This window comes from Rhizobium sp. FKY42 (genome assembly GCF_005222835.1).
Lineage (GTDB): Bacteria > Pseudomonadota > Alphaproteobacteria > Rhizobiales > Rhizobiaceae > Neorhizobium.
Window position 1 is genome coordinate 1 of the sequence record NZ_STGA01000018.1, and the last position, 52,605, is coordinate 52,605.

Sequence of the window (52,605 nt, forward strand, 5' to 3'; positions counted from 1 at the left end):
TTTCCTATACTTCAATCTCCTTGGGAATCCCTGAAAACAAAAGAGTTTTGCGATTTTTCAGGGCGAACTATCTCGCGTGCCATTCCGGCCTCGAGCACGAGGCCTTCGGTTGGGATGACGCCCGGATCTTCCTCATGATTTTTATAACTGGCGTCATCGCGGATACTGGCGATGAAGCGGTCGATGGCGCGGTCTCCGCCCATGAGCGCTGCGACGAGGTCTATCATCAACTCGCGATGCGCGTTCACTCGTCCTTCGAGTTCTTCCGGGGTCAAGGCAGTCATTCGCTTTCTCCTGTTTTGCGGTTTCCGTTTGAAGCCGAGATAGTGCGACGCGCGGATTTGGGAACAATGGCGCAAACGGGCGAGTTAAGCAGCCAGATAGATATTGGAGAATGAACATATGGCAGCGCGGTCTGAACCGAGGGCAATGACCCCTGGCAGAGACATCCGTGACCGCCTCAAGACGCACGGCCGCCGCCTAGATTCCCTTCGCCAAACGGGAACGAAAAACCATCTCGCGCTTTTGATTGTGCAAAGCAACAGCAGGGTGCGGTATGGACACGAAGTCACACAATTTTACGATCGAATCTGGCACATGGCTGGAACTGGGTGCCACGTTTGATGGGCGGGGAACGAATTTCGCGTTGTTTTCAGCACATGCGGAGCGCGTGGAGCTGTGCCTGTTCGACCCCACCGGCAAGACTGAAATCGCAAGGCTGACCCTGCCCGTGAACACACATGAGATCTGGCATGGCTATTTGCCCGGCCTGAAGCCGGGCCAACTCTATGGTTATCGTGTTCACGGCCCCTATGACCCGGAAAATGGCCACCGGTTCAACCCGAACAAGCTGCTGCTCGACCCCTATGCAAAGGAACTCGTCGGCACGTATGATTGGAACGACGCGCACTTTGCCTATGATATCTATCACGACGACAAGGATCTGACCTTCGACGAGCGCGACAGTGCGCCGTTTACACCGAAGTGCCGGGTGATCGATCCCTATGCCATCGACTGGGAAGGCGATAACTGCCCCAATGTTCCCTGGCCGTCCGCGATCATCTACGAGACGCATGTGAAGGGCTTCACTCAGCTCAACCCGGCGATCCCGCAGGATTTGCGCGGCACCTATGAGGGCATGGGACACAAGGCGACGGTCGAGTACATCAGGAGCCTTGGAATAACCTCCGTCGAGCTCCTGCCGGTCCATGAGTTTCCGGATGACCAGCACCTTCTCGACAGAGGCCTGAAGAACTTCTGGGGTTACAATTCGATCGGCTTCTTTGCTCCTGCTTCCCGTTACTACGGCCCGAAAGGCATACAGGGCTTCCGCGATATGGTGCGCAGCTTCCACGATGCCGGCATTGAGGTCATTCTGGATGTGGTCTACAACCATACGGCGGAAGGCAATGAACTTGGTCCGACGCTTTCCTTCAAGGGTATCGATAACTTCTCCTATTACCGCACCCTGCCAGACAATCACCGTTACTATATCAACGATACCGGCACCGGAAACACGGTGAACACCTCGCACCCGCGCGTCTTGCAGATGATCATGGATTCGCTGCGCTACTGGGTCGAGCACATGCATGTCGACGGGTTCCGCTTCGATCTCGGGACGATTCTGGGTCGCGAGCCGGAAGGTTTCGACCAGCGCGGTGGCTTTTTCGACGTTATCACTCAGTGCCCGATCCTCTCCAAGGTCAAGCTGATCGGCGAGCCGTGGGATATCGGACCCGGCGGCTATCAGGTCGGTGGCTTCCCACCCGGTTGGGCAGAATGGAACGACAAGTATCGCGATACGACGCGCGAATACTGGAAGGGCGACCAGAATACAGCGCCGGATTTTGCCGCTCGTCTGCTTGGTTCGGGTGATATCTACGATCTTAGAGGCCGCCGTCCTTGGTCGAGCGTCAACTTCCTCGCAGCGCATGACGGTTTTACGCTCAACGATCTCGTTTCCTACAACGAGAAGCACAATGACGCGAACGGCGAGGACAATAACGATGGCCACAACGACAACCGCAGCTACAACTACGGTGCGGAAGGCCCAACGGAAGACGAGGGCATCAATGCCGTTCGCGAGCGTCAGAAGCGCAACTTCCTCGCAACGTTGCTGCTGTCCCATGGAACGCCGATGCTGCTGGCGGGTGACGAATTCGGCCGAAGCCAGATGGGCAACAACAACGGCTATTGCCAGGACAGCGAAATCTCCTGGCTGCAATGGGAGGGACTGCCGGACACGAACGAGGCCCTTCGCAAGTTCACGAAGCAGATCATCGCGCTTCGCCACAGGCAGCCGATCTTCCGCCGCGAAAGCTGGCGCGACGGAATGGAGGTGAACTGGTTCAACGCAGGCGGGGGCTATCAGCAGCCGGAGCAATGGCTGGAGGGCAGCACGCTTGGCTTGCATCTTGGACGTCGCGATCTCGAAGGTCAGCCGGGCATCTGGTCCGACGTCTTGATGCTGTTCAACCCGTTCGAAGGTACAGTGCCGTTCAAAATCCCGCCGCTCAACAAGGGGTGCTGGATTCTGGAGCTTACCACAGCCGATCCGTCTATCCGTGGTCAGGAGATCGATCAGGAAGAGGATTATGAGCTGGAAGGCCGAAGCCTTGCCGTGTTCCGACGCGGCTGAGTGACGCGCCAAGTGTCGAAAGGCCGGACTTGCCCCGGCCTTTTGCTGAAGGGTTTTAGAGTGGAGCCAATAAAAAAGCTGGCATCGCGCCAGCTTTTTACACGCCATCAGACAGGGGTCATCGATATCGACGCTGATCTGTCGTCTCCTGCCGTCGAACCAGCAGGTTGTTGTAAATGGCTGCGTATTTCTCAGCGCTCCGTTCCCATGAGAAATGCGTCTTCATGCCCTGATGCTGCAACCGCGCCCAGCTGCGGGTATCGCCATAGGTGTCCAGCGCACGCCGCAGAGCCAATCGCAGGCCATCGGTATTGACCGGATGGAACTGGAAGCCGGTCGCAACGCGCGCCGACATGGCGGCGTCGTTTGCATCGATGATCGTCTCCGATAGCCCGCCGGTGCGGGAAACGACCGGCACGCTGCCGTAGCGAAGCGCGTAAAGCTGCGTCAGGCCACAAGGTTCAAACCGGGATGGCTGAACGATAGCATCCGACCCACCCTGAATAAGATGGGCTGTCGGCTCGTCATAGCCCGTATGGACAGCCATCCTTCCCGGAAAGCGGTCTGCCGTGCGCTTCAGAATGCGTTCGATTTCGTGATCGCCCTGGCCGAAAACGACGATCCTGCCGCCCCGGTACAGCACTTCGTCCGCTGCTTCCGCGAACATGTCCATGCCTTTTTGCCAGGTTAACCGGGTTATAGCCGAGAAAACAGGCCCGTCGCCCTGTTCCAGTCCAAATCGCTCCAGAAGCGGTGCCCGGTTCTCGCGTTTACGCTTCAGGCTGGTGGAATCGAAGTTCCTCGGCAGAAACGGATCCGTTGAAGGGTTCCAGACATCCATGTCGATGCCATTCACAATGCCACGCAAGGACATCACGCGCTGATTGAGCACGCCATCCAGACCCATGCCGAAGCGGCTGGTCAGAATTTCCCTGGCATAGGTGGGACTGACGGTCGTAATCATGTCCGAGGTTTGCAGTCCACCCTTGAGATAGCTGATATCGCCGAAATATTCGAGGCAATTGGTGTTGAACAGATGGTGCGGCAAACCAAGCGCCGGAAAACGATCGGCACCATACTGACCCTGAAAAGCGAGATTGTGGATCGTCAGAACCACCGGAACATCACATCCGGCCTCCCGCATGTAGACAGAGGTCAGCGCGCTCTGCCAGTCGTGCGTATGTACAAGATCGGGTTGCCAGCCCGGAAGTGCGCCATTGGCCACCTCCGCTGCTGCCCTGGACAGGACTGCAAATCGCAACCAGTTGTCGTGATGGTCTTCCCCCGCTGCGTTGATATAGGGACCGCCGTCACGATCATAGAGAGCAGGACAGTCGAGGATAAGAAGGTCCAGACCTTCATGCTCAGCGCGAAACAGCGTTGCGCGCTGCCCAAGCAGATCCTCAAAGCTCATCAGCGGAAGGAGGTCCGGCAGCTTGGCAAGGACGGAAGGGTAGCCGGGAAGCATTGTTGTCGTCTGTATTGCGCAGTTTGCCAAAGCTTTGGGAAGGGAACCCGTTACGTCCGCCAGACCCCCGGTCTTGACAAGGGGGTACATTTCGGACGTCACGGAAAGCACTTTCATCGGCCCCAATTCTTTCATCCTTGCGCGGGAATGCCCCGACTTTTCAACGATTTCATCGCGCCTAAATCTGCTCTCGAAGTTTACGGGCGCGTTCATCATATCGATATCCTTCCTTCACCCATCGGTCGGTTCGCACGAATGCTTCCATACGGCCGAACCGCGCAAAATGAAGCCGCGTTCCAAAGGCGTGAGAAAATTAGAATGAGTTTCGACGCGCGCATTTCGATTGATAAGCCCAGATGCAATACGGGGTCGTCCGCCGCAACGCGTGCGACGGGACAAAGATGTAAACGGGGAGCAGCCGGCCTGTGCTAAAATCAGGCGGGTTGGGATTTGCGCGATTTTCGAGCCGGGTTCGCGTTGGCTGCCGGCTTTGCGGGGGCGATGTTGGACCCCGCCTTTGCTTCTGCCTTCTTCGGGGAAACTCGTTTTTTCTCGACAGGCTTGGCTTCATCTGCCTTGCCTGCATCGGAATTCTTCACTGCAGCTTTTTCCGCGCGAGGCTTGCCTGCATTACTCTTCGACGAGGACGGCTCCTCTCCAGCGGAACTGGCGCTTGCCTTACGCTTTGCAGGCGCCTTTCCATTGCTTTTTGCGCGAGCCTCGTATTCCGCGCTGGCTTGTGCCCAATGCTCGTCATGCTTTCCATGGGGTTGGCCGTCGGCCTCCCACAACTCGTATGCACGCTGCTTTATCCAACTTTCGGAGTCCGCCATATTCCTCTCCATTCGCCCAACACAGGTAACGTTAGCAAAATCGAATAGGTTCCACGTCCAAGTTGATTTTGTGCACTGCATCGAAAACTGGCAAGGCTAAAAATTAATTTTTTAGAAAGCGGGAACCTAGGCGGATCTCGGCAGTTTCGAAGCCGAGCTTGGGAGGGCTCAATCGATGGAAAAATGTTTTGATATCATTCCGCATTCCTCGGGCTGGATCTATGTGCTCGACGGGAAGGCTTCTGCTTCCTATCCATCTTATTCGCTTGCACTCAGAGCTGCACGCCTCCATGCCCTGCGCGAAACCGACACGCTACGCCGCATTGTCTTCCGCCGCCAGGAACTCAACGGTCAGATGACTGCAGTCAAGCCGGAAGGGCCTCGTCCATCGTTCTGAGAAAGGAGAAGGCTTTGGGCCGACCGGTCTGGCCGGCCCAAGTAAAGGTTAGGCTGCTTTCTTTGCAGCGGAGTTCAACGTGGTCTGTGCAAGTTTGCTCAGCTTTTCGTCCGTCGCACTTTCTTCCTTCAGAGTTTCGGAAAGCAACTGCGCGGCTTCATCAAGGCCAAGCTGTTTTGCCCAGGCACAGAGGGTGCCGTAGCGCGCAATCTCGTAGTGCTCCACTGCCTGGGCAGCTGCCAGAAGTCCCGCATCCAATGCAGGGGTCCCCTTGAACTCTTCAAGAATTTCTTCGCCCTCGGAAATGATGCCTTCGATTGCATCGCAGGTCTTGCCGCGTGGCCGCTTCCCGATCAGTTCAAACACCTGTTGAAGGCGCTCGATCTGGCCATCGGTTTCCTCTTTGTGATCGAGGAAGGCCTGTTTCAATTGCGCGTTCTGGGCGCCGCGTGCCATCTTTGGAAGGGTCTTCGAGATTTTTCGCTCGGCATAGTAGATGTCTTTCAGTGTTTCATGAAAGAGGTCGTCAAGCGTCTTCGTTGCCATGTGTTTCTCTCCGCTCGTGGTTGTGGGTGCCTTAAAGCTTGCGGCCTCCTAACAGGCTGAAGCAGGCCAGGTTCCACGGATTGGGAGAGAATCTTCTCAGTTGACGACAGACGAGGGATTATCAAGCCGATCTATCGAGCAGATCAAAGCATCATCAGTCTTTGTCATCGAGCTTTTGCGTCAGCGCACGTTGCAATTCGAGCGCCAGGTCCATCAGTCGCTCCGGCACAGGCTCCTTTTCGATCTCAGTCAAAAGGTCGGCGATCTTCGGCCCGACTGTTCGCAGACGCTGCGCTTCATCCTGATTGGTATTGCCTGCCACTTTCTTCATCCTGACCTCTCGGCTTACCAGCAAGAGATTATCAGTGATCTCTTAAGCAAGAGGCAAAGTCCCGATCCTGCATCCTTGTCAAGGTTGTGCAGTGCACAGACAGACGCCCGCTGACGTATATGGCAGCGGGCGTTGCAGGGAAGTATTGATTTATGACCGGATCATTCAGTGGGTCCGGTCGCGACCCGGAATGGACGTAATGGTAGCTGAAACAGGGTCGCTTGCCGGGAATGTGTCTTCCAGGCCTTCGTTCAGCTGCTCTTCCTGGGCTGCCTTGGAGGGGCGATTATCTGTCGCCATGGTCGAGGATTGAGCCTCTTTCCGCTCTCCTTCGACCATTTTGTCCGGCAGGGCGTCGCTTTCGACGATCTGGCTCAGAAATTCCTTTGCCTTCGAGACCGCGTTGTTACGGTTGATTCCAGCAGTATCCGAGCGAAGGGTTACCGAGACAACGTCACCGTTATCTTCGACAAACTCAACCGTATATCCGGCATTGCCGCTGCCTTCTGCGATAACCTGAGTGCCAACGATGCTCATTTTCTCCGCCTTTCCGTGAAACAGATTTCGTGTATTGGACCTGCCTCGCAAACGGATAGTCCTGTTTATTTGTTCCGTCGGTGAGATGACAGGCCGTAACACACGGAACCGAAGGCCATCACGGCGGTTAATGTCGCGAGCGCACTTCTCCGGCTGCTGCCATAACCGCCTGCCAGTCTGTACCTTCGCCGGGATTCAGATCAATGATCACCATGTCGGGGCGCTCCCAATCCGAAACGCTGGAACCCCACGGGTGAATTTCGAGCGTGCCGCCCTGCACAAGACCGAGCAGTCCGTCGCCGTGCGGTCGAATGAGCAGCGTCCGCAGGCGCCGAAACAGCACCGTGCGTGCGAGCGCTGCCACGACTTCTTCTCCTTCAGAACGCCAGTTCAACCGCAAAGAGCGGCTTTGGTTTCATCAGAGCGCGAGCCTTATCAAGCCAAGTTTTTGTACGGTTTCGGACAACCTGAGATATGATCATTTTAGCGGAACAAAATACAATGATGCGACTTGTCCCACCGCCACCCCACCAGGCTTTGGAGAGGTTTCAAACGGTGTCCGAAAAACAGCTGAGTCGCGATCCTGCTCGCGCAGATATTGTCAGGCTCATTCCAGCGCTGCGCGCCTTTGCGCGCACATTCTGCCGCAATCCCACGGATGCGGACGATCTTGTGCAGGAAACGCTGATGAAGGCACTCGCCAATCTCGAGAAGTTTGAACCGGGCACCAAGCTGAAATCCTGGCTTTTCACCATTATGCGAAACACGTTCTACACCCGCTCCAAGGTGCTGGGTCGGGAAGCACCGGGATTGGAAGAATGTGTGTCGGGCGATAGTCCTATGGAAGCGACCCAGGAGGTGCAGACACGTGCACGCGAGGTACAGCGTGCCTTGGCGAAGCTTCCTCCGCACTACCGCGAAGTGCTGACGCTCGTTGCGATCCTGGGGGAAAGCTACGAGTCCGCTGCCGAAATCTGCAATGTCGCCGTGGGAACGGTCAAAAGCCGGCTGAACCGGGCGCGCCACCAGATCCTGCTGGAACTGGGCGAGGACGATTAGCGGAAAATCTCCCTTAACCGTAGTCATCTTTGAAAAATTCGGGAACCTTTTGGCGTGAGGTGAAGTTCACCGGGCGCGGGAGGTCGTTCGGCCTCATTTCTCTGCACCTTTTTTCAAGGATTTCGTTATGCCTGTTACGATCACAGCGGTCCTGTTCACATTGATCGGGATCGCGCTGGCGGCTGGCGGCGCGCAACTGCTGATGCTGGGAGGCAGTGCCTACTACCTCATTACCGGTATCGCCTTCATTGTTACCGCCATCCTGCTATTTCTTCGCCGCGCAGAAGCCTTGTGGCTCTACGCCCTCATCATTCTCGGTTCTCTGGGCTGGGCACTTCTCGAAGTCGGCCTTGACTGGTGGCAGCTGGGTCCGCGTGGCGGCGTGATCATCGTGGCTGGGATGTGGCTGCTCACGCCATGGATCCGCAAGCCCCTTGGCTTTGTGAGCCCGAATACCGGTCACCGCTACAGTGCCGGTGCCACACCCCTTGCCGCATCGGTCGGCCTTGCGGTTCTCATTGCAATCATCTCCATGTTTGTGAACAGCAACGATCTTTCCGGCAACTTGCCGACAGACAAGATTGCGGCGGCTCCGGCGCTGGGTGGCAATGTGCCTGCGGGCGAATGGCACCAGTATGGTCGGACGCCCTACGGGCAGCGGTACTCTCCTCTGGACCAGATCAACGTTCAAAACGTCTCCGATCTTCAGGAGGTCTGGCGCTACCAGACGGGTGACGTCAAGCTTCCTGAGGATGTGGGGGAGACGACCTATCAGGTGACCCCACTCAAGATTGGCAATTCGCTCTATCTCTGCACGCCGCACAACTGGGCGATCGCGCTTGATGCGACGACCGGCAAACAGAAATGGAAGTATGACCCCAATGTCGGTTTGAACCCCGACCGCCAGCATCAGACCTGCCGCGGCGTGACCTATTACAAGGATCCGCAGATCGCTGCCGGGCAACCTTGTGCCGAACGCGTCTATCTCCCCACATCAGATGCGCGGCTGATTGCACTGGACGCAGCGAATGGACAGGTTTGCCGTTTCTTTGCGGAGAATGGTGTCCTGCGACTGGAGCAGAAGATGCCGCATAATCCGGCGGGCTACTACTATTCCACATCGCCGCCGGTCATCGCAGCAGGCAAGATCATCATCGGCGGTGCGGTCAACGACAATTATTCGACGCAAGAACAGTCCGGCGTCATCCGCGCTTTCGACGTCAACAGCGGCGCTCTGGTGTGGAACTGGGATTCCGGCAATCCGACGCAGACCCAGCCTTTGCCAGAAGGGCAGAAATATACGACCAATTCGCCCAATAGCTGGTCGGTGTTCAGCGTGGATGAGGAACTGGGGCTCGTCTACATTCCCCTTGGCAATCAGGTTCCCGACCAACTCGGCATGAACCGCTCCGAGAGCGTCGAGAAATATTCGGCGGGCATTGTCGCGCTGGATATCAACACCGGTGCCGACCGCTGGATGCGTCAGTTCGTTCATCACGATCTCTGGGACATGGACGTGCCAGCCCAGCCGGTTCTGATGAACCTCAGCAAGCCGGATGGCGCCATGGTGCCAGCACTGGTTGGGCCGACGAAGCAGGGCGATATCTACGTTCTCGATCGCCGCAATGGCGAGCCGATCCTGCCGGTTACGGAGCAGCCAGCACCGGGCGGCGCGATTCCAGAAGATCGCACGGCGCCGACGCAGCCGATTTCCGCGCTCAATTTCCGCCCGCCAACGCTGCAGGGCAAGGATATGTGGGGCGTCACCATGTTCGACCAGATGGTGTGCCGTATCCGGTTGAAGCAATTGAAGTATGACGGCCAGTATACGCCGCCTTCCTTGCAGGGAACGCTGGTCTATCCCGGCAATTTCGGCACCTTCAACTGGGGTTCGGTTGCGGTCGATCCGGAACGCATGGTGATGTTCGGCATGCCGACATACCTTGCTTTCACCTCGCAGCTCGTCCCACGTTCAGAGGTTCCACCGAAGGGTCAGGACGAGAAGGGTTCCGAACAGGGATTGAACCGCAATGATGGCGCTCCCTACGCTGTGCGCATGGGACCCTTCCTCGGTCCGCTTGGCATTCCCTGCCAGGCTCCGCCATGGGGCTATGTTACAGGCGCCGATCTGCGCACTGGCAAGATTGCCTACAAGCACAAGAACGGCACCGTGTATGACATGACGCCGCTTCCATTGCCCTTCAAGGTCGGTGTTCCGGGCATTGGTGGACCCATGATCACAAAGGGCGGCATCGCCTTCCTCGGTGCTGCGGTTGATAACTACCTACGCGCCTATAACCTCACGACAGGTGAACACTTGTGGGAAACGCGTCTGCCAGCAGGCGGTCAGGCAACACCCATGACCTATTCCGTCGACGACGGCCGCCAGTTCGTCGTGATGGTTGCCGGTGGCCACGGTTCGATCGGCACCAAGCCGGGCGATTATGTGATCGCCTACAGCCTGCCGCGACAGCGCCAATAACAACAAAAGCCCGCGACGATCGATTTCGTCGCGGGCTTTTTGATTCAGCCGATCTTGTTTTTAGTCCGTCTGTTCCGACACGAGTTTGTTGACGACGTCGGTTACGCCTCGGACGGAGCGGGCAACCTCTTCGGCGCGCTTTATCTGATTGTCGAGGAGCACGCGCCCCATCAAGGTGGCCGTTCCATCTTTGGTTGTGATAGAGATGTCTGCCGCATCCAGTCCACCTGCTTCAGCAAGCGCTGCCGCCACCTGCGCTTCAACCGCTGCTTCCGTCGGAAATTCGGTTACGACGGTCGGCGCTTTTTCATGAAAGGTCTGGGGTTTGAACACCACTTCTCTGCTCCGCGGTTCGAGTGTCAAAACTCAAACGCGCAAAAGAGCTCAAGGTTCAAGACTGCGAGAAGACGTTCGCGATGGCCGTTTGCAATTCGTTCTGTGTGAAAGGCTTGTTGAGATGGGGTCGCGACGGAAATTGTCCCGTCGGCAGTTCAGAATAGCCCGTTGCCAGGATAACAGGAACGCCCGGATGGGCTGCCTGTACCCGATCCGCCAGTTCCACGCCGGTCATCATCGGCATTGACTGGTCGGTTATGACCATATCGATATCTCGTCGCGACTGAAGCACCTTCAGCGCTTCAGGGCCGTTGAAGGCCTCAATAACGATGTGGCCCAGATCTTCCAGCATCATGGTGGTGTTCATCAGAACGAGAGCATCGTCATCAACGGCGAGCACGGTGAGTTTCTTGTCGAAAGGGGCAGACATACAGTTCAGGGGCTCCTCGGTCCTCACAGAAACAGCAGTGGAAACGACGACCGGAAGAATGATTTCCGCGCGGGTTCCAAAGCCAGGCTCACTGTGAAGACGCAGGAAGCCGCCTGATTGTTCCGTCAGCGCCTGAACCATGGCCAATCCAAGGCCCGTTCCTTTGCCGATCCCTTTTGTCGTGAAGAAGGGCCTCGTTGCCTTCTGCCGCCTTCCAGCATCGCGATCTTCCGGCGTGTAGAAATTGGAGAAATGACGGTCCAGGATCTCGTCGGGGTCGTATCCCTTGAGGCGGCGCGCACCAAGGTTCCAGCTGGCGACATGCCCGTCTTCATTAAGCATGTAGATCGCATAATCGATAATGGATTCGATCAGCAGCCGATAACGATCCTGCACGTGACGGCGCACAGTGCGGCCTTCAGCCATGTTCATACTCCCACCCCGATTCGCAGCCCGAACGAACTGATAGTTTGTCGCAAAGTTCCAGAGGAGCGATGTTTGATCCGCTACTTGACCGAGATCTTACATTCGTATTATGACTGACGAAATTCAAAATTCGTCAGTCATCAGGCGGAAGTCAATGAACGATCATTCTACAGTGGCGAGCGAGACATCCCGTCAGGACAATGTCGAGCGAATCCTCGATTGCGCCGAACGGGTGTTCAAACACTACGGCTATTCCAAAACGAATGTTGCCGATATCGCCAAGGAACTGTCGATGTCGCCCGCCAACATCTACCGGTTCTTTGCGTCGAAGGCCGATATTCACCAGGCCATCGCTCGGAGAATGCTTTCGGCGCAATATGACGCGCTAGCGGAGAACGCGGGCAGCAAGGCCTCTGCCGCAGACAGATTGCGGTCGCATACGCTTCTTCAGCACCGGCTGGTGATGGAGACGATGCTTGATGAGCAGAAGGTGCACGAGATGGTGCTCGTTGCAATCGACCAGCAATGGCCAGTGATCGAAGAGCATCTGACCCGCGTTCGCGGCATCATTGAAGAAATCATCCGGGATGGCATCGACGCGGGCGAGTTCCGCCAGCAGGACGCCCGCCTTGCGGCTGAGTGCTTCATGCATGCTGGTGTTTGTCTCTGTCACCCACAACTGGTGGCAAAGACGGCGGCACCTGATGAAGTCATGACACCTGAAGCCCTGATCGAGTTCGCGATCCAGGCGCTGCGTTAAACCTGCTCCGAGCGAGCGTGGAAAAGGAACCGCACGATGTCGGTTGTGGGATTGGGGAAACTGGGTGTGGCGATGGTGGCTCTTGCGGCCATGCTGTCCGGCTGCACGGACGAAAAGAAGACTGCGGAGCAGGTCATCCGCCCGGTAAAAGTGGTTGAAGTGAAGGCCCGCCAGGAAGATCCGGTGCTGCAATATTCAGGTTCGATCCGCGCCCGAACCGAGGTGCCGCTGGGTTTCCGTGTTGATGGCAAGATCGTTGTGCGTCTCGTCGATGTCGGCCAAAGGGTCAAGGCAGGACAGCCCGTCGCCCGTATTGATGTGACCGACTATGAACTCTCGGTACGTCGGGCCGAGGCCGAACTCGCCTCCGCCGAAAAGCAGGTGGAAATCTCGCAGCTGGCCCTCAAGCGTGCGGAGACCTTGCAGAGCCAGAACATCACCTCCCAATCCTCGCTGGAGCAGGCCCAGCTTGCGTCCCGCCAAGCGATCGCCCAGAGGGATGCGGCGCAATCTTCCCTGACGCAGGCGAAAAATCGCGTTGGCTACGGTGTGCTCTCGTCCGACGTCGACGGCATTGTCACGGCCGTCAATGCCGAAGCGGGTCAGGTTGTGGCGGCCGGTACGCCGGTCATCCGTGTTGCACAGGATGGTGCCAAGGAGATCGAGGTAGCCGTTCCAGAAGCGGAAATTCGCCAGTTTTCTCCCGGCAAGTCCGTCAAGACTTCCTTCTGGGCCGATGGCGATCTGGCGCTGGAAGGCAAGGTGCGGGAAGTGGCCGGCAGTGCAGACCAGCAGTCTCGCACATTCACCGTTCGCGTCAGCCTGCCGGATAGTGCCGCGCTGCGGCTGGGCATGACGGCGACCATTGCTGCTGAGGTTTCCGGCGGCGCCCCCGGTTTCGTGCTTCCGCTCGCGGCACTGGCAAAGCAGGACGGTAAATCGATCGTCTGGCTGGTCGATCGTGCATCCTCCAAGGTTCAGCCGCACCCGGTACAGGTTGACGGATTTGCCGAAGACGGCGTGCGCATCGCCGATGGCTTGAAGGCTGGCGATCTGGTTGTCGCTGCCGGAACGCAGTTCATGCAGCCTGACCTGCAGGTCAAAATTTACGAAGGCGAAGGCCAGACAGCAGGCGGTGCAACTTCCGCAGTCGCGCCTTCCAAGTCCTGATCGATCCGGGCACAGGGGATTAAGTCATGAAGGCGTTTCGCACACCCGGCTCGCCCAGGCAGCCGTTCAACCTCTCGCGCTGGGCGATTGCCCATCCCAGCATTGGTCGTTTCCTATTCGGGATCATCATTCTGATCGGCGGCCTCGGCATCATGAATATGGGCCAGAAGGAAGATCCGGACTTCACCTTCCGTGTCATGGTCGTGCAGGCCGTCTGGCCGGGCGCTTCCATCGAAGAAATGCAGGATCAGGTCGTCAACAAGATCGAACGTAAGCTGCAGGAAACGCCGCATCTCGATTGGGTGAAATCCTACACCCGTGCCGGTTTCTCGATTACCACGCTACAGATCAAGGGTAACACCAACTCTCAACAGGTGGCAGACGCCTTCTACCAGGTGCGCAAGAAGATCGGCGACATCGAGCAGGATCTGCCCAGCGGCGTTCTGGGTCCCTATTTCAATGACGAATTCGGCGATACCTATGTGACTCTGCACGCTCTGACTGGCGAAGGGTTCAGCTATCCCGAACTCAAGGACTTTGCGACCAAAGCCCGCGATATGCTGCTGGCGACCAAGGGTGTGGAAAAGGTTTCCATTCTTGGTGACCAGGCGGAGCGTATCTATATCGACGTATCGTCCAAGGTGCTGGCGGAGCGCAAGCTGACGCTCAACGATGTGCGAAACGCGCTGGCCGGCCAGAACAATGTCGATCCCGCAGGCAATGTACAGACGGCCACCCGCTCCGTGCGCATTACCGTGGAAGGGGGCATGCGGACGCCGGAAGATATTCGCGAACTGCGCATTCGCAGTGGTACGCAAGTGTTTCGGCTGGGCGATATCGCTACCGTCAGCAAGGGCCTGATCTCGCCTTATGACCGCAAGTTCCGTTTCAATGGCAAGGATTCGGTCCAGATCGGCGTGGTCATGCAGAATGGCTACAAGGTTACCGATGTCGGCAAATGGATCGAAGAGACCTATCGCAATTTCGAAAATGCGCTTCCCTATGGCGTAGAGGTTTCGCAGGTCGCCAACCAGCCGGAGGTCGTGCATGAGGCGATCGGCGAATTCACGCAGGCTCTTCTGGAAGCGCTGGTCATTGTTCTGGTCGTCTCGCTGTTGTCGATCGGTTGGCGTTCCGGCATCGTGATTGCCATCTCCATTCCGCTGGTGCTCGCGGCAACCCTTGCCATCATGTACGAGCTCGGCATCGAACTGCAGCGTATCTCGCTCGGCGCTCTCATCATCGCGCTCGGCCTTCTGGTGGATGATGCCATGATCGTGGTCGAAATGATGGAGCGAAAGCTGGAGGAGGGGCTCGAAAAGCTCAACGCCGCTACTTTCGCCTATTCCTCCACCGCCTTTCCCATGTTGACGGGTACGCTGATCACGACCGCGGGCTTCATCCCGGTCGGTTTTGCGGATTCGACCGCGGGCGAATATGTGCGATCTCTGTTCTATGTGGTCGGCATCGCACTGGTCACATCCTGGTTTGTCGCGGTCTATTTCACGCCCTGGCTCGGATACATGATCCTGAAGCAGCGCGCGCATGCGGGAACGCATCACGATGTCTACGACACGCGGTTTTACCGCGGGCTTCGCGCCACGGTTTCCTGGAGCGTGCGGCACCGGCTGATCGTGCTGGTGGCCACGCTTGGCGTCTTCGGCACCAGCCTATGGTCCTTCCAGTTCATTCCGCAGAGCTTCTTCCCTCAATCCTCGCGCCCGGAAATTCTCGTCGACATGTGGCTGCCGGAAGGCACCGCCATCGAAGAGGTGGAGCGTCAGGCGAAGGCGCTGGAAGCAAAGATCATGGACGATCCCGACAAGAAATTCGTGGCGACCTTTATCGGCGAGGGTGCGCCGCGCTTCTTCCTGCCGCTGGACCAACAGCTTCGTAACCCCAACTATGCCCAGTTGCTCGTCATGTCGAACGGTCTTGAAGAGCGGGAGCGGATGATCATCAAGCTGCGCAAGATTCTGGCGGAAGATTTCCCCACGGTTCGCGGCAAGGTGGATCGTCTGTTCCTGGGGCCGCCGGTCGGCTGGGCGGTGCAGATGCGCGTCATCGGTCCCGACCGTGAAGAAGTCCGCAAGATTGCCGATCAGGTGAAGCAGCGCTTCCACCAGAACCCGCAACTGGGCACGATCCATGACGACTGGCTGGAGTCGGTGACAACGATGAAGCTCGTCATCGACCAGGATCGGGCGAGGGCCCTCGGCGTGACCTCGCAGCGCGTCCGACAGATGCTCTATGCATCGATGTCGGGTGTGACGCTCGACCAGTTCCGTGATGGTGAAGAAACGGTGTCCATCGTCGCCCGCGAACCGGATGCCACACGCGACCTGCTGACAGCCGTCAACTCGGTCTATATTCCGACGGACAATGGTGCCTTCGTGCCAGTCAGCCAGATTGCCCGCATTGAGCCGGTGCAGGAAAACGGAATCGAATGGCGTCGCGACCGTCTGCCGACCATTACGATCAAGGCAACGGTTCCAGATGGCGTCGAACCGAACGATCTGGCGACCAAGATGTATGCTGGCATGGCGGACCTGCGCAGCAAGCTGCCTGCTGGCTATAAGGTCGAGATTCAAGGCGGCGCGGAAGATGCGGCGGAAAGCCAGATGTCGATTGCTGCCAAGGCACCGGTCATGCTGTTCGTGATCGTCGCGCTTTTGATGATCCAGTTGCAGCATTTCGGCAAGGCCATGCTGGTGCTGGCGACCGGGCCTCTCGGAATCATCGGTGCCGCTGCGGCACTGTTGATCACCGGCGCTCCCTTCGGCTTCGTGGCCATCCTCGGTGTTATCGCTCTGCTCGGCATCATCATCCGTAACTCGATCATTCTGGTGGACCAGATCGACCAGGATATCGCCTCAGGGATGGAGCGGAGCGAAGCCATCATCGGCTCTGCCGTTCGCCGCTTCCGTCCGATCATGCTGACGGCACTGGTGGCCGTGCTTGCGCTGATACCGATCTCACGCGGGCTTTTCTGGGGGCCGCTCGCCTATGCCATGATGGGTGGTATCATGGTTGCAACGGTCCTGACCATCCTTGTTCTACCTGCCGCCTACGCCCTGTTCTTTGGGCGGGACAAGGCTTCGAAATCCGGCGCTGGCGATAATGACGACCAACGCCGCGAGCAATTGTCGCTCAATCTTTCCACCGCCGCGGAGTGAGCGACTTGCGGGAAGCGGCGCACCCCTGCCGCTTCCCGCCCCCTGCCTTCGAACGGAGGCATCTGCGAAGTGCGGAATAAAGCACGCAAGGTGCCTGAAATCCGGCCAAAATTTGTTATTGTCGCGGGCGTTGAGGGTTTACCGTTCCTCGCAGGTTGCGAGGTGCATCGATAGGTTAGTGGCAACAATCGATCGCATCGGAGAGTTCCATGAAACGCCTTCTCATTCTCGGCACCGCGCTTGCCGCCATGGTTGCGGGCCCCGTTTTTGCCCAGCAGCCCAACAAGCTGCTGAACGCTTCCTACGACGTTGCGCGTGAGCTGTTCGCAGCCGAGAACGAAGCCTTCATCAAGCAAAATCCGGGCGTCAACATTGATCAGTCGCATGCAGGCACCTCAAAGCAGGCACGTGCCATCGCGGAGGGTCTTGAAGCTGACGTCGTCACCTTCAATCAGGTGACCGACATCGACTTCCTCGTGAAGCAGGGTTTCGTTTCAAAGGACTGGCAGAAGGCGTTTCCGAACAGTGCCTCGCCGTTCTATTCCTTCCCTTCCTTCCTTGTGCGGGCCGGAAACCCCAAGAACATCAAGGACTGGAATGATCTTGCACGCGATGACGTGAAGGTCGTCTTCCCGAACCCCAAGACCTCCGGCAATGCGCGTTACACCTATCTTGCAGCCGTTGCCTATGCGCGTGAAGTCTTCAAGGGCGACGAGGAAAAGGTCGAGGCTTTCGTCAAGAAGATCTTCGACAATGTTCCCGTCTTCGATACCGGAGGCCGTGCAGCCACCACCACTTTCGTCGAGCGTGAAACGGGCGATGTTCTGATCACCTTCGAGGCGGAAACGCGCGGCATTGCCAAGCAGTACGGCAAGGACAAGGTGGAGAGCGTCATTCCATCGGTTTCTCTTCTGGCGGAATTCCCGGTTGCAGTCGTGGACAAGGTTGCCAAGAAGCGCGGCTCGGAAGAGCTGTCCAAGAAGTATCTGGACTTTCTCTACAGTGAACAGGGCCAGCGGATCGCCGCCGAGTTCGGCCACCGGGTGCTGAACGAAAAGGTTGCCGCCGAGTTCAAGAACGAATTCCCGCAGATCCGTCTTGTGAAGGTCGACGATGTGTTTGGCGGTTGGGACAAGATCCAGAAGGAACACTTCGCTTCCGGTGCGACGCTGGACAAGCTATACGGCAGTCGCTGAATTCTCCTCCCAAGGAAGGGCCAGCCCGGTGGTTTTGCGACCGCCGGGTTTGCTTGTTTAGAACAGGAAGCCAATCGTGAGACGTAATGTCCTGCCCGGCCTGCATCTGTCGCTGGGCATTACCCTTTTTTATGTGGGCCTCATCGTTGTCCTGCCGTTGGCAGCGCTTGTCTTCAAGGCTGCAAGCCTTGGACCCGCTGAATACTGGTCAATTGTCTCGTCCCCGCGTGCGCTTGCGAGCTACAAGGTCACAGCACTTTCGGCGCTTGTTGCCACGCTGTTCAACCTCGTCTTCGGATTGGCGCTCGCCTGGGTTTTGACGCGCTACCGATTTCCGGGGCGCCGTATCGTTGATGCCATGGTGGACTTGCCTTTCGCCTTGCCGACAGCGGTTGCTGGCATTTCGCTGACGGCACTGTTTTCGAATAATGGCTGGTTCGGGTCTGTCCTGTCCGAAGCGGGCCTCAAGGTGGCCTATACGCCGATTGGCATCATGATCGCCATGTGCTTCACCAGTCTGCCATTCATCGTGCGAACGGTTCAGCCGGTGCTGGAAGATCTAGATCCGGCGCTGGAAGAGGCGGCGCAATCTCTCGGCGGCTCGGACTGGACGATTTTCCGCAAGGTCATTCTGCCGCTTTTGACACCTGCCCTGCTGGCAGGGCTCTCCCTTTCCTTTGCCCGCTCGCTGGGTGAGTTCGGCGCCATCATCTTCATTGCCGGAAATCAGCCGATGTCGACGGAAATCACGGCGCTTTTGATCTTCATTCGGCTGGAGGAATATGATTATCAGGCGGCGGCGGCGATTGCGTCGGTCCTGCTCCTGACGGCCTTTGCCATGCTGGCGGTAACCAACTGGCTGCAATCACGCGCATTGCGCTACACGGTGAAGGGCTGACGATGAGCGCTGTTGCTTCTCACAAGAAACCGCCACGCGTCGGCGATGGACCTGTTTTTCGTCGGCTGCTGATCGGCATCGTGCTCAGTCTCGGGGCGCTGCTCATTCTGGCACCTCTGCTCGTGATCGGCCACGAGGCGTTCAAGCAGGGGGTGAAGGTCTATACGTCCACGCTCAATCACCCCGATACGCGTCATGCAATCATGATGACGGTAATCACAGCGCTGATTGCCGTGCCTGTAAACACGGCCTTCGGTGTGGCAGCGGCCTGGGCCATCACCAAGTTTGATTTTCGCGGCAAGCGTCTGTTGCTGGTGGTGATCGAAATCCCGTTCTCCGTTTCGCCCATCGTTGCCGGTGTCGCCTATCTCTTTGTCTATGGTCTGCAGGGCTTGTTCGGACCGTGGCTCGATGCGCATGACATCAAGATCCTGTTTGCGTTGCCGGGCATCGTGCTGGCCTCCATGTTCGTGACGGCTCCCTTCGTCGCACGCGAACTCATTCCGTTGATGCAGGCGCAGGGGCGGGATCTGGAAGAGGCTGCGACCTCGCTCGGCGCTTCGGGCTGGCGCACGTTTTTCTCGGTCACGCTTCCCAACGTCAAATGGGCACTGCTCTATGGCGTGGTTCTCTGCAATGCCCGCGTGATGGGTGAATTCGGCGCGGTTTCCATTGTTTCGGGAAATATTCGCGGCCAGACCAATACGCTGCCACTGCACATCGAGCTGCTCTATCACGATTATCAGGCAGCCGGTGCCTTTGCCTCGGCCTCCATCCTGGCGCTTCTCGCCGTCTTCACCATTATTGCCAAGGTTGCGCTGGAGCGTCGCGGTGCCGGACGCCGCAAGGCCCAAGCCACTGACGCCGTTTCGACAGGACATTGATTACCATGGAAATTCGTCTCGATAACGTCATCAAGACCTTCGATACCTTCCGCGCCGTGCATGGGGTTTCGCTGACCGTGGAAAGCGGGGAGCTGATTGCGCTGCTCGGTCCGTCCGGTTCCGGCAAGACAACGATCCTGCGCATGGTGGCAGGACTGGAATATGCCGATGGCGGTCACATCTATTTCGGCGATCAGGATGCCACCGACATTCCGGTGCGCGACCGCGGCGTTGGCTTCGTCTTCCAGCACTATGCGCTTTTCCCCCATATGACGGTGGCGGAAAACATCGGCTTCGGCATGAGCGTTTCCAAGGTCAAGCGTAGCAAGGCCGAGATTGCCGCACGCGTGAACCAGCTTTTGAAGCTGGTTCGCCTTGAAGGTCTTGGAGATCGCTTCCCGGCACAGATTTCCGGCGGGCAAAGACAGCGCGTGGCGCTCGCCCGTGCGCTTTCGGTCGATCCCAAGGTCTTGCTGCTGGATGAACCCTTCGGAGCGCTGGACGCCAATGTGCGCCACGATCTGCGCCGCTGGTTGCGGGAGATCCATGATGAACTGGGTATCACCACCATCTTCGTGACGCACGATCAGGAGGAGGCGCTGGATCTTGCGGATCGCGTCGTCATTCTGAAGGACGGCAAGATCGTTCAGCAAGGCACGCCGCAGGAGGTTTGCCGTGATCCGAAGAATGCCTTCGTGCTGAAATTCCTAGGGGATGCCAACCGGCTGATTGGCGAGGTGCGTGACGGGCAGGCGCGTGTTGCAGGCGTTGCCGTGGCTGCTGCTGACGGTGTGGCGGATGGGCCGGCGGAAATCTATGCCCGCCCCCGTGATCTCGACTGGTCGGCTGCGGGACCGGGCGTTTCTGCAACCGTTTCCCGCGTTCTGGATCGGCCCGGTGAGCGACGCGTGATTGCAACCGCCTCGACCGGTGAGCTGCTTGAGTTCGACGTGGACCCGGAGCGTGACATCACGGCTGGCGATACGGGCTTCGTAACGCTGAGGCGGGCAAAAGTGTTCGCGATCTGATTGTTCAATCATTCCGAAAATACAAAAAAAGGCGCCGGTTGCCCGACGCCTTTTCTCATCACAGCGGCTGAAACGCTCAGTTCATCTGGCTGACGAAGCGGGTTTCCAGATAGGCTTCGACAGCCTCGGAACCGCCTTCGGTGCCATAGCCCGAATCCTTGATGCCGCCGAACGGCACTTCTGGAATGGCCAGACCATTGTGGTTGATGGTCAGCATGCCGGCTTCCAGTCGCTGGCTGAGCGCGTGCGCGGTCTTGACCGAGCCTGTGAAGGCGTAGGATGCGAGGCCGAAGGGCAGGCGGTTGGATTCTTCCAGCGCCTCATCCAGCGTGGAGAAGCGGTTGACGATGGCGATCGGGCCGAAGGGCTCTTCGTTCATCATGTGTGCGGAGGTCGGCACATCAGTCAGAACCGTCGGCTCGAAGAAGTGGCCCTTGTTGCCGATGCGCTTGCCGCCCGTCTTCAGAACGGCGCCCTTGGAAACGGCATCCTGAATCATCCCTTCCATGGCCGGGATGCGGCGCTCATTGGCAAGCGGCCCCATGGTCACGTCAGCCTCGAGGCCGTTGCCGACCTTCAGGTTTTCAGCATACTTCACGAGACCGTCGATGAACTGGTCGGCAACGCCATCCTGGATGAGGAAGCGCGTGGGAGCGACGCAGACCTGACCAGCATTGCGGAACTTCGCAGCAGCAGACACTTCGATAGCCTTTTCCAGATCGGCATCGTTGAAGACGACGACAGGGGCATGACCGCCGAGTTCCATGGTCGCACGCTTCATGTGCTTGCCGGCAAGGGCCGCCAGATGCTTGCCAACCGGGGTCGAGCCGGTGAAGGAGATCTTGCGGATGACCGGATGCGGGATCAGGTATTCGGAAATTTCAGCCGGGACACCATAGACGAGGTTGACCACGCCAGCCGGAATCCCAGCATCAGCAAAGGCGCGGATGAGTTCTGCCGGGGAGGCGGGGGTTTCTTCCGGTGCCTTGACGATGATCGAGCAGCCAACAGACACGGCCGCGGAAAGCTTGCGCACGATCTGGTTGATCGGGAAGTTCCAGGGTGTAAAGGCAGCCACCGGGCCAACCGGGAACTTGATCGCCATGTTGGAAACGCCACCAAAACGGGCCGGGATGATCTGGCCGTAGGTGCGGCGTGCCTCTTCGGCGAACCAGTCGATGGTATCGGCGGCATTGTTGATTTCCGCCTTGGACTGCGCAATCGGCTTGCCCTGTTCGCGCGTCATCAGCCAGGCGATGTAATCAATCCGCTGGCGTACAATGTCGGCGGCCTTGCGCATGATCTTGGAGCGCTCAAAGGCAGAGGTGTCACGCCAGATCTTGAAGCCCTTGTCAGCGGCTTCCAGCGCCAGATCGAGGTCAGCCTTTTCCGCATGCGCGATCTTGCCAATGATTTCCTGCGTGGCCGGATCTTCGACGGGAATCGTCTTGCCGCCAACAGCGTCGCGCCATTCGCCGGCAATGAAGAGCTTTACATCTGGATAGCTATGCATGGTGACCTCGTTTTGAGTTCAGAACGTCGCAGGATGCGCGACAGGCGCCATCGGGGCCGGCGCCTAAGCCTTTGTAGGTTTCGGTCCCTCACGTAGGACAATTGATCGCCACAATCAACGCCCTCAACAAAAAGTATTACTAATAAAAAGGCAGGCGTGAGTGACCGGATCACCCACGCCTGACATTTCAACCGGGATCTCTTCAGTGGTTTCTAAAAGAACGCCTGGATACCGGTCTGAGCGCGTCCGAGGATCAGTGCATGAACATCATGCGTGCCCTCGTAGGTGTTCACCGTTTCCAGGTTCTGCGCGTGGCGCATGACGTGATATTCGATCTGGATGCCGTTGCCGCCGTGCATGTCACGAGCCTGTCTTGCAATATCCAGCGCCTTGCCGCAGTTGTTGCGCTTGACGATGGAAATCATTTCCGGTGCCATCTTGTGGTCGTCCATCAAGCGACCGACGCGCAGGGAACCCTGTAGGCCAAGGGCGATTTCGGTCTGCATGTCGGCCAGTTTCTTCTGGAACAGCTGGGTGCCGGCAAGCGGCTTGCCAAACTGTTTGCGATCAAGGCCATATTGACGAGCGCGCATCCAGCAATCTTCCGCTGCACCCATGACACCCCAGGAAATGCCATAGCGAGCACGGTTAAGGCAGCCGAACGGACCCTTGAGGCCAGACACATTTGGCAGAAGCGCATCCTCGGAGACTTCCACACCATCCATAACGATCTCGCCGGTGATCGACGCACGCAGGGATAGCTTGCCACCGATTTTCGGTGCGGAAAGACCCTTCATGCCCTTTTCCAGCACGAAGCCACGGATCTCGTTATTGTGGGCTTCAGACTTTGCCCAGACGACGAAAACATCTGCGATCGGCGCGTTCGAAATCCACATCTTCGAGCCACGCAGGCGATATCCGCCTTCGATCTTCTCGGCGCGGGTCTTCATGCCGCCCGGATCGGAACCGGCATCCGGCTCGGTCAGGCCGAAGCAGCCAATCAATTCGCCAGAGACGAGACCCGGCAGGTACTTTTTCCTCTGCTCGTCCGACCCGTAGGCATAGATCGGATAGATCACAAGCGAGGACTGCACGCTCATCATGGAGCGATAGCCTGAGTCGATGCGTTCGACTTCGCGCGCGACCAGACCATAGGCCACGTAGGAGGCATTGGCTGCGCCATATTCTTCTGGCAGCGTGACGCCGAGGAGGCCTGTCTGTCCCATCAGGCGGAACAGTTCCGGTTCGGTTGTTTCGGATAGGTAGGCTTCCTGGATGCGCGGCAGAAGTTCAGCCTTGCCGAAGGCGGCAGCCGCGTCGCGGATCATCCGCTCGTCTTCTGTCAGCTGGTCGTCCAGCAGAAAGGGGTCAGCCCAGTTGAATGCCGTGCGGTCGCTCATCGTCAAAACCTCCAGAAAAATGTGGGTGCATAATGGGGAAGCGCGGCATCAGCGTAAAGCGCCGTTTACTCACGTTGATATGAGCTATAGGAATAGGCCATGACCAATCTCAGCCGCAGGCTTCTTCCTTCCACCAGTGCTCTGGCCGCGTTCGAATCCGTGGCGCGGCTGGGTAGTTTTTCGTCGGCCGCCGATGAGCTTTCTCTGACACAAGGGGCAATCAGCAGGCAGATTTCCGGTCTTGAAGACCAGCTTGGTATTCTTCTGTTTGAAAGAAGCAGCCGCGGTGTAGGGCTGACCGAGGCAGGGCGTGCCTATGCCAAGGCGATTGGTGCAGCGCTTTCGCAAATCCGCACCGCTTCGCTACAGGCCATGACGAAACGGCATGGCGACACCTTGAATCTGGCCATGCTGCCCACCTTCGGCACGCGGTGGCTTTTGCCGCGTATTCCTCGCTTTGTTGCGGCTCACCCAGAAATCACACTGAATTTCGCCACGCGCATCGGTGTCTTCGATTTCGAGCAGGATGGTCTGGATGTGGCGATCCACATTGGTCAGCCCAACTGGCCGGGCGCGGAATGCACCTTCCTGATGGATGAAATGGTGGCTCCAGTCTGTAGCCCGGACTTCCTGCGCCAGAATCCCGTCTCAAAGCCGGAAGATCTGGCTAGCCTGCCGCTTTTGCACATGGCATCGCGTCCAGGCGCCTGGACGCATTTTTTCGAAACGCTTGGAATTTCTGCCGTTCCGGCACCCGGCATGCGGTTTGAACAATTCGCAAGCGTGGCTCAGGCTTGTAGTGCCGGGCTTGGCGTGGCGCTGATGCCGCTCTTTCTCATCGAGGCAGAGTTGCAGGCGGGAACCCTGGTAGAAGCCTATCCTCAGCAGGTGCGTAGTCCCAGTTCCTATTACCTCGTGGCACCTATCACGAAGATGGATCTGAAGCCCGTTGCCGTATTTCGTGCCTGGCTGATTGAGGAAGTGGGCCGCTGGCGCAACGAACCCTTCTATGCATGAAAGGATGAGATGATGGAGCCGCACGCGTTCTGGCAGGAGATCCATCCACCTCAGTCCTTTCCGGCTGCCGGCCCGCATCAGGGCTTCTATCCGGCAAGCCTGAAGGATGGGCGTCAGTTGCGTCTGCCGATCCGGCCTCTCTCCGACGGCGTGCACGCACTGGCGTCTCTCATCATCAATCAGGCTGCCTTTGAGGTGGTTGAAGTGCTGGCCGAACAATTGGCGGAGCAGCTTGCTGCGGAGAATGTCGAGGTCATCGTTGGCCTGCCGACGCTGGGCCTGACGCTGGCTGCGGCGGTGGCGCGCAAGCTCGGTCACAGCCGTTATGTGCCATGCGGCAATTCCCGCAAGTTCTGGTATCGGGATGAGCTTTCGGTGCCGATCTCGTCCATTACGACGCCCGATCAGGTGAAGAGGCTCTATCTCGATCCGCGTATGCTGCCGCTGATCGAGGGACGTCGCGTGGCCCTGGTGGATGATGTGCTTTCCAGCGGAACCTCGATTGTTGCCGGGTTGACGCTTCTGGCGCAGGTCGGGGTTGAGCCCGTGGCAATTGGCGCCGCCATGTTGCAGACACGCCGCTTCGAAGAGGCACTCGACGCTCTCGATGTTCGATGGAAACCGCGGGTTCGAGGCGTTCTGCAGACACCCTGTCTGCGGCGTGTTGCCAATGACGCGTGGATATGACGCGGCACTTTTCGCCTTGCGGTCTGCCCCGAAGAATCTAGGATCGCCGTATCCTCGCAAATCTGCATAATCGGAAATCACAATGGAATTAGTCTTCGACGGCCACAACGACGTTCTCCTGCGGCTGTGGCGGAACATGCGAAATGGCGCCGATCCGGTCCGTGAATTCATGCAAGGAACGCGTGAAGGGCACATTGACGGTCCGCGCGCCAAGGCAGGTGGATTGGCAGGCGGGCTCTGTGCCATCTACATTCCCTCGGGCGATTTGATTTTGCAGGAACCGGACGGACAAGGGCATTATGTAACGCCGCTCGCCGCACCGCTGGCGCGGCAGCCATCACTCGACATTGCGATGGAGAAATTCGCTGTCGCGCTGCAGCTGGACCGCGCCGATGCCTGGCGGATCTGCCGCACGGTGCCGGAGATCCGCGCGGCTATGGATCAGGGTATCTTTGCCTGCGTGATGCATATGGAAGGATGCGAGGCAATCGGTGCTGATCTTGCCGCGCTCGACGTGTTCCATGCGGCGGGCCTTCGCTCGCTCGGTCCGGTCTGGAGCCGCCACAACATCTTCGGCCATGGTGTGCCGTTTGCCTATCCGATGTCGCCGGACACGGCCCCCGGTCTGACGGATGCAGGTTTTGCACTGGTGAAGGAATGCGATCGTCTGGGTATCGTCATCGATCTGGCCCACATCACGGAAAAAGGCTTCTGGGATGTGGAGAAAACCTCTGAAAAGCCGCTCGTTGCCAGCCATTCCAATGTGCATGCGCTGACAGAGGTTGCGCGTAACCTGATCGACAAGCAGCTGGATGCGATCCGCGAGCGAAAAGGTCTGGTCGGTCTCAACTATGCCGTCACCATGCTGCGGCCCGATGCGCGCGACGATGCCGACACCTCGCTGGATCTCATGGTGCGCCACATCGATTACATGGTCGAGCGGATGGGCATTGAATGCGTGGCTCTGGGTTCCGACTTCGACGGAGCTACCGTTCCACAGGAAATTAATGATGCGGCTGGCAACCAGAAACTGGTTGCGGCGCTCAGAAACGCGGGATACGGTCAGGAAGATCTAATAAAGCTCTGCCGTGAAAACTGGTTCAGGATCTTTGCGGAAACCTGGGCTTGAGAGTCGGTTAAGTGCTTTAAAAAACACTATTTTAAAGAAATGGGGAACCAGACCATGAACGCGTTCAATCGAAGCCTCCGCCTCCTTGGCACAAGTGCTGCACTCTCTGTCATGATGCTGTCTGCGCCGCAGGCTTTTGCCGCAACGCCAGCCGATACGCTGGTTGTCGGCTTTGCCATCGACGATATCATTTCGCTTGATCCAGGCGAGGCTTTCGAGCTTTCCACAGCCGAAGTGACCGCCAACACTTATGAGAAGCTGGTTACACTTGATCCCAACGACACGTCCAAGGTTGTCGGTCAGCTGGCGGAAAGCTGGAAGATTTCCGACGATGGTCTGACCTATACGTTCAAGCTGAAGCCGAACCTGAAGTTTGCGTCCGGCAATCCGATCACGGCAGAGGACGTGGCCTACTCGTTCGAGCGCGCCGTGAAGCTCGACAAATCGCCAGCCTTCCTGCTGACGCAGTTCGGTTTGAAGGGTGACAATGTCGCCGAAAAGGCGAAGGCTGCCGATGCCTCGACCTTCGTTCTGACGGTCGACAAGCCTTACGCGCCGAGCTTTGTCCTGAACGTTCTGACGGCCACGGTTGCCTCGGTCGTTGACAAGAAGGTTGTTGCTGCCAAGGCCAAGCCGGTTACGGTCACCGCCGAAGCCAAGTGGGACAATGATTTCGGCAACGAATTCCTGAAGACCGGCTATGCCGGTTCCGGACCGTTCAAGGTACTGACCTGGAAGGCGAACGAAGCTGTCGTTCTGGAAGCCAACCCGAATTTCCAGGGCGAAAAGCCCAAGCTGAAGCGCGTCATCTACCGCTACATGAAGGAAAGCGCCTCGCAGCGTCTGGCCCTTGAAAATGGCGATATCGATATTGCCCGTAACCTGGAGCCGAATGATCTTAAGGCGATTTCGTCCAAGTCCACGCTGGCCCAGACGTCCGCTCCAAAGGGCACTGTCTATTACATTGGCCTGAACCAGAAGAACCCGAACCTTGCCAAGCCGGAAGTGGTCGAGGCGTTCAAGTATCTGATGGACTACGATGCGATCGGCGCGACGTTGATCAACGGCATCGGCAAGATCCACCAGACCTTCCTGCCGGAAGGCCAGCTGGGTGCAAGCTCTGAAAATCCCTACAAGCTGGATGTTGCCAAGGCCAAGGAACTGCTCGCCAAGGCTGGTCTGAAGGACGGCTTCAAGGTGACGATGGATGTGCGTAACACGCAGCCCGTAACCGGTATTGCCGAAGCCTACCAGCAGACGCTGGCGCAGGCAGGTGTGAAGCTGGAAATCATTCCGGGAGATGGTAAGCAGACGCTGACCAAGTACCGCGCTCGCCAGCACGATATGTATATCGGCCAGTGGGGTTCGGACTATTTCGATCCGAACTCGAATGCCGAGACATTCACGGCCAATCCGGACAATTCGGATGCGGGCAAGGTGAAGACGCTTGCTTGGCGCAATGCCTGGGATGTGCCGGAACTGACGAAGCAGACGCAGGCTGCACTTCTGGAGAAGGACAGCGCAAAGCGCGCCGAGATCTACCAGAAGCTTCAGAAGGAAGTTCTGGCCAAGGGTCCGTTCGTTATCATCTTCCAGCAGGTGGAAGTGGCGGGCTATTCGGCCAAGCTGAAGGGCTTCAAGCTCGGTCCAAGCTTTGACACCAACTTCGTCTACAACATCTCGAAGGAATAAGGACCGGTTCCTTGACGCTTCCCGAGACGAGCGGAGCGACGCGGCCACGGCGGCGTCGCAACAACCGCACGGTATGGGCCGTCCTGCGTTTTGCGGTGACGGTCCTGACCACCTTCCTTGGCCTGTTGGCCGTTACCTTCTTCATCGGTCGCGTGGTGCCCATCGATCCGGCGCTCGCCATTGTCGGCGATCGTGCGCCAGCGCATGTGGTGGAGCGTGTGCGGGAAGAGCTGGGCTTGAATCTGCCGCTCTGGCAGCAGTTTTTCATCTACCTGAAACAGGTTCTCTCCGGTGATTTCGGTACCTCGGTGCTGACCAGCAATCCGGTGCTTGAAGACATCAAGCGTGTGTTTCCGGCGACCATGGAGCTCGCAACCGTCGGCACCCTGATCGGCGCTTTGTTCGGCGTGCCCCTCGGCGTGCTGGCGGCGGTGAAGCGCGGCAGCCTGGCCGACCAGGTGGTGAGGGTGGTCGGGCTCATCGGCTATTCGGTGCCGGTGTTCTGGCTGGCGCTTCTGGCCTTGCTGTTCTTTTATGCCAAGCTGAACTGGGTTGCCTATCCCGGTCGTATCGACGTTGTCTACGAATACACGTTCACTTCGCCCACCGGCTTCTACCTGTTCGATGCCATCATGCAGGGCGAGTGGGAAGTCTTCCGGGATCTCTTTCGGCACATCATCCTGCCCGCTTCTCTGCTCGGATATTTTTCGCTCGCCTATATCAGCCGCATGACGCGCTCCTTCATGCTGAACGAGTTGAGCCAGGAATACATCGTGGCCGCCCGTGCCAAGGGGCTTTCCGAGGCCCGCATCATCTGGTTTCATGCGCTCAGAAACGCAGCTGTGCCGCTGATTACCGTCATCGCGCTTTCCTATGCGGGGCTGCTGGAAGGTTCGGTTCTGACTGAAACGATCTTCTCCTGGCCGGGCTTGGGCCTTTACATCACCAATTCGCTGCAGAACGCGGATATCAACGCCGTGCTGGGTGGCACGCTTGCTGTGGGTGCCGTTTTCGTGACCATCAATCTCTTGTCCGATCTGCTTTACCGGACGCTCGATCCGAGGACGCGCAGCCGATGACGAGCCTTGATACCCCATTGAAACCCTATAGCCGCGAATGGCTGCTATCCGACCGTCCGACAACCCGCAGGCAGGCGCAACTTGGCCGCGCCTATGTCGTCTGGCGCCGTTTTTCGGAAAACCGGCTGGCGCTGCTTGGTCTCCTGATCATCATCGCGCTGATCGTGGTGGCGGCTCTGGCGGATGTCATTTCGCCGCATAATCCGGTGATCGGGGATCTGCGCAATTCGCGCCTGCTGCCGCCGGGGTCGGAGGGCTTTCTTCTGGGAACCGACGATCAGGGTCGCGATATTCTCTCACGCCTCATCCACGGCTCGCGGCTGACTCTGATGGTCGTGGTGCTGGTGGCCGTGATCGCGGCACCCATCGGCCTGCTGGTGGGAACGGTTGCTGGTTATGCGGGTGGCTGGATCGATGCCATCTTGATGCGGATCACCGATATTTTTCTGGCCTTTCCGAAGCTCGTTCTGGCGCTGGCGCTTGTCGCGGCACTTGGTCCGGGGATTGAGAATGCCATTCTGGCGATTGCCGTCACCTCCTGGCCACCTTACGCCCGTATCGCTCGCGCCGAGACACTGACCTTCCGCAATTCGGAATTCATCTCGGCAGTCAAGCTGATGGGGGCATCTCCCTTCCGCATCGTGCTTCGGCACGTCATGCCGCTCTGTACGTCCTCGCTGATCGTTCGCGTGACGCTGGATATGGCAGGCATTATTCTAACGGCGGCTGGCCTCGGTTTCCTCGGTCTTGGCGCACAGCCGCCGCTGCCGGAATGGGGCGCGATGATTGCCTCTGGGCGTCGCTTCATTCTCGACCAGTGGTGGGTTGCCGCCATGCCGGGTTTTGCCATCCTCATCGTCAGCCTCGGTTTCAATCTGCTGGGCGATGGCTTGCGCGATGCACTCGACCCGAAGGAGGCCGGACAATGAGCCCGCTTCTGACAGTCAATAATTTGCGCGTGAGCTTTCCAACCCGCACTGGCGAAGTCAATGCCGTGCGCGGCGTCTCTTTCACGCTGGGTCGTGAGCGGCTTGGCATCGTTGGTGAGTCCGGCTCCGGCAAATCGCAGACCGGTCGCGCCATCATGGGGCTGACGCCGGGTCATGCGAAGATTACGGCAGATAGCCTGAACTTCGATGGTATTGATCTTCTGTCCGTTTCTGCGCGGCAAAGGCGGGATCTGCGCGGCAAGCGCATGGCGATGATCCTGCAGGATCCGAAATATTCGCTTAATCCGGTCATGCCCATCGGCAAGCAGATTATCGAAACCCTCAGGACCCATGAGCGTGTCTCGGCAAGGGAAAGCAGGCAGCGTGCGCTGGCCATGCTGGAGGCGGTGCAAATCCGCGATCCGGAACGCGTCTTCGATCTCTATCCGCATGAAGTATCCGGCGGCATGGGCCAGCGTATCATGATTGCCATGATGCTTGTTTGCGGCCCGGAGTTGCTGATTGCGGATGAACCGACATCCGCGCTTGATGTGACGGTGCAGCTGGAAGTGCTCGGCATTCTGGACAGACTGGTGGCCGAGCGCGGCATGGGGTTGATTTTCGTCAGCCATGATCTGAGGCTTGTCTCCTCCTTTTGCGATCGCGTTCTGGTGATGTATGCGGGCCGCGTGGTGGAGGAGTTGCCGTCTGCCAATCTGGCCGCGGCGCAGCATCCCTATACGCAGGGTCTTTTGAACTGCCTGCCGACGATCGGCAGCCATCGGCATCCGCTTCCGGTGCTGGAGCGCAAGGTGGAGTGGGCGCAATGACAGGTACAGCACTTTCCGTTCGCGACATGGTCGTGACATTCGACGAGTTTGTCGCGCTCAACCATGTGACCATGAATGTGAACGAGGGCGAATCCTTCGGGATCGTGGGCGAATCCGGTTCGGGCAAATCCACGCTGCTGCGGGCAGTTGCGGGATTGAATGTCTTTGAATCCGGCAGCCTTACGGTGGCGGGCCGCAGCTATTCCGGTTCGCGTCGCGACAAGGAGTTCTACAGCACCGTCCAGATGGTGTTTCAGGACCCCTATGGTTCGCTGCATCCGCGCCAGACGGTGGATCGGCTGCTGCTGGAGCCGCTTGCCATCCATGGTTTTACGGATGTGGATGCCCGCATCGCCCGCGCGCTGGATGAGGTGGGTCTGGGTTCCGGCTTCCGGTTCCGCTATTCGCACCAGCTTTCGGGCGGTCAGCGCCAGCGGATTGCCATTGCCCGTGCGCTGATCCTGGAGCCGAAAATCCTGCTTCTCGACGAGCCGACTTCTGCACTCGATGCCTCCATCCAGGCGGAAATCCTCAACCTGCTGGAGCAGGCGCGCAAGGACCGGAACCTCACCTTCATCATGGTCAGCCATGATCTCGGGGTTATCAGCCATATGTGTGAGCGGCTGGCGGTGATGAAAAAGGGTGAGGTTGTCGAAACCGTTTCCGTTGAAGCTCTGGAAAAACGCGAGTTTTCGGAAGAGTATACGCGCCAATTGCTTGTGGCGAGTGAGGGCTTCCGCCGATCCGCCTGAAGCCCTTTTTTACGGTTGGCGGATATCGATGCAGCTTCGGGCCCTGATGTATTTCGATGAAGTGGTGCGCACCAATTCCATGCGGGCCGCGGCGGAGAACCTGAATGTGGCGGCAACCGCCGTTAGCCGTCAGATCGAGAATCTCGAACATTATTTCGGCACGCCGCTGGTTGAACGCAGCAGCCGCGGCATTCGCCTGACGGCGGCGGGTGAGCTTCTGGCGGCACGGGCGGGAAAGACCTTGCGCGAGCTGGAGCATGTGCATCAGCTGATCGATGATCTCCAGGGGCTCCAGCGTGGGCGCGTGGTGATCTATGCCAACGGGGCTGCGGTGGCGAACCTTCTCGCGCCCGTGCTTGCGCAGTTCAGCCTGAAATATCCGAATCTGCGGTTCGAGGTGGCGATCACCACGGCACGGCAGGCCATCGAGGCCTTGTCGAGCGCCGAGGCCGATCTTGTCGTCACCCTGTTTGCGCCCAAGCTGACAGGGGTCAAGGTGCGGCTTCGCTCGGAAGTCGCCTATGATCTCATTACCTCTGCCAAGCACGCGGCGGCGGGTCTTGCCGAAATCTCGCTCAAGGATGTGGCTACATTGCCTTTGGCGCTGCCGGACAAGAGTTTCGGTGCGCGTCAGGCTTTCGAGGAGCAGTTTGCCAAGGTCGGTGTCGAACTCGATCCGGTTTTCGTCACAGGATCATTGGAGATGCTGAAGGAGCTGGTCTTACGCGAAGCGGCGGTGACGCTTTTGCCGAGGCTGACCATCACGCGCGAAATCGAGATGGGTCTTCTGTCTGCTATCCCGATCTCCGGCGGACGAGCGGTAAAGACGGCGATTGAGCTCTGCGTCGCGCCCGATCGCCAGCTTTCCTTTGCTGCCGCCAAGCTGGTGGATTTCATCGATGCTTTCATGCGCGGCGCAGAACCCCGCAAGGCAGGCCAGAAGCCGAAGAGGGGTGTGTAGCGATTTCGGCTACACAGAGCACACAAAATTGGTCATTGTGTGTGCGCCTGTGAAGTGCCAGTATTTTCGCATAAACAGCTTTGCTGCCGCGCTTGAAACGGCAGATGGAGCAAGACCCAGGGGATTTTCAAGCATGCCACGCCTCACGCTTTCCACCTCGACCGGCTTTTCGCGCCGAACCTTCGTCGCTCTTTCACTGGCAGCTGGAGTCGCCTTGAGTGCGCTTGGTTCTGCGCAGGCGGCGCCCAAAACATCGCTGTCGCTCGGAATGTCGGTCGAGCCCTCCGGACTTGATCCGACGGCAGCGGCACCAGTCGCTATCGGTCAGGTGACGTGGCAGAACATCTTCGAAGGCCTGACGACCATCGACAAGGACGGCAAGGTGCAGCCGCAGCTGGCCGATAGCTGGACGATCTCGCCGGACGGGCTGACCTATACGTTCAAGCTGCGTTCGGGGGTGATGTTCCACAATGGCGAGGCCTTCGATTCTTCGGTCGCGAAATTCTCGATTGATCGGGCCCGCGCTGCCGATTCCGTCAATCCGCAGAAGCGTTACTTCGCTTCGGTCGATAGCGTCGAGACACCGGATGCCGCGACGCTGGTGGTGAAGCTGAAGAGCCCGACCGGCAACTTCCTCTATTGGCTGGGCTGGCCATCTTCCGCCATGGTTGCGCCGAAGAGTGCTGCTGACAACAAGACGAACCCGGTTGGCACCGGCCCGTTCAAATTCGTCAACTGGGCCAAGGGCTCTCAGGTCGAACTGGCAAAGAACCCGGATTACTGGAACAAGGCAGGCACTGCTAAGCTGGAAAAGGTAACCTTCCGCTTCATAGCAGATCCACAGGCGCAGGCCGCTGCACTGAAATCCGGTGATCTCGATGCCTTTCCGGAATTTGCAGCGCCTGAGCTGATGGCAAGCTTTGATGGCGATAGCAAACTGACGACCGTGATCGGCAATACCGAGCTCAAGGTCGTGGCCGGTATGAACAATGCCAAGAAGCCATTTGACGACAAGCGAGTGCGTCAGGCGCTGATGCTGGCAGTGGACCGTCAGGCGCTGATCGACGGGGCGTGGTCAGGCTTTGGCACGGCGATTGGCAGTCATTATACGCCGAACGATCGCGGCTTCGTGGATCTGACGAAGACTTACGCCTACGATCCGGAAAAGGCGAGAAAGCTCCTGAAGGATGCGGGTTACGGCAGTGGCTTGACCTTCACGATCAAGGCGCCGCAAATGCCCTATGCCCAGCGTTCATCGCAAATGCTGCAGGCCATGTTTGCCGACGTGGGGGTGACGCTGAACATCGAAACCACCGAGTTTCCGGCAAAATGGGTGGCCGATGTGTTCAAGGGCGGCAATTACGACATGACCATCGTGGCCCATGCCGAACCGATGGACATCGATATCTATGCGCGTGATCCCTACTACTTCAATTACAAGAATCCCGCGTTCAACGAGGTTCTGAAAAAGGTAGATGCCACCGCCGATGCAGCCGAACAGGCAAAGCTCTATGGCGAGGCGCAGAAGATCCTGGCGGAGGATGTTCCGGCCCTCTACCTGTTCGTGATGCCGAAGCTTGGCGTGTGGAACAAGAACCTCAAGGGGCTTTGGGAAAACGAGCCGATCCCCTCCAACGTGCTGGCCCAGGTTGAATGGGCGCAGTAACTGGCTGAGAGGCGGAGGAGTTTCATAAGAATTCCCCTCTAGAATCCAATGCATGCCTGAAGCAGACGTTTCATCCTTCGCTTTCCCGGAAAGCCTGAAGGGACAGGATATGATTGCCCTTATCGTCCGCCGCTTTGCCGGTCTTGTTATCACCCTCCTGATCGTCTCGGCGCTGATTTTTCTTGTGATGGATCTTCTGCCGGGCGATCCGGCTTCCGTCATGCTCGGAACATCGGCCACGCCGGAAACGCTGGCAGCACTTCAGAAGCAGATGGGCCTCGATCAACCGCTGCTGGTGCGGTATTTCGCTTGGCTGGGGCAGGCTGTGCGAGGTGATTTTGGCACTTCCTATACCTACAGTGTTCCGGTCGCGGGCCTGATTGCGGAAAGACTGGCGGTGACGGTGCCGCTGGCCGTGTTGGCCGTGTTTCTGTCTGTCAGCCTCGCATTGCCGCTCGGTGTCATCTCTGCCGGTAAGCGCAACAGCGGCCTGGACTATGTCGTGGGCGTGGTATCGCAACTCTTCATCGCAGTTCCCGGTTTCTGGGTCGGCCTTCTTTTGATCCTGCTGTTCTCCGTTACCCTCGGTTGGATGCCCGCGGGCGGATTTCCGGGCTGGAGTGCAGGTTTCTGGCTCTCACTCAAGGCACTGCTGTTGCCTGCCATCGCGCTTGCTCTGCCGCAGGCGGGTGTCTTGACGCGCGTGACCCGTACATCGGTGCTGGAGGTGATGTCGGAGGACTATGTTCGCACTGCCCGTTCCAAGGGTTTGTCGGAGAGGACGGCACTGTGGTTGCATGCAGTTCCGAACGCCATGGTGCCGGTGGTGACAATCCTGGGTCTGCAATTCACCTTTCTGATTGCCGGTGCTGTGCTGGTTGAAAATGTCTTCAACCTGCCGGGCCTTGGGCGGCTTGCCTATCAGGCGCTTTCCCAGCGTGACGTGGTGGTGATGCAGAACGTGATCCTGTTCTTCGCCGGTCTGGTGATTGTCATGAACTTTCTGGTCGACATGCTCTATCTGTTCATCGATCCGCGATTGCGGGCAGGAGCGCGCTGATGCGACAGATCCTGCGCCGCCCGACACTTCTCGCCGGTCTCATCATCACCGTAATTTTGGTCGCCATTGCGTTCCTGTCTCTGGTGTGGACACCTTTATCGCCAACCAAGATGCAGATCGTTCACAAGCTGAAGCCGCCCATGGCGCAGGGTCTTTTGGGCACGGATCAGTTCGGTCGCGATCTCGCCTCCATGTTGATGGTGGGAGCGTGGAATTCCCTCTCCACTTCGTTCCTTGCGGTTGCGATCGGAGCGACGATTGGCACGCTGGTGGGGGTCACGGTCGCCGCGATCCGGGGGCTGACGGAAACTGTTGTGATGCGCGCCTGCGACATCATCTTTTCCATTCCGCCGATCCTCTCGGCCATGCTGTTTGGTGCCTTCATCGGAGCAGGGCGGTTTACGGCCATCATTGCGATTGCGGTCTTCATGGTTCCCGTGTTCGCCCGTGTCACCTTAAGCGCCGCGCGGCAGATCTGGACGCGTGACTATGTCATGGCCGCCATCAGCATGGGGCGAAATCGCGCCAAGATCACCTATGTGCATGTGCTGCCAAACATCTCCAATCAGATCCTCGTTCAGGTCACGATCCAGCTGGGATTGGCGATCCTGACCGAAGCGGGATTGAGCTTTCTGGGTCTGGGCATGCCGCCGCCCACACCGACCTGGGGCCGCATGCTTTCGGATTCACAGACCTTTATGGGGCAGGCGCCATGGCTTGCACTTCTACCCGGAAGCGCCATTGCGCTGGCAGTGCTTGGCCTCAACATGCTGGGCGATGGTCTTCGCGATCTTCTCGACCCGCGCGACAATGTTTGACGAAACAGTGAAAAGACAGTGCCATGAATGAATTGCTGAGGCTGACCATCCGGCAGATCCGCGACCTCTATGCCGCCAGGAAGCTCTCTCCGCTCGAATACTGGCAAGCGGTTGAGGAGCGGATTGCGGCCTTCGAACCACATATTCAGGCGCTTTATCTCTACAATCCCGAGAGCGCACGGGCGCAGGCTACGGCATCTACCGACCGTTGGAGGAGGGGTGAGACGCTCGGTATTCTCGATGGCATTCCGGTAACGCTGAAGGAATTGATTGCCACCAAGGGCGATCCGGTTCCACTTGGCACAAAGGCGGTAGATCTTATTCCGGCAGCAGAGGATGCACCAATTGCCGCGCGATGCCGGGAAGATGGTACGGTCATTTTCGCCAAGACCACGTGTCCAGATTATGGAATGCTGTCCTCCGGCCTTTCCAGCTTTCACCCCTTGAGCCGTAATCCCTGGGATCTGACGAAGAATCCCGGCGGCTCCAGCGCCGGTGCTGCCTCTGCCGGTGCGGCTTCCTTCGGTCCTTTGCATATCGGAACCGATATCGGCGGATCGGTGCGCTTGCCTGCGGGATGGACCGGGCTCTTCGGTTTCAAGCCAAGTCATGGGCGCATTCCGGTCGATCCCTATTATGTTGGTCGCTGCGCCGGACCGATGACACGTTGTGTTGAAGATTCCGCCATTGCCATGGAGCCGCTGTCGCGGCCGGACTGGCGAGACGGTACATCTCTTCCGCCCAATGATTTCAACTGGCTGGATTTCGACATTGATCTGAAGGGGCTGAAGATTGGCCTGATGCTGGATGCAGGCACGGGACTTGCTGCAGAAGAGGAAGTGCAGGACGCTGTGAAGGCTGCGGCGCGGCTTTTCGAACAGGCAGGCGCGGACATCATACCTGTCGGTCCTGTCATCACGCGGGCCATGCTGGATGGGCTCGACAAATTCTGGCGCTCGCGGTTCTGGGGCGATATCGAGGCCATGAGCCCAGACAAGCACGCCGAGATCCTGCCCTATATCTTCGAATGGGCGAAGGGAGGTGCAGACGTCTCCGGCGTGGAGGCCGTGCGCGGCTTCAACCAGACCATCGAAATGCGCAAGGCATGCGGGCGGCTGTTCACCACTGTCGATGCGGTGATTTCGCCGACCAACCCGATTGTGTCCTATCCTGCGGAATGGGCGTCACCCACCAATGATCCGGCGCTGCCGTTCGAGCACATTGCCTTCACCGTGCCGTGGAACATGTCGGAACAACCGGCATCGTCGATTAATTGCGGTTTCTCGAAAAGCGGCATGCCGATTGGGTTGCAAATTGTCGGCCCGCGTTTCGCCGACCAGTTCGTGCTGCGCCTATCCAAAGCGTTCGAAGTCATGGGCGGCGGTGTTGCCCATTGGCCGGAGCCGCCCACCGCGTGACACTCCATTACCATCAAACGTCATGAGCCTTGAGCGGTTGACTTCGCTCAAGGCATTTTTGTGCCACGTCCGGTAGGGAACAAATTGCAGAGATCGGCGTTGACGACCTGAAAACGAGAGCCTGCGGGGTGCTCGTCGCAGTGGGGGACGATTGGCGCCAGAGCCGATCTGCTTTCCGGGTCTTATTCAATTATCAGGAGATGATGATGTCCATGAATTCACCGAATGATTTCACGCGTACCGGTTCTGAAGGCGATATCGAAAAGCAGCTCCAGCAACTTCGCGAAGATCTTGCGGCACTTGCTCGCTCGGTGGCGGCAGCCGGATCCAACAAGGCTGACGACCTGAAGTACAAGGCGCGTCGTGCCTCGAACGAAGCCATGGACGCCTCCGCGCAAGTGCTCGATTCTGCCCGCGCGCAGTTTCAGTCCTTCGAAAGGGATATCGAGCGCCAGATTCGCACGAAGCCGCTTCAGTCTGTGGCAATTGCCGCGGGCATCGGTTTCCTGTTTGCGCTTCTGTCGCGTCGCTAACATGGGTGCACTTGCGCCTCTTCTGACCTCGCTGTTGGCGTCGGATGTGCGGGGGTTCGCCCAGCGTACCAAGCGCAATGTCATTCTCTATGCCATCGCTGCACTCTTTGCATTGACGGCCTATGGAACCGGTATTGCAGCGCTCGCTGTGTATCTTGCTCGCAAAATCGGTCCGGTAACGGCTCTTACATCGGTTGCCGGTGGGTCACTGCTTATCGTTCTCATCATTCTTCTGGCGGTGTCGATCAAGAACAAGGCCGATGAAAAGCGCCGTCGAGAAGCAGCTGCAGGAAGCCGGGCAATGTTGCTGACAGCGGCGGTCTCAGCATTGCCGCTGCTGGTGAAATCGAAACCGCTTATGGCCGCCGCCATATCGGGCGGGGTGGGCCTCATCGCATTGAAGCTTCTGGGCGGTGGAAACGATCCATCGGACCCAAGCGCGTAAACAAGCTCAAACAGAGGAGCCATGACATGGCAAACGCATCTGCAGTTCTTAAATCCAAGTCTCACGACGAAGAGATCAACATTGGGCTTGAGACGAAGTACCGGGCGCAGGCTGCAACGAGCCTGTCCGATATACTGGCCGCAACCTATCGCCTGACGATCAAGAGCCATGTCTACCACTGGAACGTCGTTGGTCCGCTGTTCAAGCCGCTGCACGACTTGACAGAAGAGCATTATAACGCGCTGTTCAAGGCTTCGGATATCATTGCGGAACGTATTCGCGCGCTTGGGCACCTTGCTCCGGCAACGTTGGGCGAAGCATCCCAGTTCGCGCCAAAGGCAAACGAAGTTGGCAAGTTGACAGCCGTAGACATGGTCAACGATCTCGTTGCCGATCATGAGGCGGCGGTCAAGGTGATGCGCGATACGGCGGAAAAGGCCGATGAGGCGGGCGATGTCGTGACCGCAGACATGCTGACGGATCGCCTGACTTTCCACGAAAAGGCGTTGTGGATGCTGCGCGCAATCGTGGCCGAGTAATCTATCCTGCCCTGCGGCAAAAGGCGCTCCGGAAACGGGGCGCTTTTTCTGTTCCGATCAGATGAACGGGCGCATGCCTTCGACGGAGGGTTGCCATCCGGCAATATCGAAAAGTTTGCCGCGCTCCAGAACCTCCGAACCGCGATCCAGCCAGCGCACGACACCCGCATCCGACAGGCGTCTCAGTGTCTTGTTTGTATGAACAAGAGACAGTCCCAATGTATCGGCAACATGCTGCTGGGTCAGGGGCAGAACCTTCGGCCCCTCTTCGGGGAAAACGCCAGTTGCCTGAGCCCGGTGATCCAGAAAGGCGAGGAGATAGGCCGCGCGCTCAAGAGCCGTGCGACGCCCCACGGAGAGAAGATGTTCATCCAGAATGGATTCCTCGCGCGAGGCAATCCAGGTGAGGTCGTAGGCAAGCGACGGATGGTTCTGGAAGAGAGCGGTCAGGCGCTCGCGCTCGAAGACACAAAGGGTCATCTTCGTCAGCGCCTCGACCGAATGAAGCATTTCCGACATCAGATTGCCTTGCAAGCCAATCAGGTCTCCAGGAAGCACATAGTTCAGGATCTGCCGCCGCCCGTCCTCCAGAATTTTATAGCGGAAGCCCCATCCTGCGAGAGCCGTATAGAGCTGTGGGTGGCGCTGGCCCTCGTCAATGATGGTCGTTCCCGGCTCGACGAGAAGTTCTGCAATCTTGAAGGAGGACACGAACCCAAGTTCGGTCGAATCAAAATCACGGAATGTTGCCCGAGCGCGTAAGGGACAGAGTTCACAGGGGACGCGGACGGGAGCGAATGATTTGCTTTGAGCCATGGCGAACCCATTTTTGGCAGAGGGGAACGAGAATAGAACAAAAACTGATTGCCACTATGTCTTTTTTAAATGACCCACCGTTCCATGAATGTTCTATGGCTTTCCTTGGTTTCACCATCCGGGAAATTCGCGTGCGCCTTCTGGTCATCGATTCACATTATCTGGTGGCTATGGAAGCCGAGCAGGTTCTAGGAGAGGCATTGGGGTGTCTCGTCACGATTGCCATGCCACGCGATGTCGACACCTTGCTCATGGAAGGAGCGTTCGATGTCATGTTGATTGACATCGATTTCGTAACAGAGGCTCTATGGGGGAGAATCCAGCGCCTGCGGCAGGCGGGCGCTGGATTCGTTTTTACGTCCGTGGACAGCCGTCACCGTTCAGGAGTTCCTGGATTTCAAGGAATTCCTGTTGTGTTGAAACCGTTTGATGATGAGAGATTGGTAGAGGTTGTGCGGAACGTTAATGGGGCGGTGAAGCGGTTTTAGCTTCCGAATGCTCTTGCGGTGATGGCAGCATCGCCGGGATCGGGACCGAAATCACCCTCGCCGGAAACACCCAGGATTTCCTGAAGCCTGGTGCGGGCGCGAGAAACACGGCTTTTGATCGTGCCGACGGCACAGCCGCAGATCGTTGCTGCTTCTTCATAGGCGAAGCCTGCAGCACCCACCAGAATGATGGCTTCACGCTGATCATCCGGCAAAGTGTCCAGCGCTTTTCGGAAGTCCTGAAGATCCAGGCGACCATATTGTTCAGGATGAACGGAGAACCGCTCGCTGAACAGGCCATCACTATCCTGCACTTCACGGCCACGCTTGCGCATCTGGCTGTAAAACTCGTTGCGAAGAATGGTGAAGAGCCAGGCGCGCATGTTCGTGCCAGCCGTGAAGCTCTTCTGGTTCGCCCAGGCCTTCATGATGGTGTCCTGCACCAGATCATCAGCCTTGTCATGGCGTCCGGTCAGCGATACTGCAAAGGCGCGCAGGTTGGGCAAGGAAGCCAGCAGGTCTCGCTTGAAAGCGCGATCGTCGTTTTCTTGATCCGTTGTCATTTCGCATTCGCCGATTCTGCACTCTTTTCCGCCTCTTCAAGGCGCTCCAAGAGATCGAGAAAGCGATCCGGAATCCCTTCTTCCTGAACTGCATCATAGAATTCCCGCAATTTGCGTGAAATCGAAGCGTTCGGGAGCATCGCGCCCGGCCGGAAGTTGCTCGATTGTGGTGTGTTCATCTTCTCTTTGTTTCTGGTTTCGTCTTCACTCATCACGCAGGCAGCCTGTTGCGGTATCGTTCGTTGAAAATGCGCTCGAATAAAAAAAGTTCCTTCAAGACGGAACTATTTTTCTGGGTTACCGTTGATACCACGTTCATTGCCCACTGGGCATCAGGGGAGATTCTGAATGTCACTTACCACTCGCGTTGCGTCCCACCTTCCTTATCTGCGCCGTTACGCCCGCGCCGTGACCGGTTCGCAGACCTCGGGAGACGCATATGTCGCGGCGGTCCTGGAAGCTTTGATTGCCGACATTTCCATTTTTCCGGAAAGTTCAAAGGACCGCGTTTCGCTGTATAAACTTTTCGTCGCAATCTTTGGTTCCACTGCAATAGAGATCCGTCCGATCGAGTCCCCCTTCGCATGGGAACAGCGGGCGGTCGCAAACCTCGCCTCGCTTCCGTCGCAGGCAAGACACGCGTTCCTGTTGATTTCGGTTGAAGGCTTCACGCTGGAAGAAACCGCCGAAATCCTGGACGTCGACGTCAACGAGGTCACGCGCCTGCTCGACGAGGCATCGCGCGAGATATCGCGTCAGGTTGCGACCGATATCATGATCATCGAAGACGAGCCGCTGATTGCGCTCGACATCGAGCAGATGGTGCAAGATCTCGGCCACCGCGTGACTGGCATCGCCCGTACGCACAAGGAAGCCGTTGCCCTCTTTCAGAGTTCGAGCCCGAAAATGGTTTTGGCCGATATTCAACTGGCAGACGGGAGTTCCGGCATCGACGCCGTGAACGAAATTCTGAAATCCTCCAGCGTCCCGGTCATTTTCATTACCGCGTTCCCGGAGCGCCTGCTGACAGGTGAGCGGCCGGAGCCAGCCTTCCTGGTGACCAAGCCGTTCAACCCTGACATGGTCAAAGCCTTGATCAGCCAGGCCCTCTTCTTCAATGAGGCCGTCAAGGCTGCCGCCTGAGCGGGCTTGGCCGTTGTAATGCGGTGATAATCCGGTTCCGTCTGGAACCAAGGCGACGGTTGAGCGTTCAGCCGTCGTCTATTTCACAGATGCCCCCGGTATGTGTGACGCGGGTCAAGCAACAGACTTCAAATATCGGTCACCAAATGTTCTGGCCAGGATACCCGTCCGGCTGTTTGGTTCATGAGAGTAGAAATTAATAGCGTATCGGGTTGAGACCGGTCGACTTGCCTCCTATAAGGGGCTAGCAACGGTCTAATATGCAAGGACGCGTATTTTTCCGGTATCGCAGATCAGGGCGGAGCAAGTAATTGTCGCATCAGCTGACATGGCAACAAGCTGGTGAAAGCGGTGAGGCATTACGCGATTTCTTCATGCCCGCTCTCCTGGATCTCGGTGCGAGCGTCACGATCCAGGATCTCCAGCGTCGTTACATCTTTGTTACCAACCTCCCGGATGCCTGGTCGCAGGCGCTGACCGATACACCAACCGATACCAGCCTGTTCGGTGAGGAAATTGCTGCAAAACTGAAGCTGCTGAAAGATGGCATCACCGAGCATGGCCAGAAGGGGCATCTTGAGTTTACAGTGAACTCCGATGAAGTCTACGAATTCAGGGTTCAGGCAATTTCGACGGCAGAAGGTGGCATCCATCTTGTGACCACGATCATCGACCGATCGGAGGAACGCCACCGGGAGCGGCTTCTTCGTGCGCTGCTGCGTGAAGTCAGCCATCGCTCGAAAAACCTTTTGGCCATTATTCAGAGTATCGCGCTGCAGACCGCACGCTATTCCGTGACGCTGGATGTGTTTCTTAACAAGTTCCGGGGGCGGCTTTATTCCCTGTCTCAGTCCCAGGATCTGATCACCGATTCCAGCTGGCGTGGGGCGTATTTCTACGAACTGGTGCAGCAGCAGACTGAGAAGTATCTTCCGGAAAATGCGCATCTCGTGAAGGTGAGCGGCGATAATGTCCTGTTGAGCCCGAATGCTTCATTGCATCTCGGTCTGGCGCTGCACGAACTGATCGTCAATGCGGTCAGTCACGGATCCCTTTCGAAAAGCGGCCGGGCCATTCTGGTTACCTGCCAGCGCGTGCAAGCGAATGGTCAGGATTCACTGGAGGTATGCTGGGAGGAAGGACTGCCTAATCTCGTGCGCCATATTGAGGGCCGGGACAGCAGCAGCCTGAAGGCGAATTTCGGCAGCACCGTCCTAGAGCGGGTCGTACCTGCTTCCGTCAACGGCAAAGCACGCTATGCCATTGCGCCGGATCGCATCAGCTACAGCCTCGTTTTTCCTCTGGAACACGCTTCCGAATAAACACCCCGATCGCTTCCGATACACCGCAGGTGTGGCGCGTGTGTGGTGGATCGCTGTTGGCACCTTTGTACTGAGCACAAAAGGAAACGGTCTTGGTTTCCTTTTACAGAAGCCAAGACCGTTGGGTCTCTTCGAGGGGGATGAAGAGGTATCCGGAAGCTTTGAAGGGCGGGGGACGGGGGCGCTTCCAGATACATCAATAACGGGCTTGCCCGGAGAAGGTTCCGTCCGTTCCCAAAAAAATCAAAAAAGATTATCTTGTTGCTGGACGCAGGATGCCCCGGCGAACCGGGGCACTGCTATGGTGTCCAGTCAACGAGCCTGCGTTCTCGGATCCAGCGCGTCTCTCACGGCGTCACCAACGTAATTGACGCTGAGGACCGTCAGGGAAATCGCGAGTCCCGGCCAGAATACGCGCGACGGCGTCAGTTGCAGGAAGTTCGCCCCATCAAACAGAAGACGGCCCCATGTCGGGAAGTCGGACGGAAAACCGAGACCGAGGAAGGACAGTGCAGACTCGGTGATGATCGCAGCCGCGATGCCAAGCGTTGCCGAAACCATGATCGAGCTGAGCACATTTGGCAGGATGTGACGCAGCACGATACGATGCTCTCTCATGCCACTGCTTTTCGCCGCGACGATGAATTCCTGGCTCTTCACTGCCAGAACGTCGCCGCGAACGATGCGGGCAGTGTGCATCCAACTCGTCACGCCGATGACGAAGACGATCAGGATGAAAATGCCGGTCTCCGGCCCGAATGCTGCACGCAGCGTATCGCGAAACAGCATGATGATGACGAGCAGGAGCGGCAGAAGCGGAAGCGCCAGGAACAGGTCCGTCAGGCGCATCAAGGGGCCATCGAGCTTGCGGAAATAACCCGACAGGACGCCGACCAGCGTGCCAAGCAGCAGGGCCAGCAGCATGGCGGTCAAGCCCACGGCGAGCGAGATCTGCCCGCCCGCCATGACCTGTGCCAGCATGTCGTGTCCCAGGTTATCCGTGCCGAACGGGTGCTTCCAGGAAGGCCCCTGGTTCTTCGCGCGGATGTCGATCTTGTTCGGATCTATCGTGTGGATGAAAGGACCGGCATAGACGACAAGCAGGATGAAGGCGAAGACGATCAGGCCGGCCACGCCACCCTTGTGCTTGCGAAACTTCCTCCAGAACAGGATGGACGGTGTCTCGATCTCAGCCTTTGCAGTAACGGGCTGGTTGAGGACGGCATCAGTCATAGCGAATCCTCGGATCAAGGATGCCGTAGAGAACATCGGCAATCAGGTTAAACAACACGATCAGGACCGCAAAGATGAAGGTGAGGGTCTGTACCAGTGGAATGTCTGCCCCCTGAACCGCCGTGATCAGCAATTGGCCGAGCCCGTTCACACGGAAGATCTGCTCGGTGATGATGGCGCCGGAGAAAATCGTTGGAACGCCCAGCGCGATGACCGTAACCACCGGGATCAAGCTGTTGCGCAGAACATGCACAAGAAGCACTGCCTTTTCCTTCACGCCTTTTGCCCGTGCGGTCCGAACATAATCCTGACTCAGATTGTCCAGCATGGAAGCGCGAACGAAGCGGGCAATCTGCGAAGCATTATAAAGTGCAAGGACCGTGACCGGCAGAACCATCTGCTTGACCTGCTGGACGAAGCTCGACCAGTCATTGACAACCAGATTGGTGTCGTAGATCGAAGGAAACCATTGCAGGTAGGACGAGAAGATGACGATCAGTACGACGCCGGTGAAGAAGGTTGGCACCGAATAGCCGACCATGGTGACGAAGGTGCCGATCTGGTCGAAGATCGAATATTGGCGATAGGCGGAAATGACGCCGACTGGTATCGCTATCAGCACACCGAACACATAGGCCATGCCCACCACCCAGAGGGTCTGCGGCATGCGCTGGACGATGAGGTCGACGACCGGGCTGCGGGTCGCCCAGGAGAGCACGCGCATCCGCTCGCCATCGCCCACGGTAATGCCCGTCATCTGTTCAAAGATGTTGAGCGGCTCATTGATGAAGAACTGCTTCAACCACAACAGATAGCGGATGAGAAAAGGCTGATCGAGACCCATGGAGGCGCGGATCTGCTCGCGTACTTCCGGCGGTATGGTCAGCGGCAGGTCGCCGAGCGGATCATTGGGCGCAAGGTCAAGCAGCGCAAAAATGACGAAACTTATGACAAGCAGCGTCGGCACGGCAAACATAAGTCGCCGGATCGTATAAGTAAACATATGGCGGTCTCCAGACGCTTTTGGAGCAAGGAAAAGCGGGCCTCGTCCCTCGGGAGAGGCCCGCTTTCACTCAATTACTTCTTGCGAGACCAGTCTGCGGCATTCCAGAGTTCGGAATCCCACGCATTCATCTTCACGCCGCTCAGCTTGACCGAGTGGGACGAAATCTGGCCGCGATGGATGAGCGGGATATGGGCACCCTCGGCGGTCAGCATGTCGTTGGCCTTCTTGGCAAGTTCGGCGCGCTTGCCGAGATCAGCCGTCTTGGAAAGCTCTGCAACGATCTTGTCGTATTCCGGGTTGCAGTAACGCGGAATGTTCTGACCCTGCCAGCCATTGGCCGGAGACGGGATCTTGTTGCAGAGCCATTCTGCCAGATATTTTTCCGGGTCCGTTCCGTCGAAGTTGTTCGTGTACATTTCCACGTCGGCATAGAACTTCTGGAAGGTATCCGGGCTTGCCGGGTCGCCGCCGAAGAAGACGGAAGCCGAGACGTTGCGCAGTTCGGAGGCAACGCCAATCTGCTGCCACCAATCCTTGACGAGCGCCTGCGTGCCCTGGCGAACCGAGTTGGTGGAGGTCTGGTAGAGGAAGGAAAGCTTCACGCCGTCCTTGGCACGAATGCCATCGCCACCCTTCTTCCAGCCGGCCTGGTCGAGAAGCTTGTTGGCGCCTTCGATGTCCTGCTTCAGGCACCAGTCGTTGGCGGTCGAGACATAGGCACTGGGAGCCGGAACGATGTTGCAGGTCGGCTTGCCAGCTTCGCCGTAACCGGCTTCATCGATGATGTCGCGGTCGATGGCGATCGAGAGCGCCTTGCGAACCGCCGGATCGGAGAGTGCCGGATGCTTGCCGCCCTCGACAGTCGAACGCTTGTCACCGAGCTTCGGATCAGGGTTCGTCCAGTTCAGGTTTATGCGCTCGACCTGCGTTCCAAACGCCGTCACCAGCGTGCCCTTTCCAGCCTTCATCATGGTCGCCAGGACTTCTGGCTCAACCTGCATGTTCCAGGCGTAGTCATATTCGCCGGTTTCCAGAACCGCGCGGGCCGCAGATGCCGCATCGCCGCCGCCCTTCAGGGTGACAGAGGCGAAGGCAGGCTTGGTTGCATCGCGATAGTTGGCGTTGGCGGTGAAGGTGATGACGTCGTTCGGCTTGAATTCCTTGACGACGAAGGGGCCGGTGCCGATCGGACCGAAGTTCGCGGATGTGCAGCCCGGAGCCTTGGCGCCGACGCAATCCTTGAACTGGGCCTTCTGGATGATCGGCTGCTGCGCGCCGACAAACGCACCATAGGGATAGTATTTCGGTTCTGCGAAGGACACCTTGACCGTCAGAGGATCAACCGCTTCGACCTTGGTGATGCCTTCGAACTGTGCCTTCTGTGCGCAGCCGCCATCCGGGGCCGTGCAGTACTGCCAGGTGAAGACCACATCCTCTGCCGTGAAGGCGGAGCCATCCGACCACTTCACGCCTGGCTTCAGCTTCCAGGTGATGCTCTTCATGTCCTTGGCGACGCCGCCATTCTCGACCGTCGGAATCTCGGTGACGAGCCACGGCGTCAGCTTGCCGGTTTCATCGTAGCGCGCCAGAGGCTCGATCGTGAGCGAGGCGCTGTAAACTTCCTTCGTGCCACCGGAAAGATATGGATTGAGGGTGGAAACAGCCTGCCAGAACAGGATCTTCAAGTCCCCGTCCGTCCCGCGCTGGGCATGTGCAACATTGGCAAAGGCCAATGCGGCCACCGTACCTGCCAACAGGATCTTTGTTCTCTTCATTGTTTTCCCCTTGAAGATTAAATTGATTATGGCTGCCATAGCCGCGACGCAGGCCTTATCGGTCGCGCCGCATTCACATCCCGCTGTTTCCTCCTAGCCGGATGATGAATTCTTGTGTTTCTCCCGTCGCCTTGACGTTCATCCGACCAACGTTCTCGCCGTGCCGTATGAGTATATGATCAAAATTTGAGCCATCTAAACACAAGCTCAAATAGCGTTCAAGAATGAAATTTGAAGCTTGCATTTATTATCACTTACGTCGCAATATCCCCGGCAACAATAAGGGAAACAGCTGAAATTATATGAGGTTGCAGTTATGCCAGTTCTCAATCGCGCCGCTGAAATGCAGGAAGAAGTCTCCGGCTGGCGTCGTCATCTTCATGAAAATCCGGAGCTTCTGTATGATGTTTTCAACACTTCCGCTTTTGTTGCGGAAAAGCTGAAGGCCTTTGGTTGCGACATTGTGGAAACCGGTATCGGCAAGACCGGTGTCGTGGGCATCATCAAGGGAACGCTCGGCGATGGGCCTACCATCGGCATGCGGGCGGACATGGATGCGCTGCCCATTCTGGAAAGTTCCGGCAAGCCTTGGGCCTCGAAGGTTCCCGGCAAAGCGCATTCCTGCGGGCATGACGGTCATACGGCGATGCTTCTGGGTGCCGCTCAGTATCTTTGCGAGACACGCCGTTTCGCCGGTTCCGTCGCAGTCATCTTCCAGCCAGCGGAAGAGGGCGGCGGTGGCGGTCTTGCCATGGTGCAGGACGGCATGATGGAAAAATTTGGCATCAAGGAGGTCTACGGCCTGCACAATACGCCAGGTATTCCCTTGGGCGATTTCGCCATTCGCAAGGGTGGAGTGATGGCGGCTGCCGATACGTTCGAGATCACCATCAAGGGCAAGGGAAGCCACGCGGCACAGCCGCATTTCTCCATCGATCCCGTGCTGACCTCGGCTTATGTGATCGTTGCGCTTCAATCGATCGCATCGCGCGAGACGGATCCGCTGAAGTCCGTTGTCGTTTCCGTCACCACCGTCCACGGCGGTGACGCCTACAACGTGATCCCGATGGATGTGAAGCTGACGGGAACCGTGCGGACCCTCGATCCAGAGGTTCGCGAACTGGCGGCCAAGCGCGTGGTCGAGGTGGCGCAGGGAACCGCACTTGCCCATGGCGCGGTTGCAGAGGTCAACTATGTGCGGGGCTATCCGGTCACCGTCAATCATGCGGCAGAAACGGATTTCGCCGCATCGGTCGCGGCCAATGTTTCGGGCGAAAAGAGCGTTGAAACCGAAATGGCACCAAAGATGGGGGCCGAGGATTTTTCCTACATGCTGGAGGCCCGACCGGGCGCCTTCATTTTCCTGGGAATTGGCGAGGGAGCCAATCTTCATCATCCGGCCTACGACTTCAATGATGAGGCTATTCCTTATGGCATAAGCTATTGGGTGACTTTGGCTGAAACAAAGCTCGCTGCCTGACGCGCGGTAGACCACAGGAGAACTCCATGGCTTATCAAATAGATAACTCACAGCAGACCGGTCTGGTAAATCCGGTCCTGACGGTCGAGAACCTGACCACATCCTTCCGCGTCAATGGCGACTGGAAGTCGGTCGTGCGCAATATGAGCTTTTCGATTGCGCCGCGCGAAACGGTAGCAATCGTTGGCGAGTCCGGCTCCGGCAAGAGCGTGACCTCGCTCTCCATCATGCGTCTCCTTCCAAAAGTCTCCAGCAAGATCGAGGGCCGCGTCCTGCTCGGCGGCAAGGAATTGCTGTCGCTGCCGGAAGAGGAGATGCGTCAGGTTCGTGGCAATGACATCTCGATGATCTTCCAGGAGCCGATGACGAGCCTCAATCCGATCTTTCCGATCGGAAAACAGATCGCCGAAGCTCTGACGGTCCATAAGGACATCTCGGCGGCGGATGCGAAGGCTGAGGTCATCCGGCTCTTGGAGAAGGTTCGGATTCCCAACGCGAAAGGTCGCTTCGACGAATATCCGCATCAGTTTTCCGGCGGTATGCGCCAGCGCGTGATGATCGCCATGGCGCTTGCGTCAAAGCCGAAGCTTCTGATCGCCGACGAGCCGACAACGGCGCTTGACGTGACGATCCAGGGCCAGATCCTCGATCTGATCAAGGAATTGCAGGATGAGGAGGGCATGTCCGTTCTGTTCATCACGCATGACATGGGGGTCGTTGCAGAAATCGCTGACCGCACCATTGTCATGTTTCGCGGCGAACAGGTGGAAACCGGCGCGACCGACGACATTTTCCATCGTGGCCAGCATCCCTACACGCGCGCGCTTCTGGCGGCCGTTCCCCGTCTCGGTTCGATGAAGGATCGGCAGTTGCCGCTGCGCTTCCCCATCATCGACGTAAAGTCCGGCGAGGCGCAGCCGCTGGTCGAAGTGACGGATACCGTCGCCAAAACAAAAACTCCGATCCTCGAAGTTCGGGATCTGACCACCCGCTTTGCCATCCGATCCGGGATCTTCGGTCGTCAGACCGGTGCCGTCCACGCGGTCGAGAAGGTTTCATTCCAGCTTTTCGAGGGAGAGACACTGTCGCTGGTGGGCGAATCCGGCTGTGGCAAGTCCACCACTGGCCGATCTGTCACTCGTCTTGTGGAGCCGACAGCCGGACAGGTGATGGTCGATGGTTACAATGTCATGGGCCTCGACCGCACGACGCTTCGCACCATGCGCCGCTCGATCCAGATGGTCTTTCAGGATCCGTTCGCCAGCCTCAATCCGCGCATGAGCATTGGTTCGGCCGTCATGGAGCCGTATATCGAGCACAGTCTTGGAACCACTGCCCAGGCTCGGGAAAAGGCAGCGGATCTCTTGACCAAGGTTGGGCTTTCACCGGACATGATGCGGCGCTATCCGCACGAGTTTTCCGGCGGTCAGCGCCAGCGCATCGCGATTGCACGTGCGCTGATGCTTGATCCAAAGGTCATCGTTGCCGATGAAGCGGTGTCCGCGCTCGATGTTTCAATCAAGGCGCAGGTCTGCAATCTTCTGCTTGATCTTCAGCAGAGCCTCAATCTGGCCTATCTGTTCATCAGCCACGACATGGCGGTCGTCGAGCGGGTCAGCCACCGGGTGGCGGTGATGTATCTGGGTGAAATTGTCGAGATCGGGCCGCGCGCGGCGGTCTTCGAAAATCCCCAGCACCCCTATACGAAAAAGCTCATGGCTGCGGTTCCGGTTCCAGATCCATCCCGCAGAAGCATCAAGCGCAACCTGTCAACCGATGAGATCAAGAGCCCTGTGCGTCCGGCCGGATATGTTCCGCCCGTGCGCCAGTATCGCGAGATTTCGGAGGGGCATCTGGTTCAGATCGACTGATACGTCTCGTTCAGAATGATGGAAGGCCGCGCCGCTATAGTGCGGCCTTGTTGCAATTCGGTGCATGGCATTTGACATACCATCGTCAAACATGCCAGCACTGATCAGGAGCATGGCGAGAGTTCGGGGATGGCCAGAAAATCTGATACGCAAGGGCGGCTTGATGATGCGGCGCGCGCCGGGTGGCTCTATTATGTCGCCGGTCGAACCCAGGACGAAATCGCTGCAACCATGGGGATTTCCCGTCAATCCGCCCAGCGTCTGGTTTCTCTTGCAGTTGCCGAACGTCTGATCAAGGTTCGTGTGGATCATCCGATCGGCGTTTGCCTGGAATATGGCGCGGCCTTGCAAAAGCGCTATGGGCTGCATCACATCGAGGTGGTTCCCAGCGATCCTGCTGCCGCTTCGACAACCGTTGGTATCGCTGAAGCTGCGGCAGCGGAAATCGAGCGCTGGCTGAAGAAGCCAGACCCTATTGTGCTTGCCATCGGAACGGGTCGAACGCTGAAGGCCGCCGTCGATCAACTGGAGCCGATGGAATGTCCGCAGCATCGAATCGTGTCGCTGACGGGCAATATCGGGCCGGATGGCTCCGCGGCCTACTATAACGTCATCTTCTCCATGGCGGATGCCATCAAGGCGCGCCATTTTCCGATGCCTTTACCCGTACTCTGCTCTTCCGCCGAGGAGCGGGATGCACTCCATCAGCAGAGCATTATTCAATCCACGCTCAATATCGGTGCGCAAGCCGATGTAACCTTTGTTGGTGTCGGGGAACTGGGCGTCGATGCGCCGCTGTGTGTCGATGGCTTTCTGGCGCCCGACGAAATGACGGCCTTGATGCAGTCCGGTGCTGTCGGCGAAATCTGTGGCTGGGTGTTCGGACACGATGGTTTGCTTCTCGAACATCCCATCAACGAGCGCGTGGCCAGCGTTCCAATTCCACCACGGGATCGGTCGATGGTTATCGGTGTCGGTCTCGGAAAGCGCAAGGCGCAGGCCATCTCCGCTGCATTGCAGGGTGGGATGATCAACGGGCTCATCACGGATGAGCGAACTGCTGAGCATTTGCTCAAGCATTGATCTAAAATTTCATCATTAAAATCAATATATTGGAGAGGTTTCGCTGCATTGCGGCGACGATCGATGCTTGACATTTTTGTCCTAAATTCGAGTAATTGCTCATAAACAAAGCGAATGCTCGATTTTCTGGGAGGAAGACATGACATTGAAGACCATTCTGCTTGGTGCGGTCTCTGCGCTGGCACTCTCCGGTATTGCATCTGCAGAAACGCTGACGATCGCGACCGTCAACAACGGCGACATGATCCGCATGCAGAAGTTGACGGATGAATTCACCAAGAAAAACCCCGGCATCGACGTCAAATGGGTGACCCTTGAGGAAAATATTCTGCGTCAGAAGGTGACGACGGATGTCGCGACCAAGGGCGGTCAGTACGATGTGATGACCATCGGCATCTACGAAGCCCCAATCTGGGGCAAGCAGGGCTGGCTGGCGCCGCTCGACAAGTTGATGGCCGACAAGAGCTATGATGCCGATGATCTGCTTCCGCCGATCCGCTCCGGCCTCACGGTCAATGGCAAGCTTTATGCCGCGCCCTTCTACGGCGAAAGCTCGATGGTGATGTACCGCAAGGATCTATTCGACAAGGCCGGGCTGAAGATGCCGGATGCCCCGACCTGGGACTTCATTGCCGATGCTGCCCGCAAGATCACGGACAAGGGTTCCGAAACCTATGGTATCTGCCTTCGCGGTATAGCAGCCATTTAGTAATGCGACAGTTGGGCCAGTTAGAGATGCGACAGTTTTCGCCCTTCTAGCTG

The 52,605-nt window shown here is 57.9% G+C and carries 49 protein-coding genes and 2 pseudogenes; 34 read left to right on the top strand and 17 right to left on the bottom strand.

Annotated elements, in window-relative coordinates:
- Positions 1 to 11 precede the first annotated feature (11 nt).
- On the bottom strand, positions 12 to 284 hold the full coding sequence (locus E8M78_RS07485) for a hypothetical protein (RefSeq protein WP_137134479.1): 273 nt from the start codon (positions 282 to 284) through the stop codon (positions 12 to 14).
- 272 nt (positions 285 to 556) lie between these two features.
- Here E8M78_RS07485 and glgX point away from each other — a divergent pair, with 272 nt between their 5' ends.
- Positions 557 to 2,638 (top strand): glycogen debranching protein GlgX, encoded by a 2,082-nt coding sequence (gene glgX / locus E8M78_RS07490; RefSeq protein ID WP_137134480.1) that lies wholly within the window; start codon positions 557 to 559, stop codon positions 2,636 to 2,638.
- A 118-nt stretch (positions 2,639 to 2,756) separates the two neighbouring features.
- Here the strand turns inward: glgX and glgA are convergent, their stop codons facing one another.
- Positions 2,757 to 4,223: a glycogen synthase GlgA gene (gene glgA / locus E8M78_RS07495; RefSeq protein WP_137134481.1), complete on the bottom strand. Its 1,467-nt coding sequence runs from the start codon at positions 4,221 to 4,223 to the stop codon at positions 2,757 to 2,759.
- A gap of 317 nt (positions 4,224 to 4,540) precedes the next feature.
- Positions 4,541 to 4,939: a DUF2934 domain-containing protein gene (locus tag E8M78_RS07500; protein WP_170973358.1), complete on the bottom strand. Its 399-nt coding sequence runs from the start codon at positions 4,937 to 4,939 to the stop codon at positions 4,541 to 4,543.
- Positions 4,940 to 5,114: 175 nt separating this feature from the next.
- Between E8M78_RS07500 and E8M78_RS07505 the strand changes: the two genes are divergently transcribed.
- Entirely contained in the window at positions 5,115 to 5,336 is a 222-nt protein-coding gene (locus tag E8M78_RS07505; RefSeq protein WP_137134483.1) for a hypothetical protein, read from the top strand.
- Positions 5,337 to 5,384: 48 nt separating this feature from the next.
- On the opposite strand, the gene E8M78_RS07510 is transcribed toward E8M78_RS07505, so the two are convergent.
- The 4 genes and pseudogenes from E8M78_RS07510 to E8M78_RS07520 form a co-directional block, all read right to left on the bottom strand.
- Positions 5,385 to 5,882: a ferritin-like domain-containing protein gene (locus tag E8M78_RS07510; RefSeq protein WP_137134484.1), complete on the bottom strand. Its 498-nt coding sequence runs from the start codon at positions 5,880 to 5,882 to the stop codon at positions 5,385 to 5,387.
- Positions 5,883 to 6,036: 154 nt separating this feature from the next.
- The gene (locus tag E8M78_RS23255; protein WP_170973356.1) at positions 6,037 to 6,213 is read right to left on the bottom strand and encodes a hypothetical protein; all 177 of its coding nucleotides are present in this window, start codon (positions 6,211 to 6,213) and stop codon (positions 6,037 to 6,039) included.
- A gap of 165 nt (positions 6,214 to 6,378) precedes the next feature.
- Positions 6,379 to 6,750: a hypothetical protein gene (locus tag E8M78_RS07515; protein ID WP_137134485.1), complete on the bottom strand. Its 372-nt coding sequence runs from the start codon at positions 6,748 to 6,750 to the stop codon at positions 6,379 to 6,381.
- Positions 6,751 to 6,883: 133 nt separating this feature from the next.
- Positions 6,884 to 7,048: pseudogene (locus E8M78_RS07520) on the bottom strand (hypothetical protein); the annotation flags it as partial.
- A gap of 257 nt (positions 7,049 to 7,305) precedes the next feature.
- On the opposite strand from E8M78_RS07520, the gene E8M78_RS07525 reads away from it, so the two are divergent.
- Positions 7,306 to 7,809, top strand: a complete 504-nt coding sequence (locus tag E8M78_RS07525) for a sigma-70 family RNA polymerase sigma factor (protein WP_246658261.1) — start codon at positions 7,306 to 7,308, stop codon at positions 7,807 to 7,809.
- 127 nt (positions 7,810 to 7,936) lie between these two features.
- The gene (locus E8M78_RS07530; RefSeq protein ID WP_137134487.1) at positions 7,937 to 10,291 is read left to right on the top strand and encodes a glucose/quinate/shikimate family membrane-bound PQQ-dependent dehydrogenase; all 2,355 of its coding nucleotides are present in this window, start codon (positions 7,937 to 7,939) and stop codon (positions 10,289 to 10,291) included.
- 60 nt (positions 10,292 to 10,351) lie between these two features.
- Here the strand turns inward: E8M78_RS07530 and E8M78_RS07535 are convergent, their stop codons facing one another.
- Positions 10,352 to 10,627 carry a BON domain-containing protein gene (locus E8M78_RS07535; RefSeq protein WP_137134488.1) on the bottom strand — a complete coding sequence of 92 codons (276 nt, stop codon included), beginning with the start codon at positions 10,625 to 10,627 and terminating at the stop codon, positions 10,352 to 10,354.
- 55 nt (positions 10,628 to 10,682) lie between these two features.
- On the bottom strand, positions 10,683 to 11,483 hold the full coding sequence (locus E8M78_RS07540; RefSeq protein ID WP_170973359.1) for a response regulator: 801 nt from the start codon (positions 11,481 to 11,483) through the stop codon (positions 10,683 to 10,685).
- 154 nt (positions 11,484 to 11,637) lie between these two features.
- Here E8M78_RS07540 and E8M78_RS07545 point away from each other — a divergent pair, with 154 nt between their 5' ends.
- The 7 genes from E8M78_RS07545 to E8M78_RS07575 all read left to right on the top strand — a co-directional run bounded on the left by E8M78_RS07545 (position 11,638) and on the right by E8M78_RS07575 (position 20,595).
- Complete coding sequence (locus tag E8M78_RS07545; protein WP_137134490.1) at positions 11,638 to 12,243, top strand: TetR family transcriptional regulator; 606 nt, start codon at positions 11,638 to 11,640, stop codon at positions 12,241 to 12,243.
- 36 nt (positions 12,244 to 12,279) lie between these two features.
- Positions 12,280 to 13,413 carry an efflux RND transporter periplasmic adaptor subunit gene (locus tag E8M78_RS07550; protein WP_137134491.1) on the top strand — a complete coding sequence of 378 codons (1,134 nt, stop codon included), beginning with the start codon at positions 12,280 to 12,282 and terminating at the stop codon, positions 13,411 to 13,413.
- A 26-nt stretch (positions 13,414 to 13,439) separates the two neighbouring features.
- Positions 13,440 to 16,589 carry an efflux RND transporter permease subunit gene (locus tag E8M78_RS07555; protein ID WP_137134492.1) on the top strand — a complete coding sequence of 1,050 codons (3,150 nt, stop codon included), beginning with the start codon at positions 13,440 to 13,442 and terminating at the stop codon, positions 16,587 to 16,589.
- A gap of 209 nt (positions 16,590 to 16,798) precedes the next feature.
- Entirely contained in the window at positions 16,799 to 17,785 is a 987-nt protein-coding gene (gene cysP / locus E8M78_RS07560) for a thiosulfate ABC transporter substrate-binding protein CysP (protein WP_137134493.1), read from the top strand.
- A gap of 76 nt (positions 17,786 to 17,861) precedes the next feature.
- The gene (cysT, locus tag E8M78_RS07565) at positions 17,862 to 18,683 is read left to right on the top strand and encodes a sulfate ABC transporter permease subunit CysT (protein WP_137134494.1); all 822 of its coding nucleotides are present in this window, start codon (positions 17,862 to 17,864) and stop codon (positions 18,681 to 18,683) included.
- A gap of 2 nt (positions 18,684 to 18,685) precedes the next feature.
- The gene (gene cysW / locus E8M78_RS07570) at positions 18,686 to 19,567 is read left to right on the top strand and encodes a sulfate ABC transporter permease subunit CysW (RefSeq protein WP_137134495.1); all 882 of its coding nucleotides are present in this window, start codon (positions 18,686 to 18,688) and stop codon (positions 19,565 to 19,567) included.
- A 5-nt stretch (positions 19,568 to 19,572) separates the two neighbouring features.
- A complete protein-coding gene (locus E8M78_RS07575; protein WP_137134496.1) occupies positions 19,573 to 20,595 on the top strand; it encodes a sulfate/molybdate ABC transporter ATP-binding protein in 1,023 nt (340 codons plus the stop codon).
- Positions 20,596 to 20,671: 76 nt separating this feature from the next.
- On the opposite strand, the gene E8M78_RS07580 is transcribed toward E8M78_RS07575, so the two are convergent.
- Positions 20,672 to 22,108 (bottom strand): NAD-dependent succinate-semialdehyde dehydrogenase, encoded by a 1,437-nt coding sequence (locus E8M78_RS07580; RefSeq protein WP_137134497.1) that lies wholly within the window; start codon positions 22,106 to 22,108, stop codon positions 20,672 to 20,674.
- 212 nt (positions 22,109 to 22,320) lie between these two features.
- A complete protein-coding gene (locus E8M78_RS07585; RefSeq protein WP_137134498.1) occupies positions 22,321 to 23,508 on the bottom strand; it encodes an acyl-CoA dehydrogenase in 1,188 nt (395 codons plus the stop codon).
- A 99-nt stretch (positions 23,509 to 23,607) separates the two neighbouring features.
- Here E8M78_RS07585 and E8M78_RS07590 point away from each other — a divergent pair, with 99 nt between their 5' ends.
- The 16 genes from E8M78_RS07590 to E8M78_RS07665 all read left to right on the top strand — a co-directional run bounded on the left by E8M78_RS07590 (position 23,608) and on the right by E8M78_RS07665 (position 39,063).
- A complete protein-coding gene (locus E8M78_RS07590; protein ID WP_137134499.1) occupies positions 23,608 to 24,525 on the top strand; it encodes a LysR family transcriptional regulator in 918 nt (305 codons plus the stop codon).
- Positions 24,526 to 24,537: 12 nt separating this feature from the next.
- Positions 24,538 to 25,212 carry a phosphoribosyltransferase gene (locus E8M78_RS07595; RefSeq protein ID WP_137134500.1) on the top strand — a complete coding sequence of 225 codons (675 nt, stop codon included), beginning with the start codon at positions 24,538 to 24,540 and terminating at the stop codon, positions 25,210 to 25,212.
- Between the two features lie 82 nt (positions 25,213 to 25,294).
- Positions 25,295 to 26,341 (top strand): dipeptidase, encoded by a 1,047-nt coding sequence (locus E8M78_RS07600; protein WP_137134501.1) that lies wholly within the window; start codon positions 25,295 to 25,297, stop codon positions 26,339 to 26,341.
- A gap of 54 nt (positions 26,342 to 26,395) precedes the next feature.
- On the top strand, positions 26,396 to 28,033 hold the full coding sequence (locus E8M78_RS07605; RefSeq protein ID WP_137134502.1) for an ABC transporter substrate-binding protein: 1,638 nt from the start codon (positions 26,396 to 26,398) through the stop codon (positions 28,031 to 28,033).
- An 11-nt stretch (positions 28,034 to 28,044) separates the two neighbouring features.
- Positions 28,045 to 29,112: an ABC transporter permease gene (locus E8M78_RS07610; protein WP_137134503.1), complete on the top strand. Its 1,068-nt coding sequence runs from the start codon at positions 28,045 to 28,047 to the stop codon at positions 29,110 to 29,112.
- Positions 29,109 to 30,041 carry an ABC transporter permease gene (locus E8M78_RS07615; RefSeq protein WP_137134504.1) on the top strand — a complete coding sequence of 311 codons (933 nt, stop codon included), beginning with the start codon at positions 29,109 to 29,111 and terminating at the stop codon, positions 30,039 to 30,041. Before E8M78_RS07610 ends, E8M78_RS07615 begins: the two co-directional genes overlap by 4 nt.
- The gene (locus E8M78_RS07620; RefSeq protein WP_137134505.1) at positions 30,038 to 30,871 is read left to right on the top strand and encodes an ABC transporter ATP-binding protein; all 834 of its coding nucleotides are present in this window, start codon (positions 30,038 to 30,040) and stop codon (positions 30,869 to 30,871) included. Before E8M78_RS07615 ends, E8M78_RS07620 begins: the two co-directional genes overlap by 4 nt.
- Positions 30,868 to 31,623 carry an ABC transporter ATP-binding protein gene (locus E8M78_RS07625; protein WP_137134506.1) on the top strand — a complete coding sequence of 252 codons (756 nt, stop codon included), beginning with the start codon at positions 30,868 to 30,870 and terminating at the stop codon, positions 31,621 to 31,623. Before E8M78_RS07620 ends, E8M78_RS07625 begins: the two co-directional genes overlap by 4 nt.
- A 28-nt stretch (positions 31,624 to 31,651) precedes the next feature.
- Positions 31,652 to 32,584: a LysR family transcriptional regulator gene (locus tag E8M78_RS07630; protein WP_137134507.1), complete on the top strand. Its 933-nt coding sequence runs from the start codon at positions 31,652 to 31,654 to the stop codon at positions 32,582 to 32,584.
- A gap of 133 nt (positions 32,585 to 32,717) precedes the next feature.
- A complete protein-coding gene (locus E8M78_RS07635; RefSeq protein WP_137134508.1) occupies positions 32,718 to 34,250 on the top strand; it encodes an ABC transporter substrate-binding protein in 1,533 nt (510 codons plus the stop codon).
- Between the two features lie 109 nt (positions 34,251 to 34,359).
- Entirely contained in the window at positions 34,360 to 35,310 is a 951-nt protein-coding gene (locus tag E8M78_RS07640) for an ABC transporter permease (RefSeq protein WP_137134523.1), read from the top strand.
- A complete protein-coding gene (locus E8M78_RS07645) occupies positions 35,310 to 36,128 on the top strand; it encodes an ABC transporter permease (RefSeq protein ID WP_137134509.1) in 819 nt (272 codons plus the stop codon). The genes E8M78_RS07640 and E8M78_RS07645 overlap by 1 nt, the downstream gene beginning before the upstream one ends.
- A gap of 23 nt (positions 36,129 to 36,151) precedes the next feature.
- The gene (locus E8M78_RS07650; protein WP_137134510.1) at positions 36,152 to 37,546 is read left to right on the top strand and encodes an amidase; all 1,395 of its coding nucleotides are present in this window, start codon (positions 36,152 to 36,154) and stop codon (positions 37,544 to 37,546) included.
- 206 nt (positions 37,547 to 37,752) lie between these two features.
- Positions 37,753 to 38,079, top strand: a complete 327-nt coding sequence (locus tag E8M78_RS07655; protein ID WP_246658262.1) for a DUF883 domain-containing protein — start codon at positions 37,753 to 37,755, stop codon at positions 38,077 to 38,079.
- Between the two features lies 1 nt (position 38,080).
- Positions 38,081 to 38,524: a hypothetical protein gene (locus E8M78_RS07660; protein WP_137134512.1), complete on the top strand. Its 444-nt coding sequence runs from the start codon at positions 38,081 to 38,083 to the stop codon at positions 38,522 to 38,524.
- Positions 38,525 to 38,550: 26 nt separating this feature from the next.
- Entirely contained in the window at positions 38,551 to 39,063 is a 513-nt protein-coding gene (locus E8M78_RS07665) for a DNA starvation/stationary phase protection protein (protein ID WP_137134513.1), read from the top strand.
- Positions 39,064 to 39,120: 57 nt separating this feature from the next.
- Here the strand turns inward: E8M78_RS07665 and E8M78_RS07670 are convergent, their stop codons facing one another.
- A complete protein-coding gene (locus E8M78_RS07670; protein ID WP_137134514.1) occupies positions 39,121 to 39,879 on the bottom strand; it encodes a Crp/Fnr family transcriptional regulator in 759 nt (252 codons plus the stop codon).
- Here E8M78_RS07670 and E8M78_RS07675 point away from each other — a divergent pair.
- The gene (locus E8M78_RS07675) at positions 39,861 to 40,367 is read left to right on the top strand and encodes a hypothetical protein (protein WP_170973357.1); all 507 of its coding nucleotides are present in this window, start codon (positions 39,861 to 39,863) and stop codon (positions 40,365 to 40,367) included. The genes E8M78_RS07670 and E8M78_RS07675 overlap by 19 nt on opposite strands.
- Here E8M78_RS07675 and E8M78_RS07680 read toward each other — a convergent pair.
- Together E8M78_RS07680 and E8M78_RS07685 are read right to left on the bottom strand one after the other, a co-directional pair.
- A complete protein-coding gene (locus E8M78_RS07680) occupies positions 40,364 to 40,930 on the bottom strand; it encodes an RNA polymerase sigma factor (RefSeq protein ID WP_062555826.1) in 567 nt (188 codons plus the stop codon). The genes E8M78_RS07675 and E8M78_RS07680 overlap by 4 nt on opposite strands.
- Positions 40,927 to 41,109 (bottom strand): NepR family anti-sigma factor, encoded by a 183-nt coding sequence (locus E8M78_RS07685; RefSeq protein ID WP_137134524.1) that lies wholly within the window; start codon positions 41,107 to 41,109, stop codon positions 40,927 to 40,929. The genes E8M78_RS07680 and E8M78_RS07685 overlap by 4 nt, the downstream gene beginning before the upstream one ends.
- Positions 41,110 to 41,278: 169 nt before the next feature.
- On the opposite strand from E8M78_RS07685, the gene E8M78_RS07690 reads away from it, so the two are divergent.
- Positions 41,279 to 42,073, top strand: a complete 795-nt coding sequence (locus E8M78_RS07690; RefSeq protein ID WP_062555825.1) for a response regulator — start codon at positions 41,279 to 41,281, stop codon at positions 42,071 to 42,073.
- A gap of 311 nt (positions 42,074 to 42,384) precedes the next feature.
- Positions 42,385 to 43,395 (top strand): sensor histidine kinase, encoded by a 1,011-nt coding sequence (locus E8M78_RS07695; protein WP_246658263.1) that lies wholly within the window; start codon positions 42,385 to 42,387, stop codon positions 43,393 to 43,395.
- A 312-nt stretch (positions 43,396 to 43,707) separates the two neighbouring features.
- Here E8M78_RS07695 and E8M78_RS07700 read toward each other — a convergent pair whose 3' ends face one another.
- From E8M78_RS07700 to E8M78_RS07710, 3 genes are all read right to left on the bottom strand, one after another.
- Complete coding sequence (locus E8M78_RS07700; RefSeq protein WP_137134516.1) at positions 43,708 to 44,628, bottom strand: ABC transporter permease; 921 nt, start codon at positions 44,626 to 44,628, stop codon at positions 43,708 to 43,710.
- Positions 44,621 to 45,631, bottom strand: a complete 1,011-nt coding sequence (locus E8M78_RS07705; RefSeq protein WP_137134517.1) for an ABC transporter permease — start codon at positions 45,629 to 45,631, stop codon at positions 44,621 to 44,623. The genes E8M78_RS07700 and E8M78_RS07705 overlap by 8 nt, the downstream gene beginning before the upstream one ends.
- 74 nt (positions 45,632 to 45,705) lie before the next feature.
- Entirely contained in the window at positions 45,706 to 47,409 is a 1,704-nt protein-coding gene (locus E8M78_RS07710) for a peptide ABC transporter substrate-binding protein (RefSeq protein ID WP_137134518.1), read from the bottom strand.
- Between the two features lie 316 nt (positions 47,410 to 47,725).
- Between E8M78_RS07710 and E8M78_RS07715 the strand changes: the two genes are divergently transcribed.
- From E8M78_RS07715 to E8M78_RS07730, 4 genes and pseudogenes are all read left to right on the top strand, one after another.
- Complete coding sequence (locus E8M78_RS07715; protein WP_137134519.1) at positions 47,726 to 48,889, top strand: M20 aminoacylase family protein; 1,164 nt, start codon at positions 47,726 to 47,728, stop codon at positions 48,887 to 48,889.
- Between the two features lie 26 nt (positions 48,890 to 48,915).
- Entirely contained in the window at positions 48,916 to 50,760 is a 1,845-nt protein-coding gene (locus E8M78_RS07720; RefSeq protein ID WP_137134520.1) for an ABC transporter ATP-binding protein, read from the top strand.
- Positions 50,761 to 50,889: 129 nt separating this feature from the next.
- Positions 50,890 to 51,843 (top strand): sugar-binding transcriptional regulator, encoded by a 954-nt coding sequence (locus E8M78_RS07725; protein ID WP_137134521.1) that lies wholly within the window; start codon positions 50,890 to 50,892, stop codon positions 51,841 to 51,843.
- A gap of 139 nt (positions 51,844 to 51,982) precedes the next feature.
- A pseudogene (locus E8M78_RS07730) lies at positions 51,983 to 52,537 on the top strand (extracellular solute-binding protein); the annotation flags it as partial.
- Positions 52,538 to 52,605: the final 68 nt, after the last annotated feature.

What these genes read in the sequence shown, in the direction of transcription:
- E8M78_RS07630 (WP_137134507.1), top strand. Translation starts at nt 31,652, where the DNA reads ATGCAGCTTCGGGCCCTGATGTATTTCGATGAAGTGGTGCGCACCAAT.
- E8M78_RS07725 (WP_137134521.1), top strand. Translation starts at nt 50,890, where the DNA reads ATGGCCAGAAAATCTGATACGCAAGGGCGGCTTGATGATGCGGCGCGC.
- E8M78_RS07700 (WP_137134516.1), bottom strand. Translation starts at nt 44,628, where the DNA reads ATGACTGATGCCGTCCTCAACCAGCCCGTTACTGCAAAGGCTGAGATC.
- E8M78_RS07585 (WP_137134498.1), bottom strand. Translation starts at nt 23,508, where the DNA reads ATGAGCGACCGCACGGCATTCAACTGGGCTGACCCCTTTCTGCTGGAC.
- E8M78_RS07635 (WP_137134508.1), top strand. Translation starts at nt 32,718, where the DNA reads ATGCCACGCCTCACGCTTTCCACCTCGACCGGCTTTTCGCGCCGAACC.
- E8M78_RS07715 (WP_137134519.1), top strand. Translation starts at nt 47,726, where the DNA reads ATGCCAGTTCTCAATCGCGCCGCTGAAATGCAGGAAGAAGTCTCCGGC.
- E8M78_RS07620 (WP_137134505.1), top strand. Translation starts at nt 30,038, where the DNA reads ATGAGCCCGCTTCTGACAGTCAATAATTTGCGCGTGAGCTTTCCAACC.
- E8M78_RS07710 (WP_137134518.1), bottom strand. Translation starts at nt 47,409, where the DNA reads ATGAAGAGAACAAAGATCCTGTTGGCAGGTACGGTGGCCGCATTGGCC.
- E8M78_RS07675 (WP_170973357.1), top strand. Translation starts at nt 39,861, where the DNA reads ATGATTTGCTTTGAGCCATGGCGAACCCATTTTTGGCAGAGGGGAACG.
- E8M78_RS07655 (WP_246658262.1), top strand. Translation starts at nt 37,753, where the DNA reads ATGTCCATGAATTCACCGAATGATTTCACGCGTACCGGTTCTGAAGGC.
- E8M78_RS23255 (WP_170973356.1), bottom strand. Translation starts at nt 6,213, where the DNA reads ATGAAGAAAGTGGCAGGCAATACCAATCAGGATGAAGCGCAGCGTCTG.
- E8M78_RS07625 (WP_137134506.1), top strand. Translation starts at nt 30,868, where the DNA reads ATGACAGGTACAGCACTTTCCGTTCGCGACATGGTCGTGACATTCGAC.
- glgA (WP_137134481.1), bottom strand. Translation starts at nt 4,223, where the DNA reads ATGAAAGTGCTTTCCGTGACGTCCGAAATGTACCCCCTTGTCAAGACC.
- E8M78_RS07575 (WP_137134496.1), top strand. Translation starts at nt 19,573, where the DNA reads ATGGAAATTCGTCTCGATAACGTCATCAAGACCTTCGATACCTTCCGC.
- E8M78_RS07705 (WP_137134517.1), bottom strand. Translation starts at nt 45,631, where the DNA reads ATGTTTACTTATACGATCCGGCGACTTATGTTTGCCGTGCCGACGCTG.
- E8M78_RS07670 (WP_137134514.1), bottom strand. Translation starts at nt 39,879, where the DNA reads ATGGCTCAAAGCAAATCATTCGCTCCCGTCCGCGTCCCCTGTGAACTC.
- E8M78_RS07500 (WP_170973358.1), bottom strand. Translation starts at nt 4,939, where the DNA reads ATGGCGGACTCCGAAAGTTGGATAAAGCAGCGTGCATACGAGTTGTGG.
- E8M78_RS07665 (WP_137134513.1), top strand. Translation starts at nt 38,551, where the DNA reads ATGGCAAACGCATCTGCAGTTCTTAAATCCAAGTCTCACGACGAAGAG.
- E8M78_RS07515 (WP_137134485.1), bottom strand. Translation starts at nt 6,750, where the DNA reads ATGAGCATCGTTGGCACTCAGGTTATCGCAGAAGGCAGCGGCAATGCC.
- E8M78_RS07580 (WP_137134497.1), bottom strand. Translation starts at nt 22,108, where the DNA reads ATGCATAGCTATCCAGATGTAAAGCTCTTCATTGCCGGCGAATGGCGC.
- E8M78_RS07550 (WP_137134491.1), top strand. Translation starts at nt 12,280, where the DNA reads ATGTCGGTTGTGGGATTGGGGAAACTGGGTGTGGCGATGGTGGCTCTT.
- E8M78_RS07605 (WP_137134502.1), top strand. Translation starts at nt 26,396, where the DNA reads ATGAACGCGTTCAATCGAAGCCTCCGCCTCCTTGGCACAAGTGCTGCA.
- E8M78_RS07545 (WP_137134490.1), top strand. Translation starts at nt 11,638, where the DNA reads ATGAACGATCATTCTACAGTGGCGAGCGAGACATCCCGTCAGGACAAT.
- E8M78_RS07645 (WP_137134509.1), top strand. Translation starts at nt 35,310, where the DNA reads ATGCGACAGATCCTGCGCCGCCCGACACTTCTCGCCGGTCTCATCATC.
- E8M78_RS07505 (WP_137134483.1), top strand. Translation starts at nt 5,115, where the DNA reads ATGGAAAAATGTTTTGATATCATTCCGCATTCCTCGGGCTGGATCTAT.
- cysP (WP_137134493.1), top strand. Translation starts at nt 16,799, where the DNA reads ATGAAACGCCTTCTCATTCTCGGCACCGCGCTTGCCGCCATGGTTGCG.
- E8M78_RS07660 (WP_137134512.1), top strand. Translation starts at nt 38,081, where the DNA reads ATGGGTGCACTTGCGCCTCTTCTGACCTCGCTGTTGGCGTCGGATGTG.
- E8M78_RS07640 (WP_137134523.1), top strand. Translation starts at nt 34,360, where the DNA reads ATGATTGCCCTTATCGTCCGCCGCTTTGCCGGTCTTGTTATCACCCTC.
- E8M78_RS07530 (WP_137134487.1), top strand. Translation starts at nt 7,937, where the DNA reads ATGCCTGTTACGATCACAGCGGTCCTGTTCACATTGATCGGGATCGCG.
- E8M78_RS07595 (WP_137134500.1), top strand. Translation starts at nt 24,538, where the DNA reads ATGGAGCCGCACGCGTTCTGGCAGGAGATCCATCCACCTCAGTCCTTT.
- E8M78_RS07650 (WP_137134510.1), top strand. Translation starts at nt 36,152, where the DNA reads ATGAATGAATTGCTGAGGCTGACCATCCGGCAGATCCGCGACCTCTAT.
- E8M78_RS07680 (WP_062555826.1), bottom strand. Translation starts at nt 40,930, where the DNA reads ATGACAACGGATCAAGAAAACGACGATCGCGCTTTCAAGCGAGACCTG.
- cysW (WP_137134495.1), top strand. Translation starts at nt 18,686, where the DNA reads ATGAGCGCTGTTGCTTCTCACAAGAAACCGCCACGCGTCGGCGATGGA.
- glgX (WP_137134480.1), top strand. Translation starts at nt 557, where the DNA reads ATGGACACGAAGTCACACAATTTTACGATCGAATCTGGCACATGGCTG.
- E8M78_RS07555 (WP_137134492.1), top strand. Translation starts at nt 13,440, where the DNA reads ATGAAGGCGTTTCGCACACCCGGCTCGCCCAGGCAGCCGTTCAACCTC.
- E8M78_RS07510 (WP_137134484.1), bottom strand. Translation starts at nt 5,882, where the DNA reads ATGGCAACGAAGACGCTTGACGACCTCTTTCATGAAACACTGAAAGAC.
- E8M78_RS07685 (WP_137134524.1), bottom strand. Translation starts at nt 41,109, where the DNA reads ATGAACACACCACAATCGAGCAACTTCCGGCCGGGCGCGATGCTCCCG.
- E8M78_RS07690 (WP_062555825.1), top strand. Translation starts at nt 41,279, where the DNA reads ATGTCACTTACCACTCGCGTTGCGTCCCACCTTCCTTATCTGCGCCGT.
- E8M78_RS07720 (WP_137134520.1), top strand. Translation starts at nt 48,916, where the DNA reads ATGGCTTATCAAATAGATAACTCACAGCAGACCGGTCTGGTAAATCCG.
- E8M78_RS07540 (WP_170973359.1), bottom strand. Translation starts at nt 11,483, where the DNA reads ATGGCTGAAGGCCGCACTGTGCGCCGTCACGTGCAGGATCGTTATCGG.
- E8M78_RS07590 (WP_137134499.1), top strand. Translation starts at nt 23,608, where the DNA reads ATGACCAATCTCAGCCGCAGGCTTCTTCCTTCCACCAGTGCTCTGGCC.
- E8M78_RS07485 (WP_137134479.1), bottom strand. Translation starts at nt 284, where the DNA reads ATGACTGCCTTGACCCCGGAAGAACTCGAAGGACGAGTGAACGCGCAT.
- E8M78_RS07615 (WP_137134504.1), top strand. Translation starts at nt 29,109, where the DNA reads ATGACGAGCCTTGATACCCCATTGAAACCCTATAGCCGCGAATGGCTG.
- E8M78_RS07600 (WP_137134501.1), top strand. Translation starts at nt 25,295, where the DNA reads ATGGAATTAGTCTTCGACGGCCACAACGACGTTCTCCTGCGGCTGTGG.